General features: G+C 39.8%; 57 protein-coding genes and 1 pseudogene (2 of these 58 cut by a window edge). 50 read left to right on the forward strand and 8 right to left on the reverse strand.

What is annotated here, in order from left to right; translation table 11 throughout:
* The 23 genes from cobJ to AC1Q6O_RS13420 all read left to right on the forward strand — a co-directional run.
* Nucleotides 1-386, forward strand: partial view of a precorrin-3B C(17)-methyltransferase gene (gene cobJ, locus AC1Q6O_RS13310; protein ID WP_008178263.1) — the 3' end only. It extends 1282 nt beyond the left edge of the window; only the last 386 of its 1668 coding nucleotides appear in the window; the start codon falls outside the window, past its left edge; its stop codon occupies nucleotides 384-386.
* Between the two features lie 14 nt (nucleotides 387-400).
* A complete protein-coding gene (locus AC1Q6O_RS13315) occupies nucleotides 401-1336 on the forward strand; it encodes a sirohydrochlorin chelatase (protein WP_492401462.1) in 936 nt (311 codons plus the stop codon).
* The gene (gene cobK / locus AC1Q6O_RS13320; protein ID WP_342550378.1) at nucleotides 1333-2094 is read left to right on the forward strand and encodes a precorrin-6A reductase; all 762 of its coding nucleotides are present in this window, start codon (nucleotides 1333-1335) and stop codon (nucleotides 2092-2094) included. Before AC1Q6O_RS13315 ends, cobK begins: the two co-directional genes overlap by 4 nt.
* Before the next feature lie 12 nt (nucleotides 2095-2106).
* On the forward strand, nucleotides 2107-2766 hold the full coding sequence (locus AC1Q6O_RS13325; protein WP_008178269.1) for a precorrin-8X methylmutase: 660 nt from the start codon (nucleotides 2107-2109) through the stop codon (nucleotides 2764-2766).
* Nucleotides 2766-3899, forward strand: coding sequence for a cobalt-precorrin-5B (C(1))-methyltransferase (locus AC1Q6O_RS13330; RefSeq protein ID WP_096365359.1), 1134 nt, complete (start codon nucleotides 2766-2768; stop codon nucleotides 3897-3899). The genes AC1Q6O_RS13325 and AC1Q6O_RS13330 overlap by 1 nt, the downstream gene beginning before the upstream one ends.
* Nucleotides 3856-5076, forward strand: coding sequence for a precorrin-6y C5,15-methyltransferase (decarboxylating) subunit CbiE (gene cbiE / locus AC1Q6O_RS13335; protein ID WP_492401465.1), 1221 nt, complete (start codon nucleotides 3856-3858; stop codon nucleotides 5074-5076). Before AC1Q6O_RS13330 ends, cbiE begins: the two co-directional genes overlap by 44 nt.
* The gene (gene cobI, locus AC1Q6O_RS13340) at nucleotides 5069-5776 is read left to right on the forward strand and encodes a precorrin-2 C(20)-methyltransferase (protein WP_008178274.1); all 708 of its coding nucleotides are present in this window, start codon (nucleotides 5069-5071) and stop codon (nucleotides 5774-5776) included. Before cbiE ends, cobI begins: the two co-directional genes overlap by 8 nt.
* A complete protein-coding gene (gene cobM / locus AC1Q6O_RS13345) occupies nucleotides 5776-6561 on the forward strand; it encodes a precorrin-4 C(11)-methyltransferase (RefSeq protein WP_008178276.1) in 786 nt (261 codons plus the stop codon). Before cobI ends, cobM begins: the two co-directional genes overlap by 1 nt.
* A complete protein-coding gene (locus AC1Q6O_RS13350) occupies nucleotides 6554-7675 on the forward strand; it encodes a cobalt-precorrin 5A hydrolase (RefSeq protein ID WP_492401467.1) in 1122 nt (373 codons plus the stop codon). Before cobM ends, AC1Q6O_RS13350 begins: the two co-directional genes overlap by 8 nt.
* An 11-nt stretch (nucleotides 7676-7686) precedes the next feature.
* Nucleotides 7687-9054: a cobyrinic acid a,c-diamide synthase CobB gene (locus AC1Q6O_RS13355; RefSeq protein WP_492401469.1), complete on the forward strand. Its 1368-nt coding sequence runs from the start codon at nucleotides 7687-7689 to the stop codon at nucleotides 9052-9054.
* Nucleotides 9047-9685 (forward strand): precorrin-2 dehydrogenase/sirohydrochlorin ferrochelatase family protein, encoded by a 639-nt coding sequence (locus AC1Q6O_RS13360; protein ID WP_107922523.1) that lies wholly within the window; start codon nucleotides 9047-9049, stop codon nucleotides 9683-9685. The genes AC1Q6O_RS13355 and AC1Q6O_RS13360 overlap by 8 nt, the downstream gene beginning before the upstream one ends.
* Nucleotides 9682-10449, forward strand: coding sequence for a uroporphyrinogen-III C-methyltransferase (gene cobA / locus AC1Q6O_RS13365; RefSeq protein WP_107922522.1), 768 nt, complete (start codon nucleotides 9682-9684; stop codon nucleotides 10447-10449). The genes AC1Q6O_RS13360 and cobA overlap by 4 nt, the downstream gene beginning before the upstream one ends.
* A gap of 34 nt (nucleotides 10450-10483) precedes the next feature.
* Complete coding sequence (locus AC1Q6O_RS13370; RefSeq protein WP_043990457.1) at nucleotides 10484-11044, forward strand: nitroreductase family protein; 561 nt, start codon at nucleotides 10484-10486, stop codon at nucleotides 11042-11044.
* A 13-nt stretch (nucleotides 11045-11057) separates the two neighbouring features.
* A complete protein-coding gene (locus tag AC1Q6O_RS13375; RefSeq protein ID WP_043990458.1) occupies nucleotides 11058-11594 on the forward strand; it encodes a cob(I)yrinic acid a,c-diamide adenosyltransferase in 537 nt (178 codons plus the stop codon).
* Nucleotides 11595-11750: 156 nt separating this feature from the next.
* Nucleotides 11751-13250: a cobyric acid synthase gene (locus AC1Q6O_RS13380; RefSeq protein ID WP_107922521.1), complete on the forward strand. Its 1500-nt coding sequence runs from the start codon at nucleotides 11751-11753 to the stop codon at nucleotides 13248-13250.
* Nucleotides 13247-14083, forward strand: coding sequence for a class I SAM-dependent methyltransferase (locus tag AC1Q6O_RS13385; protein WP_492401473.1), 837 nt, complete (start codon nucleotides 13247-13249; stop codon nucleotides 14081-14083). The genes AC1Q6O_RS13380 and AC1Q6O_RS13385 overlap by 4 nt, the downstream gene beginning before the upstream one ends.
* Before the next feature lie 97 nt (nucleotides 14084-14180).
* On the forward strand, nucleotides 14181-15113 hold the full coding sequence (gene rnz / locus AC1Q6O_RS13390) for a ribonuclease Z (RefSeq protein ID WP_089986308.1): 933 nt from the start codon (nucleotides 14181-14183) through the stop codon (nucleotides 15111-15113).
* A gap of 144 nt (nucleotides 15114-15257) precedes the next feature.
* On the forward strand, nucleotides 15258-15488 hold the full coding sequence (locus AC1Q6O_RS13395) for a hypothetical protein (RefSeq protein ID WP_008178293.1): 231 nt from the start codon (nucleotides 15258-15260) through the stop codon (nucleotides 15486-15488).
* 226 nt (nucleotides 15489-15714) lie between these two features.
* The gene (gene cdaS / locus AC1Q6O_RS13400; protein WP_089986309.1) at nucleotides 15715-16335 is read left to right on the forward strand and encodes a sporulation-specific diadenylate cyclase CdaS; all 621 of its coding nucleotides are present in this window, start codon (nucleotides 15715-15717) and stop codon (nucleotides 16333-16335) included.
* 137 nt (nucleotides 16336-16472) lie between these two features.
* Nucleotides 16473-16877 (forward strand): MarR family winged helix-turn-helix transcriptional regulator, encoded by a 405-nt coding sequence (locus AC1Q6O_RS13405; protein WP_216604582.1) that lies wholly within the window; start codon nucleotides 16473-16475, stop codon nucleotides 16875-16877.
* Nucleotides 16878-16931: 54 nt separating this feature from the next.
* Entirely contained in the window at nucleotides 16932-17873 is a 942-nt protein-coding gene (locus AC1Q6O_RS13410) for a ring-cleaving dioxygenase (protein ID WP_089986311.1), read from the forward strand.
* Between the two features lie 16 nt (nucleotides 17874-17889).
* Nucleotides 17890-18945 carry an LLM class flavin-dependent oxidoreductase gene (locus AC1Q6O_RS13415; RefSeq protein ID WP_008178301.1) on the forward strand — a complete coding sequence of 352 codons (1056 nt, stop codon included), beginning with the start codon at nucleotides 17890-17892 and terminating at the stop codon, nucleotides 18943-18945.
* 13 nt (nucleotides 18946-18958) lie between these two features.
* On the forward strand, nucleotides 18959-19525 hold the full coding sequence (locus AC1Q6O_RS13420) for an NADPH-dependent FMN reductase (protein ID WP_008178303.1): 567 nt from the start codon (nucleotides 18959-18961) through the stop codon (nucleotides 19523-19525).
* A gap of 57 nt (nucleotides 19526-19582) precedes the next feature.
* Here AC1Q6O_RS13420 and AC1Q6O_RS13425 read toward each other — a convergent pair whose 3' ends face one another.
* Nucleotides 19583-20608, reverse strand: a complete 1026-nt coding sequence (locus AC1Q6O_RS13425; protein ID WP_089986313.1) for a DUF2332 domain-containing protein — start codon at nucleotides 20606-20608, stop codon at nucleotides 19583-19585.
* A gap of 117 nt (nucleotides 20609-20725) precedes the next feature.
* Here AC1Q6O_RS13425 and AC1Q6O_RS13430 point away from each other — a divergent pair, with 117 nt between their 5' ends.
* Together AC1Q6O_RS13430 and AC1Q6O_RS13435 are read left to right on the forward strand one after the other, a co-directional pair.
* A complete protein-coding gene (locus AC1Q6O_RS13430) occupies nucleotides 20726-21607 on the forward strand; it encodes a LysR family transcriptional regulator (protein WP_492401478.1) in 882 nt (293 codons plus the stop codon).
* Nucleotides 21608-21718: 111 nt separating this feature from the next.
* Nucleotides 21719-21973 (forward strand): annotated as a pseudogene (locus AC1Q6O_RS13435) (YuzB family protein); the annotation flags it as partial.
* A gap of 71 nt (nucleotides 21974-22044) precedes the next feature.
* Here the strand turns inward: AC1Q6O_RS13435 and namA are convergent.
* Entirely contained in the window at nucleotides 22045-23055 is a 1011-nt protein-coding gene (gene namA / locus AC1Q6O_RS13440) for an NADPH dehydrogenase NamA (protein WP_008178311.1), read from the reverse strand.
* Nucleotides 23056-23103: 48 nt separating this feature from the next.
* Entirely contained in the window at nucleotides 23104-23907 is an 804-nt protein-coding gene (gene proC / locus AC1Q6O_RS13445) for a pyrroline-5-carboxylate reductase (RefSeq protein ID WP_008178312.1), read from the reverse strand.
* Nucleotides 23908-24253: 346 nt separating this feature from the next.
* On the opposite strand from proC, the gene AC1Q6O_RS13450 reads away from it, so the two are divergent.
* The 15 genes from AC1Q6O_RS13450 (at nucleotide 24254) to AC1Q6O_RS13520 (ending at nucleotide 40420) form a co-directional block, all read left to right on the forward strand.
* Nucleotides 24254-25243: an MBL fold metallo-hydrolase gene (locus tag AC1Q6O_RS13450; protein WP_008178313.1), complete on the forward strand. Its 990-nt coding sequence runs from the start codon at nucleotides 24254-24256 to the stop codon at nucleotides 25241-25243.
* Nucleotides 25244-25251: 8 nt separating this feature from the next.
* On the forward strand, nucleotides 25252-26001 hold the full coding sequence (locus tag AC1Q6O_RS13455) for an SDR family NAD(P)-dependent oxidoreductase (protein ID WP_107922516.1): 750 nt from the start codon (nucleotides 25252-25254) through the stop codon (nucleotides 25999-26001).
* 74 nt (nucleotides 26002-26075) lie between these two features.
* Nucleotides 26076-26870: a MerR family transcriptional regulator gene (locus AC1Q6O_RS13460; RefSeq protein ID WP_403083720.1), complete on the forward strand. Its 795-nt coding sequence runs from the start codon at nucleotides 26076-26078 to the stop codon at nucleotides 26868-26870.
* A gap of 86 nt (nucleotides 26871-26956) precedes the next feature.
* Nucleotides 26957-27760 (forward strand): CPBP family intramembrane glutamic endopeptidase, encoded by an 804-nt coding sequence (locus tag AC1Q6O_RS13465; RefSeq protein WP_090002600.1) that lies wholly within the window; start codon nucleotides 26957-26959, stop codon nucleotides 27758-27760.
* Nucleotides 27761-28172: 412 nt separating this feature from the next.
* Nucleotides 28173-29366, forward strand: coding sequence for an argininosuccinate synthase (locus tag AC1Q6O_RS13470; protein WP_008178318.1), 1194 nt, complete (start codon nucleotides 28173-28175; stop codon nucleotides 29364-29366).
* An 80-nt stretch (nucleotides 29367-29446) separates the two neighbouring features.
* Nucleotides 29447-30829, forward strand: a complete 1383-nt coding sequence (gene argH / locus AC1Q6O_RS13475) for an argininosuccinate lyase (RefSeq protein WP_492401482.1) — start codon at nucleotides 29447-29449, stop codon at nucleotides 30827-30829.
* Between the two features lie 1178 nt (nucleotides 30830-32007).
* A complete protein-coding gene (locus AC1Q6O_RS13480) occupies nucleotides 32008-33291 on the forward strand; it encodes an alpha/beta hydrolase (RefSeq protein WP_170110036.1) in 1284 nt (427 codons plus the stop codon).
* 11 nt (nucleotides 33292-33302) lie between these two features.
* Nucleotides 33303-33617: a DUF3784 domain-containing protein gene (locus AC1Q6O_RS13485; protein WP_008178323.1), complete on the forward strand. Its 315-nt coding sequence runs from the start codon at nucleotides 33303-33305 to the stop codon at nucleotides 33615-33617.
* Between the two features lie 180 nt (nucleotides 33618-33797).
* Nucleotides 33798-35720, forward strand: a complete 1923-nt coding sequence (locus tag AC1Q6O_RS13490; protein ID WP_089986381.1) for an AraC family transcriptional regulator — start codon at nucleotides 33798-33800, stop codon at nucleotides 35718-35720.
* 354 nt (nucleotides 35721-36074) lie between these two features.
* On the forward strand, nucleotides 36075-37262 hold the full coding sequence (locus AC1Q6O_RS13495) for a hypothetical protein (protein WP_089986320.1): 1188 nt from the start codon (nucleotides 36075-36077) through the stop codon (nucleotides 37260-37262).
* 14 nt (nucleotides 37263-37276) lie between these two features.
* Nucleotides 37277-38455: an amidohydrolase gene (locus AC1Q6O_RS13500; RefSeq protein WP_170844138.1), complete on the forward strand. Its 1179-nt coding sequence runs from the start codon at nucleotides 37277-37279 to the stop codon at nucleotides 38453-38455.
* Between the two features lie 106 nt (nucleotides 38456-38561).
* A complete protein-coding gene (locus AC1Q6O_RS13505) occupies nucleotides 38562-38714 on the forward strand; it encodes a YpzG family protein (protein WP_004231380.1) in 153 nt (50 codons plus the stop codon).
* A gap of 120 nt (nucleotides 38715-38834) precedes the next feature.
* On the forward strand, nucleotides 38835-39371 hold the full coding sequence (locus AC1Q6O_RS13510; protein WP_089986322.1) for a hypothetical protein: 537 nt from the start codon (nucleotides 38835-38837) through the stop codon (nucleotides 39369-39371).
* A 20-nt stretch (nucleotides 39372-39391) separates the two neighbouring features.
* Complete coding sequence (locus tag AC1Q6O_RS13515) at nucleotides 39392-39730, forward strand: cupin domain-containing protein (protein WP_089986323.1); 339 nt, start codon at nucleotides 39392-39394, stop codon at nucleotides 39728-39730.
* 258 nt (nucleotides 39731-39988) lie between these two features.
* The gene (locus tag AC1Q6O_RS13520; protein WP_089986324.1) at nucleotides 39989-40420 is read left to right on the forward strand and encodes an NUDIX hydrolase; all 432 of its coding nucleotides are present in this window, start codon (nucleotides 39989-39991) and stop codon (nucleotides 40418-40420) included.
* A 50-nt stretch (nucleotides 40421-40470) separates the two neighbouring features.
* On the opposite strand, the gene AC1Q6O_RS13525 is transcribed toward AC1Q6O_RS13520, so the two are convergent.
* From AC1Q6O_RS13525 to mscL, 3 genes are all read right to left on the reverse strand, one after another.
* Nucleotides 40471-41631: an aminotransferase class I/II-fold pyridoxal phosphate-dependent enzyme gene (locus tag AC1Q6O_RS13525; protein ID WP_089986325.1), complete on the reverse strand. Its 1161-nt coding sequence runs from the start codon at nucleotides 41629-41631 to the stop codon at nucleotides 40471-40473.
* A 2-nt stretch (nucleotides 41632-41633) separates the two neighbouring features.
* The gene (locus AC1Q6O_RS13530; protein ID WP_008180469.1) at nucleotides 41634-42749 is read right to left on the reverse strand and encodes a methionine biosynthesis PLP-dependent protein; all 1116 of its coding nucleotides are present in this window, start codon (nucleotides 42747-42749) and stop codon (nucleotides 41634-41636) included.
* Between the two features lie 343 nt (nucleotides 42750-43092).
* Nucleotides 43093-43482 carry a large conductance mechanosensitive channel protein MscL gene (gene mscL / locus AC1Q6O_RS13535; protein ID WP_008180473.1) on the reverse strand — a complete coding sequence of 130 codons (390 nt, stop codon included), beginning with the start codon at nucleotides 43480-43482 and terminating at the stop codon, nucleotides 43093-43095.
* Nucleotides 43483-43675: 193 nt separating this feature from the next.
* On the opposite strand from mscL, the gene AC1Q6O_RS13540 reads away from it, so the two are divergent.
* Entirely contained in the window at nucleotides 43676-44374 is a 699-nt protein-coding gene (locus AC1Q6O_RS13540; RefSeq protein ID WP_008180475.1) for a lytic transglycosylase domain-containing protein, read from the forward strand.
* 35 nt (nucleotides 44375-44409) lie between these two features.
* On the opposite strand, the gene AC1Q6O_RS13545 is transcribed toward AC1Q6O_RS13540, so the two are convergent.
* On the reverse strand, nucleotides 44410-44667 hold the full coding sequence (locus tag AC1Q6O_RS13545) for a GlsB/YeaQ/YmgE family stress response membrane protein (protein WP_107922510.1): 258 nt from the start codon (nucleotides 44665-44667) through the stop codon (nucleotides 44410-44412).
* Nucleotides 44668-44802: 135 nt separating this feature from the next.
* Complete coding sequence (locus tag AC1Q6O_RS13550; protein WP_171365090.1) at nucleotides 44803-44943, reverse strand: hypothetical protein; 141 nt, start codon at nucleotides 44941-44943, stop codon at nucleotides 44803-44805.
* Between the two features lie 509 nt (nucleotides 44944-45452).
* Here AC1Q6O_RS13550 and AC1Q6O_RS13555 point away from each other — a divergent pair.
* The 9 genes from AC1Q6O_RS13555 to leuC all read left to right on the forward strand — a co-directional run.
* Nucleotides 45453-46628 carry an amino acid deaminase/aldolase gene (locus AC1Q6O_RS13555; protein WP_089986326.1) on the forward strand — a complete coding sequence of 392 codons (1176 nt, stop codon included), beginning with the start codon at nucleotides 45453-45455 and terminating at the stop codon, nucleotides 46626-46628.
* Nucleotides 46616-47938 (forward strand): D-arabinono-1,4-lactone oxidase, encoded by a 1323-nt coding sequence (locus tag AC1Q6O_RS13560; protein WP_089986327.1) that lies wholly within the window; start codon nucleotides 46616-46618, stop codon nucleotides 47936-47938. Before AC1Q6O_RS13555 ends, AC1Q6O_RS13560 begins: the two co-directional genes overlap by 13 nt.
* Nucleotides 47939-48307: 369 nt before the next feature.
* Nucleotides 48308-49978, forward strand: coding sequence for a dihydroxy-acid dehydratase (gene ilvD / locus AC1Q6O_RS13565; RefSeq protein ID WP_008180485.1), 1671 nt, complete (start codon nucleotides 48308-48310; stop codon nucleotides 49976-49978).
* A 479-nt stretch (nucleotides 49979-50457) separates the two neighbouring features.
* Nucleotides 50458-52224, forward strand: a complete 1767-nt coding sequence (gene ilvB, locus AC1Q6O_RS13570) for a biosynthetic-type acetolactate synthase large subunit (protein ID WP_089986329.1) — start codon at nucleotides 50458-50460, stop codon at nucleotides 52222-52224.
* Entirely contained in the window at nucleotides 52221-52736 is a 516-nt protein-coding gene (gene ilvN / locus AC1Q6O_RS13575; protein ID WP_025116198.1) for an acetolactate synthase small subunit, read from the forward strand. The genes ilvB and ilvN overlap by 4 nt, the downstream gene beginning before the upstream one ends.
* A 105-nt stretch (nucleotides 52737-52841) precedes the next feature.
* A complete protein-coding gene (gene ilvC / locus AC1Q6O_RS13580; RefSeq protein WP_008180491.1) occupies nucleotides 52842-53876 on the forward strand; it encodes a ketol-acid reductoisomerase in 1035 nt (344 codons plus the stop codon).
* A complete protein-coding gene (locus tag AC1Q6O_RS13585; RefSeq protein ID WP_492401491.1) occupies nucleotides 53863-55398 on the forward strand; it encodes a 2-isopropylmalate synthase in 1536 nt (511 codons plus the stop codon). The genes ilvC and AC1Q6O_RS13585 overlap by 14 nt, the downstream gene beginning before the upstream one ends.
* A gap of 175 nt (nucleotides 55399-55573) precedes the next feature.
* Nucleotides 55574-56674 carry a 3-isopropylmalate dehydrogenase gene (gene leuB, locus AC1Q6O_RS13590; protein ID WP_043990737.1) on the forward strand — a complete coding sequence of 367 codons (1101 nt, stop codon included), beginning with the start codon at nucleotides 55574-55576 and terminating at the stop codon, nucleotides 56672-56674.
* Nucleotides 56675-56691: 17 nt separating this feature from the next.
* Nucleotides 56692-57671, forward strand: partial view of a 3-isopropylmalate dehydratase large subunit gene (gene leuC, locus AC1Q6O_RS13595; protein WP_008180497.1) — the 5' portion only. The gene runs 430 nt beyond the window's last position; the window shows 980 of its 1410 coding nt (coding positions 1-980); its start codon is at nucleotides 56692-56694; its stop codon lies beyond the right edge, outside the window.

The following is a 57671-nucleotide window of genomic DNA, read 5'->3' on the forward strand; positions in this document are numbered from 1 at the left end:
TTCCATATGCGGAGGAAATTCAAGAAAAGCTTGGCGGTATGTCATTACCGAAAACATTAAATATTGGCTTCAATGGCTGTGGAATGGCTTGTTATCGAGCCGTGTTTGATGATATTGGGATTGTCTATCGCAAAAGTAAATTTGATGTCTTTATTGGAGCGAAACCAGTCGGGCGTACGGCTCATGCAGCACAGCCTGTTGTAGAAGGTTTGGAGCCTGATCAATTAATCCCTTTAATTACAGATATTATTGAAGAATATAAAGCAAATGCGCATCCAAACGAGCGTCTATTTAAATACTTCAAGCGGGTGAAAAAGATATTGCATTTTACGTATCAAGATATGTCTTCCAAAATAAAAATAGAGCCAGCTCCGTGCGGCGACTAGTGAGGAGAAAAGAGATGAAAGCTATATTATTTGTTGGCCATGGGAGCCGTTTAGCAGCAGGAAATGATGAGGTGCGTACATTTATCGAGCAAATGAAATCTCGCATTGATGAACAATATTTAGTGGAAACATGCTTCCTTGAATTTGCTTCTCCTAACATCGAAGAAGGTATTACAAACTGTGTGAAAAAGGGTGCTTCAGAGGTACATGTCATCCCGATTATTTTACTTCATGCAGGTCATTCTAAGCTACATATTCCGGCAGAAATCGAGCATGCTCGTGAGCATTATCCGAATATCACATTCACATATGGTCAAACAATTGGCATTCATGAAGAAATATTTGCGATATTACAGGATCGTTTAGTTGAAATTGGATTTGATACTGAACAAGAACAGGAAGACACAGCCATTTTATTAATTGCTCGAGGAGGTAGTGATCCTTATGCAAATGGAGATTTCTATAAAATTACACGATTACTATGGGAAAAACTACCTGTTAAATACGTAGAAAGTGCCTTTATGGGCGTAACGGACCCTCGTGTTGAAGAAGGCATTGAACGCTGTGTCAAACTAGGTGCTAAAAAAATTATTATGCTTCCTTACTTTTTATTCACGGGTATTTTAATGGAGCGTATGCATGTTATGTGTGAGAAATACAATGAGCAATTTCCAGCATGTGAGATTCAAATTGCCAACTACTTTGGCTACCATGAACGTTTACAAAATGTTCTATTAGAACGTATTGAGCAAGCGGTGAATGGTACATCAACAGGTATGAAAGATCTTGAAGAATATCGGGCTTACGCTGCTATTCATGGGCATGCACATCATCATCACCATCATGATCACGACCATGATCACGACCATGATCACCACCACGACCACGACCATGATCATGGACACGATCACGATCACCATCATCATCATGAAGAGGAGCCAGTAAAATGATTTTCATGTTAGCAGGGACGAGTGATGCAAGGAATCTAGGCCTTGAACTGCAAAGGACGGGACATGCTGTAACTGCCACCGTTGTGACGGAATCGGCAGCCTCTAGTCTTGCTGACGCTGGCTTACCTCATTTAATAGGGCGACTTACAGCGGAAGAAATGGCGACTATTATATCGGAACAAGGCTTTCAATTGGTGGTAGATGCCTCTCATCCATTTGCAGAAGAGGCATCGAAAAATGCCATGGCAGCAGCTGAAAAAGCGCAAGTTCCTTATATTCGCTATGAACGTGCTCATGAACATTATGAACACCCACTTATAACAGTCGTGAAGGATTATGAGGAAGCAGCTCAGTTAGCAGCAGAAAAGCGTGGTGTTATTATGCTGACAACAGGTAGTAAAACGCTTGCTACATTTACGAAAGTCTTACAAGGCTTAGAAAATACAAGAGTCATTGCTCGTATGCTCCCACGACTTGACAATATGGAAAAATGTGAGGCGCTCGGTGTGGCACAGCGAGATATTGTAGCCATTCAAGGCCCATTTTCAAAGGAATTAAATGAAGCATTATTCCGTCAATATGGAGTGACCTTAATGATTACCAAAGAAAGTGGCAAAGTCGGCTCAGTAGACGAGAAGCTAGAGGCAGCCCTTGCTTGTTCTATAGAAACAATTCTTATTGCAAGACCCAATATTAAATATGGCCAGCAATATTCCACTTTTGAAGAAGTGTTACAGGCTGTACAACATACACTTTAGGAGGCAATAACAATGGATTTTAAAACAGATTTCAAACCATTAACAGTAGACCCAGATAAAATTTACGATTACAGTTTCTCGATTATCGCGGAGGAAATGGGGGAGCATGACTTTTCAGAAGATGAATGGAAGGTTGTGCGCCGTATTATCCATGCATCTGCTGACTTTGAGCTAGGTCGTAGCGTTATTATTACACCAGGAGCACTTGAAGCAGGTGTTAAGTCTATTCTGGCAGGGCGTCATGTAATTGCGGATGTGCAAATGATTGAAAGTGGCTCTGGTAAAAAACGTTTCCAAAAACATGGTGGCGATTTACATTGCTATATTGCGGATGAGGATGTATCTGTAGAAGCGAAAAAGCAAAATACAACGCGTGCCATTATATCGATGCAAAAAGCCTCAAAATTGCATGAGGGCGGTATTTATGCCATTGGTAATGCCCCAACTGCATTACTAGAATTGATTCGTTTAATTAAGGAAGGCTTAGCAAAACCAGATTTAATTATTGGTATGCCTGTAGGTTTCGTGTCTGCGGCTGAATCGAAAGAAGAGCTGCTAAAACTTGAAGGTATTCCGTACATTACAAATGTTGGTCGGAAAGGCGGTAGTACAGTGACGGTTGCCGCATTAAATGCCATTTCACTTTTAGCGGATGAACAGGCGAAAAAATAATGGAGCGGAAGCCAAAAAAGGATCCTAAGGACATGCGTCACGGTTATACAACAGGAGCCTGTGCAACTGCAGTAACAAAGGCCGCTTTACTCGCCCTTATTACAAATGAAGAGCAAGAAACAAGCACGATTCATTTGCCAATAGGTAGGGATGCGACCTTTACCATTGAAAAATGCCTATTTGAAAACAATGCCGTCAGCTGTGAAACGATTAAAGATGCTGGTGATGACCCAGATGCCACACATCAGGCACTCATCGTCGGTACTGTGAGCTGGGCAGAGACACCTGGTATTCATTTAGATGGTGGGGTTGGAGTCGGGCGTGTCACAAAGCCCGGCTTACCAGTGCCTGTTGGAGAGGCAGCCATTAACCCTGTCCCACGGAAAATGATTCACAGCACTGTTCAAGGAGTATTGGACGAATTTCAAATTACACGAGGGGTTAACGTAGTGATTTCCGTCCCTAAGGGTGAGGAGATTGCGAAAAAAACGTTAAATGGTCGTCTTGGTATACTTGGAGGCATCTCGATTTTAGGCACAAGGGGAACCGTCGTGCCTTTTTCAAGTTCTGCGTATATGGCTAGTATTGTACAGGCCATTAGCGTCGCTAAAGAGGCTGGCTGTGAGCATTTAGTAGTGACAACAGGTGGTCGCAGTGAAAAATTTGGGATGAAGCAATATCCCGATTTACCTGAAGAAGCTTTTGTTGAAATGGGTGATTTTGTTGGCTTTACTTTAAAGCATTGTAAGCGACTTGGTATTAAACAAGTGTCCCTTGTCGGGATGATGGGGAAATTTTCAAAGGTGGCACAAGGGGTAATGATGGTGCATTCCAAAAGTGCTCCGATTGATTTTAACTTTTTAGCACAACTTGCAGAAGATGTAGGGGCAGATGCAGACACAATAGCCGAAATACGAGAGGCCAACACAGCGTCGCAAGTAGGTGAAATTATGATGGAAAAGGGATATGAATCATTTTTCCATCGTTTGTGTGAGGCCTGCTGCTATTCCTCCATTCATCATATAAAGGGCGGTTTAACGCTTTCCACATCGATTTATTCGATGCAGGGACAATTATTAGGAAGGGCTGATGACATTGCATCGATCGATGAAATTAATTGGGATCGGGGATAACGGATTAGCAAGCTTATTCCCACAATACCGCCAGTGGATTGAAGACTGTGAGGTACTTGTAGGTGGTGAGCGCGTGCTTGATTTTTTCCCGCATTTTACAGGGGAAAAAATCATGATCAAAGGAGGTCTTTCAGCACTTGTTGAGAGATTGTCAGAGGAAACAAGAAATACGATTATTCTCGCATCAGGAGATCCATTGTTTTACGGCGTTGGGGGCTATTTAGCGAAAAAGCTAGATTTGGAGGTTTATCCATATATGAGCTCCGTACAGCTAGCCTTCGCGAAAATGGGAGAAAGCTGGCAGGATGCTTATGTTACAAGTATTCATGGACGACCTATGAAAGGCTTGGCACAGCGCATCGATGGGAAAAAGAAAATAGCTCTGTTAACAGATGCTGAAAATAGCCCAAATGCGCTCGCACGTTATTTAAAGCATTTTGGTATGACCGAATATCGTGCATTTGTAGCCGAAAATCTACAGGGTGAAGATGAAAAATGTGATTGGTATTCGCTAGATGAAATGGAGAATGCACATTTTTCCCCTTTAAACGTAGTTATTTTACAACAAACTGTTGAACCAAAACGCTACACACTCGGTATTGATGATGAAGAGTTTTCACAACGAAAACCAGATAAAGGACTCATTACTAAGAAAGAAATTCGTGTCTTAAGCTTACAGGCGATGCAACTTCAACAGGATAGTGTTATTTGGGATATTGGTACATGTACAGGATCTATGGCCATTGAAGCGGGGAAGCTTGCACCTGAGGGGGAAGTATACGCCGTTGAAAAAAATGCACCTGATTTAGAGAACTGTCTACACAATCAGCAAAAATTTCGTGTGGATATAACAGCAATTCATAGTAAAGCTCCAGAGGGACTCGATCATTTCCCAGACCCTGATGCCATTTTTATCGGTGGTACTGGTGGTGAAATGGTCGAATTACTACAATTGTGCTGTAATCGCTTAAAACCAAATGGTCGAATTGTTTTAAATGCTGCGACAATTGAAAATTTATATAAAGCAGTGGAAGCGTTTAAGGCTTGTGATTTTGCGGTTGATATTTTACAGGCACAGCTTGCGCGTAGCAAACCGATCTTAGATATGACACGCTTTGTGCCATTAAATCCAATATATATTATTTCGGTTTATCGAAAGGAAGAAAATCATGACTAATTTAGGTGTTTTATATGGCTTGGGCGTAGGTCCTGGCGATCCAGAATTAATTACAGTGAAGGCGTTTCGTGTGATTCAAGAGTCACCTGTTATTGCCTATCCCAAAAAACTTAGAGGCAGTAAGAGCTATGCCCATCGTATTGTAGATGTTTATATTAATCCAGAGGAAAAAGATATGCTTGGTCTTGTATTTCCTATGACGAAGGACGAAGCTGTCCTTGAGCGTGAATGGACAAAGTCAGTCGAGCTTGTATATGAAAAATTACAGGAGGGTAAGGATGTAGCCTTCGTTACAGAAGGTGATCCGTTATTATATAGTACGTTTATCCATATGATGAAGTTAATGCAGGACATGCATCCAGATGTAGAAATTCGTACGGTTCCGGGGATATCCTCATTTAATGGCTCCGCTTCTCGACTTGGTATTGCATTAGCTGATGGTGATGACCGTGTCGCGATCATTCCTGCCTATGATGATTATGAGGCAATGCGTGAAGCTATTGAAAGTCATGATGCTGTGGTCTTTATTAAAGTAGCAAAAGTAATTGATTTAATGCTACAGGTACTACGTGATTTAGATTTACTAGATAAAGCATCTGTTGTGACAAAGGTAACATCTGACGAAGAAGTAATTTGGGATGTACGCGAGTTGGATGGTGTCGACTTAGAATATTTAACATTAATGGTGGTGCGTAAATAATGAAGAAGATCTATATAGTCGGCGCCGGTCCCGGTGATCCAGATTTAATTACAGTTAAAGGCTTACATATGTTACAAACAGCAGATGTTGTTATGTATACAGATTCATTAGTGAGTGAAGATCTCATTGCGAAAGCTCGACCAGATGCGGAAATTATTCGTACCGCTGGTATGCATTTAGAGGAAATGGTCGCTGTGATGGCTGATCGGGTCCATGCTGGGAAAATAGTAGCTCGCATGCATACAGGTGATCCGGCCATGTATGGAGCGATTATGGAACAAGTAGCACTCTTAAAAAAGCAAGGCATTGGCTACGAAGTTATTCCAGGGGTTAGCTCTGTTTTTGCATCAGCAGCGGCAATTGGGGCTGAGCTAACGATTCCTGATTTAACACAAACTTTAATTTTAACTCGTGCTGAAGGGCGCACCCCTGTACCAGAATTTGAAAAATTACGTGATTTAGCAAGCCATCATTGTACAATTGCTCTATTCTTAAGTGCGACGCTCACAAAGAAAATTGTCAAAGAACTACAAAGTGCTGGCTGGGCTGATGACACACCCGTAGCGGTGATTCAACGTGCTTCTTGGCCAGATCAAAAAATTGTTCGTACGACATTAATCGAATTAGATGAAGCGATGCGCGTGAATGGCATTCGTAAGCATGCGATGATTCTAGCAGGCTGGGCGCTAGACCCTGATATTCATGATAAGGATCAATATCGCTCGAAATTATATGATGCAACCTTTACACACGGCTTTAGAAAAGGTGTGAAGACAAGTGATTGAGTTACAAGAGGGGTTATTACCAGAAGTTGATCAGCGCCATGCATATGCGGTTGTAGCGATTACAAAGCATGGTGTTCAAATAGGACGTCGACTCCAACAAACGTTTGCAGCAAGTGATTTGTATTATATGAGTAAATTTGAACAGGGTGATGAGGAGGAAAAGCATATTCAACTGTTTACTGGAACAGTGCGTTTGCTTTTGCCGACTCTATTTAAACAATACAAAGGTTTGATTTTAATTATTTCTTTAGGTGCAGTTGTCCGAATGATCGCACCCATTTTAAAGGATAAAAAGACTGATCCGGGTGTTGTAGTTATTGATGATCGAGGCGAAAACGTAATAAGTGTCTTGTCAGGACATCTTGGCGGTGCCAATGAACTAACACATGAGGTAGCGGCAGCTCTTGGTGCCAACCCTATTATTACAACAGCCTCCGATGTGCAAAAGACTATTCCAGTCGATCTATTTGGTGCACGTTTTGGCTGGGTTTGGGATAGTGCCGATAAATTAACGCCTGTCAGTGCTTCTGTCGTCAACGAGGAACATGTGGCTATTGTACAGGAAACTGGTGAGCGAGATTGGTGGATGCGTGATACACCAATGCCAGAGCAAATTAAAATTTATCCATCTACACGGACGGCCATAGAGGCTAAACCTCATGCAACATTATTAATAACGGACCGTATAATCGAACGAGAAGAAGAGGTTTTGCTTGAAAATGGTGTCATTTATCGACCAAAATCAATTATCTTAGGCATGGGCTGTAATCGTGGTACATCTATTGAGGAGATTGAACAAGTCATTGATGAAACCTTGGCAGAGCTTAAGCTTTCGAAAAAAAGTGTGAAGGCACTTTGTACAATTGATCTGAAGAAAGATGAGCAATGCTTCCTGGATATTACAAAAAAATATGATTGGGAGTTCGTTACCTACTCACCGACAGAATTAAACGAAATTGAATTCCCATCACCTTCAGAAACAGTCTTTAAATATACAGGGGCATATGGTGTCAGTGAACCTGCAGCTATGCGTTATGCTCAAGTCAAATCACTCATCTTAGAAAAGAAAAAATCAGGTAATGCTACGATTTCAGTTGCTAGATACCTATTTTAAGGAGGAAGTCCATGCAAACAAATCGCTTTGTACTAGCTGGGACAGGCAGTGGTGTAGGTAAAACTACTTTTACTATTGGACTGATGAAGGCTCTACAAAATAAAGGGAAAGTCGTGCAGGGCTTTAAATGTGGACCTGATTATATCGATCCAACCTATCATACAGCCGTAACAGGTAGAGTATCACGCAATATTGATAGTTGGATGTTCTCGCATGAAGCAGTATGTGATATTGTAGCTCGCGCCAGTAGGGATGCAGACGTCTCTATTATCGAGGGTGTCATGGGCTTTTACGATGGTAAAAGTCCATTATCAGATGCTGGCTCTGCCGCTGATATTAGTGTAGTAACAGAAAGTCCAGTTATTTTAATCGTGAATTGTGCAAGTATGGCTAGAAGTGTTGCGGCAGTTGTCAAAGGATTTCAATTATTATCAGATAAACCAAATATCGTGGGTGTAATAGCAAATCAAGTTGGTAGTGTTGGCCATTATGAAATTGCCAAGGCTGCTATTGAACAAGAATGTGGGATTCCTGTAATCGGCTACTTAAAGCGCGAGGAAGGGATTGATATTCCAAGTCGTCATTTAGGATTAGTCCCTGCTATTGAAAGAGGAGAGCTTCATTCATTTTTTGACAAGCTAGGAGACCTAATGGCTGAGACGATTGACTTAGAGCAATTACTCCGCATAACAAAGGCACCTGTACTTCAGGAAACAGGCAAATTATTTACAGAGGAGCCTACACAAAATATTTGTCTCGCTGTAGCAAAAGATGCGGCATTTAATTTTTATTATGAAGAAAATTTGGCGTTATTACGGGCGAAAGGTGCGACATTACAATTTTTCTCACCACTCGACAATGAGCCAGTACCAGCAGAGGCGGATGGGTTATATATAGGGGGTGGCTTTCCTGAAGAATTTGCGCAGACACTTGCGGCAAATACGATTGCCAGACAATCTATACGGGAAGCCATCAACAAAGGTCTACCGACATTGGCTGAATGTGGGGGCTTTATGTATTTAACAGAAGCTATTACAGATAGCCATGGGGAGCGTTATGGCATGATAGGTGTAATCCCAGGGGAAGTAGCGATGCAAAAAAAACTAGCAGCGCTTGGCTATCGTGAAATTTTTGGTACGGCAGGTAATTTCTTAATCGGTTCAGAGGAACAGGCGAAGGGACATGAATTCCACTATTCAAAATACAGTGGCTCCCATCACACACCGGCCTACGAAACGATTGGACGCTTTGGCAAAAAGCAAGAAGGCTATCAAGTAGGGAATTTGGTGGCTGGTTATACGCATTTTCATTTTGTATCAAACCCAAAGCTAGTTGACAATTGGTTAACAGCTTGCAAGAAGGTGAAGAATAATGACTAATTATTTTCCTATTCATATGAATCTAGAATATAAAACGGTTGTAATCGTAGGGGGTGGTCACGTAGCTACACAAAAGGTGGCATCCCTTTTACCAGTGAAGGCGAATGTCGTCATTGTTAGTCCGGCCTTACATGAAGATTTACAGCCACTAGCCGAATTGGGGCAAATTACCTGGAAACGAAAAGAGTTTGAACCACGTGATTTGGATGATGCAATCCTTATTATTGCTGCCACAAATGTGACGGCAGTTAACGAAGCCGTGCAAGAGGCGGCACAGCATTGGCAATTAATGAATCGAACAGATAGACAAAGTGAAAGTGATTTTATTACCCCCGCGACAGTTCGTCGTGGTCCTTTCGTGTTAACTGTCTCGACATCAGGAGCAAGTCCCGGGCTAGCTCGTAAAATTAAAGCAGAGTTAGAGGATCAATTTGATGATGCCTATGAGGATTACGTATGCTTTTTGCAGCAAGCTCGTTTAATGGTTGCTGCCAAGTTTGATAAAGGCCCACAAAGACGTGCGGCGTTACAGGCGTTGCTAGAGCCAAACATCCTTGAATGGACACGTCAAGGTGAGATGGATAGACGTGAAGCTTATTTACAACAACTATTGATGGGAGAAAAGCAATGAAGGATGGAATAGTTTATATCGTTGGCGCAGGACCTGGAGATCCAAAGCTCATTACGGTCTATGGTCTGGAATGTATCCAAAAGGCTGATATTATTGCGTATGACCGTCTTGTGAATCCAGCATTGCTAGACTTCGCAAAAAAGGAAGCGGAGCTCGTTTATTGTGGGAAATTACCAGGAAAGCACCACCTCATTCAGGATGAAATTAATGCATTACTTGTGGAGAAGGCGCAGCAAGGAAAAATTGTCACACGTCTTAAAGGTGGCGATCCCTTTGTCTTTGGCCGTGGTGCAGAAGAGGCTGAAATCTTAAAAAATCATGGCATTGCCTATGAAATTGTGCCAGGTATAACAGCAGGGATTGCGGCTCCTGCTTATGCGGGGATTCCTGTGACACATAGAGACTTTGCCACTAGCTTTGCCCTCGTCACGGGGCATGGCCGAGAAGAAAAAGGACAGGATTTTTTGAATTGGCCAGCATTAGCTACTGGAATTGATACTGTCGCTTTTTATATGAGCGTTGGCAATATTGCCTACATAGCTCGAAAACTTATCGACAATGGACGTAAAGCCACAACACCTGTAGCGGTTATTGAATGGGGAACGACTGCTCAACAACGAACTATAACAGGAAAACTAGATGAAATTGCGCACATTATTGAACGGGAAGGATATCATAATCCTTCCATGATTGTAGTTGGTGATGTCGTCAATGTACGTGAAAAAATTCAATGGTTTGAAGAGCAGGGACTTGCTTTCTCATAATCATCACATTGGGAGAGCAGAAGGAGGAAGCAATATGACAATTATCGAAGCACTAAAAAAGCGTCGAGCTATTCGAAATTACACAACGCAGCTAGTAGAAAAAGAGAAAATTGAGCAAATTTTACAAGCAGCTACATTTGCCCCTAATGACAGAATGAGAGAGCCTTGGCATTTCTACGTCATTCAAGGTGAAGCAATGGAGCGTTATGAGGCAATGGCGAGTGCTTATTTACAGGAACGCTTCCCAACAAAGCCGAATTTAGTGGAAAGCTCATTAAAGGTTGTACAAACAACCCCTGTCGCAATAGTTGTGACAGCAGATGTTGTGGAGGGTGATACCGATGCGACAGAGGACAATGTTTTTGCTGTTTGCAGTGCCATTATGTCCATGTGGCTAACAGCCGAGGAGCTAGGTCTTGGCTTTGTTTGGCGTACACGTGGTGTTGGGCTTGTTCATGATCCGCGCATGCATTCGTTTATCGGTGCAAGTGAAGCACAGAAAGTGGTAGGGACGATTTTTATCGGTTACCCAGAAGAACAAGAGCTTAACGACAAGAAGCGTACACCATTTGAAGAAAAAACAACTTGGCTGTAAGGAGGCTAACAGCATGGCAAGAAAAGGCTTGTTTTTAGTATATACAGGTGAAGGAAAGGGCAAGACGACAGCATCTCTAGGTGTTACTTTACGTGCGGTTGGTCGTGGGTTAAATGTGCGCTATATGCAATTTATTAAATCACCTGAGCGTACGTACGGAGAGCAAATTGCCTTGCGTAAGCTAGGAGTGGAAATGGAACAAATGGGCATTGGCTTCACTTGGACCAAAACACCTGAGGAGCATCGTGCAGCCTTAGCAAAGGCATGGAAAAAAACGAAGGCTGCTCTACAGGATGACAGTATTGATTTATTAGTGCTAGATGAGCTAAACAATGCATTAGCTATAAGTAAGTTTCCAATTGATGATGTTCTTCCACTGGCAGAAGTTATCGAAGCAATTCAGCAACGTCCATCGACTATGCATTTAGTGGTGACAGGCAGAAGTGCCAATCCTGCGTTGCTAGCAATGGCTGATTTAGTTTCTACAATTGACGCTACTAAGCATTATTATGATGAAGGTATTCCAGCTGTGAAGGGGCTTGAATTTTAAAGCACCTTCACCTTCAGGGTGGATGAATTACTCTGAGTTAGGTGAGCAACGCATGTTGGATAAGTGTGATTACTACCAGAGCGAAGGCAAATAATCGTGTCTCGTGGAACAGAAATATGACAGCGTGACACCAATAATGACGGAGGAAAAATGATTATGCCAGCAAAATCGATCATGATTCAAGGAACAGCTTCCGATGTTGGAAAAAGTATGATTTGTACGGCGTTGTGTCGTATATTTTCGGATGATGGCTTTAAAGTTGTCCCCTTTAAATCCCAAAATATGGCGCTTAATTCATTTGTAACAAAAGACGGTGGGGAAATTGGTCGTGCACAAGGAGTACAGGCTGAAGCTGCTCGTGTTGTTGCGACAACTGATATGAACCCTATTTTGCTCAAGCCAAAGCAAGATATGATGTCTGAGGTCATCGTCCATGGAAAGCATTTTTTAAATATGGATGCCAAAACATATCGCAATAATTTTGTCCAGGAAGCGATGCCCATTGTCGAAAAATCAGTTCGTACGCTTCAAAATACATATGATGTCATTGTCTTAGAGGGAGCAGGAAGCCCAGCAGAGATTAACTTAAAGGATCGTGATATTGCAAATATGCGAATGGCACATTTAGCAGATGCAGCGGTTGTCCTTGTTGCCGATATTGATCGAGGTGGGGTTTTTGCCTCGATTGTTGGTACTCTGGCATTGCTAGATGATGCGGAGCGGGCACGAGTGAAAGGGCTAATTATTAATAAATTTAGAGGTATGCGTGAGTTATTGGATGATGGTTTGGCATGGGTGGAGCAAGAAACAGGCATTCCAGTGCTAGGTGTTGTCCCTTATTTAGAGGTCAATATTGAAGCGGAAGATTCACTCGCTTTATCATCATTACGCTTTAAAAAGCCAAAACCAGGGGAATTTGCTGTGGATGTGGCGATGATTCGTTTACCACGTATTTCAAACTTCACAGATGTCGATCCATTTTTTGATGAGCCTGAAGTGGGGGTTCGATTAATTGGAAAAGTACATGAACTCGGTACGCCAGATTTGCTCATACTTCCAGGAACGAAAAGCACAATGGATGATTTAGCCTGGTTAAAGGCAAATGGCTTCGATCAAGCTATTGCCCGATTAAGGGAGCATGGCACTAAAATAATTGGAATTTGTGGTGGTTTTCAAATGCTTGGTGAGACGCTATTAGATCCAGATGCAGTGGAGGGCAATGGTGAATCTGCTTATGGTCTTGGTTTATTGCCAATGGAAACTATTTTTGTAGGCAATAAAAAAACGGTACAAATGACTGGCACAAGAGGACAGGATCTATTGACGGGTTATGAAATTCATCTAGGACGAACAAAAATTTTACGTGATGAGGTTACACCTTTTTTACAGCTTGAGGATGGTCGAGAGGATGGCGCTATTAGTCAAGATGAACAGGTGATTGGCACGTATTTCCATGGTTTATTCCATAATCGTACGTATACCCGTCAGCTTATCAATGACATCCGTGTAAAAAAAGGATTAGCTGCCTTACCTCGTGAGGTAAAAAGTGATGCTGAACGAAGAGAAGATGCTTACAATATGTTAGCTAGTCACGTACGAGCAAATCTTGATATGAAAAAAATATATGAATTATTATCAATAGAGGTATCTGTATGACGAGAAAAGGACCATTAGCCATTAATTTCGAAGCATTATGGCAAGAAGGTATGAAAGACTGGCATGGGCATATGCCTGAGCGAATGTTGAATGATCAGCTAGAAGAGCAATTTTGGGCTCAATCTGTTGCTCGAAAAAATATGGGGCAAACGGATCCGTATGCTACACGCATTTTTCGGGAGCTTCAAAAAAGTATTGAACCCCAACATTCTGTATTAGAAATTGGACCTGGTTGGGGAAATTACACCTTTCCTTTAGCAGATAGAGTAAACAAGCTCACATGTGTGGATAGCTCCCAAAGTATGTTGCAGTACTTACAGCAGTGTATGCCTCATCAGGAGCACGTTTCCTATGTCCATGCAAAATGGGAGCGTTTAGAAAAAGATGAGATTGAGCCACATGATATCGTTTTAGGCGTCAATTGTTTTTACCGTATGTATGAAATTAAAGCTGCTTTAGCACATATGAATCGACTCGCGACGAAACGGGCCATTATAGGGATGACGACTGGGCCCATTCAGCCACACTATGAACGATTATATGAAAAGTACGGCTATACGATCAAATTCCCCCGAAGAGATTATATAGAGTTTTTAAATCTACTATACGAAATGGATATTTACGCTGATTGTCAAATCATTCCTTTGGAACGCGTCTATGCTTATGAAAGCTATGAACAGCTAGTGACGACTCAAAGTAAAAAAATATTAAATACAGATATCCAACAAGAACACATTGAGGAATCGCTGCAACCTTTTATTGAAGAAAAAGATGGACGCTATTATTATCGTCATGATTTTCATGCAGCCCTTGTTTCTTGGCAACCAAAATAAACGACAAAACCTTTGGAGAAAGCTTTTACCAAAGGTTTTTCTTATGAGGCCCAATAAGGTACAATAAAATGATAAAACATGAAGTGAGGTGGCATTTGTGCAACTACATTTTTTAGGAACAGGCGCAGGCATGCCTTCCAAAGAACGAAATACGAGTGCCCTGATGGTAAAGCTATTAGACGAAATAAGCGAAATGTGGCTTTTTGATTGTGGAGAGGCGACTCAACATCAAATTTTACACACGTCGTTAAAGCCGCGGAAGGTGTCAAAAATTTTTATTACGCATCTGCATGGTGATCATATTTTCGGATTGCCTGGCTTTTTAAGCTCCCGTTCGTTTCAAGGTGGAGATGAACCATTAACGATCTTCGGTCCAGCAGGCTTACAGCAATGGATTGAACAAACTTTTTCTTTATCAAAGACTCATTTAACATATCCTTTGCACTTTGTAGAAGTTCAAGAAGGGATTGTATATGAGGATGATTGTTTTACGGTATATGCGAAGGAATTGCGCCATGTTGTTCCATGCTACGGATATCGTATTGAACAAAAGGATTTACCTGGAGAATTATTAATCGAGAAAGCCAAGGACTTAGGTGTTCCCAAGGGACCTCTTTTAGGACAATTGAAAAGAGGGCATGATGTCGTGCTTGATAACGGCGATGTCATACAAGCGAAAGATGTTGTTGCACCAGCCAAAAAAGGCTTTACACTGACCATTTTAGGCGACACAAAATATTGTGAGGAAGCTGTTCAGCTATCAATGGGTGCTGACATCATTGTCCATGAAGCTACGTTTGACGGCACAACTACGGATTTAGCAGCCAATTATGGTCATGCAACCAATGTGGAGGCAGCCAAGGTGGCACAGCAAGCAGGGGCCCAATATTTACTACTAAATCATTTAAGTGCTCGCTTTCTTCCACAAGATTTACCGCCATTTTTGGCAGAGGCTCAGGAAACTTTCCCGCAAACGTTTCTAACTTCCGATCAAGCGATTTATAGTTGGCAAAACAATACATTGCTTTAATATTGGAAAACATCTATTAATTGGAATGACAGCTAATAGATGTTTTTTATTTTTTATGCTATACATTTATAGTATCTAAAAGGAAAAATATAGTACGATAAATCACTTATTTCCCGTATAATTGAAAAAAGGGGTGTGGTTAAAATGAATCAGCAAAAGATGCCGCCAGCACTATTAAGACTAATCGTTATCTTCCCAAATGTGCTGAGCTATTTATTACTATTCGGTCTCATCATGTTTGTCATAACAAATTATGAAACTTTGAAAGCAACAAATAATCTAACTGTCTGGATTATTTTTATTGTCGTCTTGGCACCAGCTGCTACATATACGACTTTTAGTATTGTGAGAAAGATTAGGGCTGGACATATGTAAGAACATATACGTGTTACTTGTAGAAAATTAGTTCTACAGGTAACGCGTTTTTTTGACAAGGAGAAGAAAGTCGTCTGTATTGTTGTTAGTATCATAGGAGTTTGTCTTGTCTTTCTTATTAGAAAACAAGAACGCTTCATAGCACTAGCTTTCAGTGACGCATAAAAATAGCTTTTCCAGGGAAACTAAGAGAGGAAAGCTTTTATAAAAAAGAGAGGTGCTTTTTGTGAATCCAATAAATTGTGATTTTTCACCAATGAAAGAAACATTAAAAGATGAGCTTCTCCAAGTGAGTATGTCATTACAGCAAAGTGTTCAACAGATGGATACAGATACAAATTGTCTCCTTGGCAATTTCGAAAAAATTAAAGAAAAATTTGTGGCAATAGAAATGAAAGCAGCCACGTTTTATTTAAATTGTTATCTTTCCCCGTTTACTGAAAAGTATCCAGAACTATCGCATAGTGTACAAAATATGTCGCTGAGAAGACATGGTGGTTTAATTGTGATCCAGCGGGAAGACGCTTTGGAGAATCTAGTCCAGCCTGGTATTCATATAGGTGCGGACTTAACTCATTCATTAGTAGAATCTATTTTTTTCCCGGGCAATCCTCTTCACGATGGGGCTGTATTAGTCAATCATAATCAAATTGAATCGGCTGCCAATGTATTACCATTGTCCGAGCGCTATACAGGTGAAAAGAAATTAGGCACAAGACATCGTGCAGCATTGGGATTGAGTGAGGTTAGTGATGCACTTGTTATGGTCGTATCAGAAGAGACAGGGAGAATATCTTTTGCTTTTAAAGGCAATTTATATCCTATTACCACACACGGCATTATATAGGGATATTCCCTATTTATTTAATATCTCAAATTCGAGATATTTTCCTTGCTACTTTATCACTTGCGTGGTAAAGTGATAACAGAAGGGAGGATAAAGTCGTGAAAAATCATACATTAGGTACTTTAACCTGGATTCGCATGATGCGCTTTACAGCCCAAAGTAATCAATTATCCAATGAATTTTTAAAACGTTTTGATTTAACAACTGCACAATTTGATGTGCTGATCCAAATAAAAACCTATGCACCTATTACACAATGTCAACTAGCAGAGAAAGTAACGGTCACACAAGGTGGAATGTCTCGCATGCTAGCAAGATTGGAAAAAGAGGGACTGATTGAGCGTAAGCAAAATTGGAAGACGAAGGCGATTTCGTTGACGGCAAAAGGGGAGCAAATGATTGATGCAGCAACACCTAGTCAGCTTCACTTCCAATCCTCATTTTTTGAAGATGTATTAACAGATGAAGAAATGAAAACTTTATATAAAGTCATGACAAAGCTGGAAAAGCATAGTCAGGAAAAAAAATTGCCACAAGCGTAATTTTTTTTACGCTATCACTTGCTTAGTCAAGTGATTTCGAGGAGGAGCAGCCAAATGAACAAATTAAGTGGGCACCATCATATTTCCATGCTAACGAAAAATGGAAGACAAAATAATCATTTTTACACAAAAATTTTAGGGTTACGACGTGTGAAGAAAACTGTAAATCAAGACTCCCCATCTATGTATCATTTGTTTTATGGGGACTTAACAGGTTCAGCGGGAACAGAATTAACATTTTTTGAGATGCCTGTTGCTGGCCGCACAGTGCGAGGAACTAATGCGATAACACGTATTGGTCTACTTGTACCAAGCTATGAGAGTTTACATTATTGGAAAGGTCGCTTTCAAGAGCTTGAGGTTGAACATAGTGACATCACCACATATGCAGGGAAAGATGCCTTGTTTTTTGAAGATCATGAAGGGTTGAGAATGGTGTTATTAAATCATCATGGTCAGGAAACGCCAACTCAATGGCAACCATGGGAAGGCAATGAAATCCCTGAAGAGCATCGCATTTTAGGAATGGGTACAGTTGAAATTACGGTGCGTTATTTACAACGGACTGTGAATTTACTACAAGATTTATTTCACTATACCGTTGTTGCAGAAAATGACCAAGGGACAGTCCTGCAATCGATAGAGGGAGAAGTACTTGGAGAGATTCTTGTTAAAGAATTAGAAGGACCAAGCGAAAAGCCAGGTAAAGGTAGTATTCACCATCTTGCTATACGTGTAGCAACGGTGGAGGAGCTTCAAGAATGGGATACAAAAATTAAAGAACTAGGGTTGACTAGTACAGGTGTCGTCGATCGTTATTATTTCCAAAGTCTTTATTTTAGAGATCGTAACGGAATTCTATTTGAAATGGCGACAGATGGCCCAGGGTTTACGGTGGATTCTACAGTAGATGAACTAGGAAAAGAGCTAGATCTTCCGCCATTTTTAGAGGAAAAACGAGCAGAAATTGAAGCGATTTTAGAGCCGCTTGAATAAGGAGAGATAATTCATAATGGAAAAATATCGTATTGATCAATCACAAGGACTTGAATTTGGGCTGTATTCTTTAGGAGACCATATTCCCAACCCACTAACAGGAGAACGAATTTCTGCGCAGCAACGACTACAAGAACTAGTTGAAGCTAGCCAATTAGCAGAGCAAGCGGGTATTGATGTATTTGGAGTAGGCGAAAGTCATCAATCGTATTTTACAACGCAGGCACATACAGTCGTGTTGGGCGCCATAGCACAAGCAACATCAAAAATTAAGCTGTCAAGCTCTGCTACTGTACTGAGTGTCTCCGATCCTGTACGTGTATATGAGGATTTTGCAACTATTGATTTATTATCCGATGGTCGCGCAGAAATTGTGGCAGGTCGCGGTTCTCGAGTAGGTGCCTACCATTTACTCGGTGTAGATTTACATGACTATGAAGAACTTTTTGAAGAGAAATTAGAGCTACTCATGAAAATCAATGCAGAGGAGCTTGTAACATGGGAAGGACAGTTCCGTGCTCCACTTCATCACGCTCAAATTTTACCACAGCCCAAAAATGGCTCCTTACCAATTTGGCGTGCTGTTGGAGGTCCACCTGCAAGTGCCATCAAGGCAGGATATATGGGAATTCCCATGATGCTAACGACTCTTGGTGGGCCGGCTACAAACTTTAAGCCATCAGTTGATGCATATCGAGAAGCGGCAGAGCGACAAGGCTTTGATCCAAATGAATTGCCGGTTGCCACAACAAGCCTGTTTTATGTAGCCGATACAACAAAAGAGGCATTGCAAGGGATGTATCCACATTTAAATGGTGGTTTCCAAGCGATTCGTGGGGGAGGCTATCCAAAGCAGCAATTTGCACAAGCAACAGATACACGGGATGCGTTAATGGTCGGAAGCAAGGAGCAAATTATTGAGAAATTACTTTATCAATATGAGCTTTATGGTATGCAACGATTTATGGCTCAAATTGATTTTGGAGGCGTGCCATTCGATAAAATTATGAAAAATATTGAAATGATCGGTAATGATATTATTCCTGCAATGAAAAAATATACAGCAAAATAAGGAGCGAACAGTCATGAAAATTGTCGCACTTGCCGGTTCTATTATCGGCTCAAAAACAAGAACAGCTATGCATAAATTTGTCGAAATGGTCCAAAAAAAATACCCGGAGCATGAAGTGACACTTCTGGATCTCGCTGACTATCAACTAATTTTTAGTGATGGACGTAATTATTTTGACTATGAGGGCGATACAAAATATGTGACAGAAACCATCATGGCTGCGGATGCTATTGTTATTGGTACGCCAACATTTCAGGCATCCATTCCAGCAACATTGAAAAATATCTTTGACTTATTACCAGTCAATGCCTTTCGCGACAAAGTGGTCAGTGTTGTTGTCACAGCAGGTACGTCGAAGCACTACTTAATGGTGGAGCAGCAATTAAAGCCAATTCTTGCTTACATGAAGGCCCATATTGTGCCAACCTATGTATTTATAGAAGAAAAAGACTTTTTACGCAAAGAAATTGTCAATGATGATGTTCTTTTCCGTCTTGAACGGTTAGCAGAGGATACTGTAATGGTAACAGACGCATTTGCAGAAATTCGTGCGAAAAAAGATGCTGAATACGATTTTTAAAGATTAATAGAAACGCTGTGTAGCAATAGGGCACAGCGTTTCTTTTTATTGTACATGCTAGCAGTTGGCCCATTTAAACCAGCGTGCATGCCCATCTGGTCGTTCCATTGTACGAATCGGCTCGATGGTGCCAAGATGCATAAAATCTTGATGTAGCTGTTTGTCAAATAGATTATTATAGCAATGATAAAGAGGTCGCACCATGCTTATCTCCTTTAACTGCTCCATTAATTCATGCCGTAATGGTAATGGCAGTTGATTGGCGACATGTGTATGATAAACGACTAACATTGCCTCTTGCTCAATTGTTTGACTAAGCTCTTTGATCAATTGGATTGCATCACCTTTTATTAACTGAATATCTAATTGACCAAAGATAGGGAGAGCTTCATTCAACAACAATCGACGTTCATGGTGTTCAGGCCAGATTAAAGCTTGCAGCCATAGACTTTCTTCCTTTTGCCGGAGATCAATAGGATTTAAATCGATGCCAATTCTTTGACAAACAACAGGTGGCTTAGACACAGTCACAGGAAGTGTTTCCCCACGGTTTTCTGAGGATATGGTACATCCATTGTCCGTATTGTAAATGGATAATTGATGATTGTAACAATAATTGTAGTGATCCATACCAAGCTGAAGTCCAGCACTTGCTCCTATTTCTATGAAGGCTAATGGTCGTTGATGCTTGTGATAAATGTCAGTCATCATAGGATAGAGATAGGCACAACGTCGAATTTCATTGGTTTGGACAAGTTTTTCTTGAAACAATGACTTTAATTGTGCTTTATGCGCCATTACAAATGCCTTAAAGACAGGGTAAACCCCTTGAATGGGAATTGGAGTTGCCGTAAAAGACGCGTAATACTTAGCTAAAGGATCTTTCAAGGAACCCAATAAATATTGCACAGCCGCCAACAATAAATTGGGTGCGGGTTGATTGGGTGGAATCATGGAGGCAATCTCTAATAGCTCCTCATCCACAGCAATACTATTAGCTAAATGTTCATACAGGGGGCTAGAGTCTACACATTCCTGTTCGGCAAATATTCGAAATTGACGACTTAATGTAGCATAAGACATGTATATCTCTCCTTTTGCATCATCTATTTAATAGTCAGTCTATTATTATTGTATAATTTAGTAAATTAAATATATGTAATGAACTTAATCAAAAATAGTAATCAAGGAGGAGAAAACATGGAGTATAAATGGTTACAGTCCTTTATTGTAGCTGCTCAAACTTGTAATTTTCGAACAGCGGCACAACAACTTCATCTTTCACAGCCAAGTATCACCGTTCACATTCAACAGTTAGAAGAATTTTTGCATGTTCAATTGTTTAAGCGTGAAAGAAACCGTGTCCAATTAACTGAAGCCGGGAAGCTATTTCAAATAGAGGCACAGCAAATGGTCCTCAAGTGGGAGCAAAGTATTGAACGTATTCGTTTAGTGAGTAAAGGCATTCACGAAAAGGTTATTATCGCTATGACCCCTTTAATGGTGGAAACCATTTTACCGCATGTTTTGTATCAATTTATCAATGATCACCCTGCATTGGAAATTTCGATTTTAGTGGAGGATTCAGCTAAAATTGAAGATTTAGTTCATCAGCATCAAGCCCATATAGGTATCTCCTTATTACCGACCCGCTATCGACATTGGCATCAAGAGCTGCTTATTGAAAGCCCGTTAGAATTAGTGATTCCATTAGATGCTTATGATGATGAAACAGGGGCTTACATCGATTATGAAGAGCTATTTCAAACATATACATTATTTACGCATCATCACCCAACTATTTGGAATGAGCTTTTACATAATTTAAGAGAAAACTATATTTTAACGAGGCAAGTATCAATTTCCCAATCCTATGTCGTAAAAAGACTAATCAAAGACGGGTTAGGGATGTCTTTTCTACCTCGTATGATCGTAAGAAAAGAACGTATGGAGGGACGTTTTAATATTGTACCGTTTGAAGGCTTTTCATTGCCAAATGTACCCGTATACTTGTTCTATAAAGAGTCGACAAATGTTCCAAATGACTTACTAGAGTTGTTACTAACTAGAAATTATTTATAATTCACACGATGTTCAAAAATGAGGGGAATCTGAGTGAAATGTTTGTAAGGGTTTTCATAGACAGTGTCCCATTATGGTATGATAGATGATAGTTTGTAAGGGGGAATAAACATGGTATTTTCTCTTTTTAAAAAGAAGAAAGATTCACAACCATTAAAAAATAGAGTTGAGTTTTGCATCACGAATTTATCGTTAGGTGCGGCAGATGCATATGATGTCTTACTAGAACGTGAAGATATTGAGATGGAGGAATCGGGTTGTACATCGCATTGTGAAATCTGTGAGCAAGGTATTTTTGCTATTGTGAACGGAGAAATCGTCACTGCGGATGATGCTGAGGCATTAGTACAGGCTATTGATGAAGAAATCAAACAAAATCCTCTTCCCATAACAAAACAGCTTGTGAACGCACAAGCTGTTTTGTTATGGGAAGAGGATTACCAACCACGAACGTATTGTACGGGTGGTTGCAGTTCTTCGCTTAATTCTTTAGCTGCATGGAGGGGCCAGTATGGCTCACGGAGTAAAACACGAGCTAAGAAAATTAAATCTGCACGGTTATTTTGCAAAATTTCTTCGGCTTGAATGGCTGTTGTAATAAGGCCCACTGCACCAGTAGGGATATCAGCTCCATGTTTGATGGCTTCAGCATGAGAAACCTGGTAACCTGGAAAAACATTGATAGCAGCAGGGACAACGCCACCTGTTGATACATCTACTAGGTCTACTCCTTGTGACTTCATCCAGCGGCTAAAGACGATGAAATCTTCCATTGTAGTGCCATCCTCTGCGTAATCTTCTGCAGAAACACGTACCAATAATGGCCCATCCCAAACACTGCGAATAGCATCGATGATTTGGCGCAATATACGATAGCGATTTTCCTGTGAGCCACCATATTGATCTTCACGTTTGTTCGTAGCAGGCGATAAAAACTCACTGATTAAATAGCCATGTGCTCCATGAATTTCTAGTACGTCAAAGCCTGCCTTTGCCGCACGAATAGCCGCTTGTTTAAACGCTTCAATCACATGATGAATGTCCTCTTCAGACATGGCTGTTGGTGTTTGATAGTCTGAACTAAAGGCAATTGCTGATGGGGCAAAAATTTCGCCATCTATTGCTGCTTTACGTCCAGCATGACCAAGCTGGATGCCTGTTTTAGCCCCATATGCTTTCATGCCCTCTACTAATTGACGTAAGCCTTCAATATGCGCGTCATCCCAAATGCCTAAATCCTTGTTGGAGATACGACCTTCTGGTACAACACCCGTAGCTTCTAAAATGATTAATCCTACTTGCCCAGCTGCCCGTGTCGCATAATGGACTTGATGGAAAGGTGTGACCATACCATCATCCTCGGCTGAGTACATACACATTGGTGCCATGACAACACGGTTTTTTAAGGAAATCGATTGTAATTGATAAGGTTCGAATAATTTACTCAAAATAAAGCCCCCTAATTCCTAGTGATAAACTTTATTTTGCACCTAATGTTATCCATTTGCAAGTGAACGAGATCGTGCTTCTGCTTCTTTAATACAAGCTTCAATCGCCTCATTAAATTGATATTGCTCTAGCGCTTGAATCCCCGCCTCAGTTGTCCCGCCAGGGCTTGTTACTTTTTTGCGTAGGACATCCGGTTCATCTACGGATTGCTTGAGCATTTCAGCAGTACCAGCAAGTGTTTGTGTCATCAATAATCGTACTGTATCTTTGGATAGACCTACCTCTGTTCCTACACGCTCGAACGCTTCCATTAAATAATAAATATAAGCAGGACCACTACCTGAAAGGGCTGTGACTGCATGTAATTGATCCTCTTCTACTTCAATAACGGAGCCAACAGCCTCTAATAACTGGAGAAAAAGAATACGCTGTGCAGTAGATACTTCGTTATTAAATGCAATGCCGCTTGCGGACATACCGATAGTGGCAGACGTGTTAGGCATTACTCGTGCGACTGGACGGCTCCCTAAAAGTTCAGTAATCGTCCCTATCCCAATACCTGCTAGAATGGACAGAATCGCAGACTGAGCTGTGATTTTTGGTTTTAACTCACGCATTGCTGCAATTGCGTCTTTTGGCTTCATCGCCAAAATGATTAGATCTGCCTGACGAAAAATGGCCTGATCAAACATGCAGTGAATGCCATATGTTTCTTGTAAAAAATGTAGACGTTCTTTGTCAGAGCGATTGGTGACGTAAATTTCCTGTGGTGAAAATACCTTTTGCTTTATCCACCCTTGAATCAATGCCTCTGCCATTGACCCCGCACCGATAAATAAAATTTTTTTCATGAATAAAACCTCCAGTTCAAAATAAAAAAGCGCTCTCGTCCTTATTTAGAAGGACGAAAACGCTTTTGTTTCCGCGGTACCACCTTTGTTTGCCAATGTTGGCACAACTCTTAGCCCTTTTATCGCAAGGGATACGGTTATGTTTGCATAACTGCTCAGAAATAGGTTCGGTAATGGGAGTGGGTGATGTTACTCTCAGCAAATGTAACACTCTCTAACACCTTCACCAATTACGTACTCGGCTTCTTCAACGCACATTAATAATTAGATTATTCAAAATTATAGTGATGGATAAGCAACCTGTCAACAGGAAGATGACGAAAACAGAAAAAACTTGTAAAATAGAATGAATCAGTATTCACTAGCGAGTAAAAAGGGGGAGACAACTTTGTCTATATACAAAATCGAAATACCAACACCCTATGAAGTAGGAGATGTCAATGCATTTATTGTGAAAGGTGATGCACTTAGCATTTTTGATGTTGGACCAAAAACGGTAGAAGCCTATGATGCTCTGAAATGGGGGATTCGCGCCGCAGGCTACGATATGCGAGATATTGAACAAGTTGTGCTCACCCATCATCACCCTGATCATGCGGGATGGGTCGATGCATTTCCACATGCTGAAATTTTAGGTCATGCCTATAATGATAAGTGGCTTCGTCATGACGAGGAGTTTTTACGTTATCACGAGCAATTTTACAGTGAACGTTTATTTGAACATGGGGTACCACAAGAGTATATTGCTAAAAGTGTACATGTTCGTCGCGAATTAGAGCTTGTAGGTGAACGTCCATTGACACAAATTTTGACGGATGGAGATGAAGTACCTGGGCATCCAGGATTAAAGGCAATTGAAACATTAGGGCATGCACAAAGCCATTTTATTTTTTGGGATGAACAAACACATCATGTGATTGGCGGAGATTTATTACTTGAAAAAATAACGCCGAACCCTTTAATTGAGCCACCATTAGATCATTCATTGGGACGCACAAAATCATTATTACAATATAATGAATCGCTAGAAATTTTACGCCAATTGCCTGTCAAAATGATGTATACAGGACATGGGGCTGAACTACAAGACATTCCGATCTTAATTGATAAACGACTAGAAAGACAGCATCAGCAATCTATGAAAGTTTGTGAATTACTAGGGGAAGATCAATTAACGGTTGTGCAAGTGACGAAACGATTGTATCCAGCTATCTTCCAGCATATGCTTGGTTTAACACTGTCCAAAACGTTGGGGCATTTAGATTATTTAGAGGCAAATAATTATATTACTTCAACGAAGACAGAAGAAGGCATCTATTTATTTAAAAGAAAGTAGGACTATATATGAATAGTAAGACGATCTTTGTGACAGGGGCAACAAGTGGTGTAGGCTTAAAAATAACGGAGTTACTAGTAGCGCAAGGTCATACCGTTTATGCCACAGGCCGCAATGCTGTAGCTTTAAAAGTTTTAGAACGTTTGGGAGCCAAAGTCATTCAAGCTGATTTAACCCATTTACATACACTCGACGCTGTTTGTGCCCAGCTTCCACCCATTGATGTCGCCATCCTATCAGCTGGTGTTGGAAAATTTGCTGAGGCTCCAAAGTTAATGGATGAGGATATTGCACAAATGATTGAAGTGAATATTAGTGTACCTATTTACCTTGCGAAACGGTTAGCTTCCAAGATGATGGAGCAAAATCAAGGGCATTTGATTTTTATTGGGTCTCAGGCTGGCAAGGTCGCCACTCCGAAAGCAAGTGTTTATGCAGCAACCAAACATGCGATTGTAGGATTTACAAATGGACTACGGATGGAGCTTGCGCCATATCATGTAAAAGTAACGGCTATTCACCCGGGTCCGGTTGATACACCATTTTTAGACAAGGCCAATGATCAAAGTGGCTATCGCGAATCTTTAGGTAGATTTTTATTATCAGCTGATGAAGTGGCACAGGCGACAATTAAAACAATTGAGCGCCCAGTTCGAGAGGTCAACCTCCCCAAAATCATGGGGCTATCAAGTAAACTGTATGCACTGGCACCTGCAACCATTGAGTTGTTAGGGAAATCATTTTTCCATAAAAAATAATGAACATCTAACTGTAAGCATGTACTTTTCATGTCTACAGTTTTTTCATACTGGCTAAGAAAAGGGGGGGTATTATGTATACAATTGGACAAGTGGCAAAATTTTTAGGCATTTCTAGAGATACGATCAAATATTATGAGGAAAAGGAATTGGTTAAGCCTCAACAAAATAGTGAGAATGGCTATAGAACATACAATCAATTGGATATATATAATTTAACAACCGTCAATTTTTATCGAGATTTGGATTTTGAAATTAAACGAATACAAGAAGTAAGAAAAGGCATGAGTATTGAGGGAATCCAACTCCTATTAGAGGAGAAAGAACAACAGGTGTTAGAGGAGATAGCCTATAAAAACCTACTGTTAAAAAAACTCCAAAATGCACAAGAGGATTGCCAAAAAATTCAACAATACTTAGGTACCTTTACGATAAAAGAAATGAAACCACTAGCCATGTTAGGCGTAATAGACCATTATACAGCTTATGAAGAATATGACGCACTTAAAGAAAATACAGACAGTTTAAAAAAAGCGGTTATCCTGACATCGTTAAGAAGAGTAATACAGTTTAATGAACAAGGCATGCAGGAAGATAAATTTATGATTGTGCGAAAGCTAGAAGAAAACGAGAAAGCGTTACAAGAGCAAGTTTTATATCATCCTACCTGTTTATATACTGTCATTGAAGATGGAAGATGGTCGACGGGTGGCAAAAATACAGACGACCAAGTGGAAGCAACAATTAGAAGAGTAGCCAAAGAAAATGGCTATGAACTTTTAGGTCTCGTTTATATTAACTTATTACTAGCTACTTTCGAGGGAGGACTAGAACGAATATTTTTAGAAATGTATGTTCCCATAAAATAGAGTGATAGATGGAAATATGTATTGACCTGTGAGCAACCCCCAGGTTTAAGCTGAAAGTATTCAGAACGAAACGGGGGATTTATTATATGAACAAAAAAAAGAAGCTAAAAAGACCAGTAGCGAGTTTCATTATCCTGACTAATATCATCTTTTTGCCACTTTTTTGCCTTGTAGGAGCCGTTAAAATGTTAGGCTTTCCAACATGGGTATTCGATATAGTACGCTGTCTATCTGCATGGTCATCGACTTTTGCCTTTGCCATACTATTTTCAAAAATTTATCCAGGGCAGCATTTTTTACATTTCGTGAAACAAAAATTTAAAAATCAACTTCGATTTTCTGTCATTCTTTCTGTTCTGCTTATTCAAGCCACCATCTTTATGATCATCTTACTTGTTGTTATGAAGAATACTAAAGCTGATGCTATTTTGACTATTTCCTCCTGGGGAATGCTTAGTTATTATTTCTTTAAAAATCTATTATCAGGACCTATAGGAGAAGAATTAGGGTGGAGAGGCTTTGCGTTGCTTGAGCTCCAAAAGAAATATGGGTCATTACAATCTGCAATCATCATAGGATTTTGGTGGGGAATTTGGCATTTACCTATTTGGTTCACAACAGGTTTTACAGGGCTGGAGCTACTAAAATACATCATATTCTTTATGCTTTCCATCATTTCTACGACCATTATTATGACAGCCTTCTATACAATTAATCAAAATTTAATCATTCCTATAATGATCCATCAATTCTTCAATTTTTTTATAGGCATTATAAACGAGAATTTAATTATTTTAATGATGTATAACGCTATCCTGTATTCAATAGTAGCCTTTCTACTTATACTGATGAATCCAAAGAAGGTTTGGTCTAATAAACCTAGCCAATGACATCATAAAGTCAATGTGGTGATTTCCACACTACCGCGGGGGTGAGCGCTTCTCGCTTGTAAACAATGAATCAATTGGCTCCCAAAGACCGATTAAGATGAAAATGGATAGTTCGTTTATTTATCCATTAGTAGTGTCACAAGAATCCAGTTTATACATTGGATTCTTTTTTGTTGTAATTTATACAGTATACATTTATGTCTATAGTGAAAAAGCGTTTTTTCGAGTATCTATCATTGATTTCCTTGAGAGTAATGTGTGGGTAAACGGAATTTTTATAAGAAAAATAAAAGACTATTAATTTATAAAAATACACTTGTTTTTATTTTTATAACATGATACTATTCGTGTATAAACTTTTAATTGAATGTATAAACATACATATCTGTAGAGCAATGGAGGCGCATTTTTTATGGCAAATAAAAAGGTTGTACTAGCATATTCAGGTGGACTTGATACTTCGGTAGCAATTCCATGGTTAAAAGAACAAGGTTGGGACGTTATCGCAGTATGTCTTGACGTTGGTGAAGGGAAAGATCTGGAGTTTGTAAAAAACAAAGCTCTACAAGTAGGAGCGATTGAATCTTATATGGTGGATGCAAAGGATGAATTTGCTGAAAACTATGCATTAATTTCATTACAAGCACACACATGGTATGAACAAAAGTATCCATTAGTGTCAGCTCTTTCTCGTCCATTAATCTCGAAAAAATTGGTTGAGATTGCGAACCAAGTAGGTGCGGATGCTGTAGCTCATGGTTGCACAGGTAAAGGAAATGACCAAGTTCGTTTTGAAGTTTCTATTAAAGCATTAAATCCTGATCTAGAGGTATTAGCACCAGTGCGTGAGTGGGGCTGGAGCCGTGATGAGGAAATTGAATATGCGATGAAACATAATGTACCTATTCCTGCAACATTAGATTCTCCATTTTCAATTGACCAAAACTTATGGGGTCGTGCAAATGAAGCGGGCATTATGGAAGATCCATGGGTATCTCCACCAGAAGAAGCTTATGGCTTAACGGTTTCAGTAGAAAACGCACCAAATGAAGCAGAGTATGTGGAAATCGAATTCGTGGCTGGTAAACCAATTGCTTTAAACGGAAAAGAAATGAAGCTTGCTGATTTAATTCAGGAATTAAACGCAGTTGCAGGTGCACATGGCATTGGACGTATCGATCACGTTGAAAATCGTTTAGTAGGTATTAAATCTCGTGAGGTTTATGAAATTCCTGGTGCTAAGGTGTTGTTAACGGCTCATAAGGAGCTTGAAGATTTAACACTTGTCAAAGAATTAGCCCACTTCAAGCCAGTTATTGAGAAAAAACTATCTGAATTAATTTATGATGGTCTATGGTTCTCTCCATTACGTGATGCACTTGAGGCATTCCTTGCCCAATCACAGCAATATGTGAATGGTACAGTGCGTGTGAAATTATTCAAAGGGCATGCCATTGTAGAAGGACGTAAATCACCAAATTCACTATACAATGAAAAATTAGCCACATATTCGAAGGAAGATCAATTCAACCACGCTTCCGCTGTTGGCTTTATCGAACTATGGGGTCTACCGACTGTAGTGAACTCAGCTGTTAATAAAAAGTAATCGTAATAAGCAGGGTGGGGTGAGGCATTTGTGCTTGACCTACACCTTTTGAAAAGTAATAAAGGAAAAGGTGAGCTGACATGACAAAACTTTGGAGTGGACGTTTCCAAAAATCAGCAGAAGCATGGGTAGATGAATTCGGTGCATCCATTGGCTTTGATCAACAACTTGTGCTAGAGGATCTTGAAGGTAGTGTTGCACATGTCACAATGCTTGGCGCAACAGGGATTTTACCAACAGCTGATGTAGAGGCCATACTTAGTGGTCTTGCCCAACTGAAAGAAAAGGCAATAGCAGGTGAGCTTGAATTTAGCATTGCTAATGAAGATATACACTTAAATTTAGAAAAGATGCTCATTGATTTAATTGGTCCTGTTGGTGGCAAACTACATACAGGACGTAGCCGTAATGACCAAGTTGCGACGGATATGCATCTCTTTTTGAAAAAGCGTGTCCAGGAAACGATTGATTTAATTGCTATATTCCAACAAACTTTATTAGTCCAAGCCGAGGAGCATATTGAAACGATTGCACCGGGCTATACACATTTACAACGAGCTCAGCCAATTTCTTTTGCCCATCATTTAATGGCCTATTTTTGGATGCTAGAGCGTGATAAGCAACGCTTCACAGAATCCATGAAACGCATTGATATTTTGCCATTAGGGGCAGGAGCGATGGCAGGGACAACATTCCCAATAGACCGTTTAAAATCAGCAGAATTACTAGGATTTAATGATGTTTATGCCAACTCGATGGATGCTGTAAGTGACCGTGACTTTATTGTAGAATTTTTAAGCAATGCATCCTTGTTAATGGCTCATTTATCGCGCTTTGCTGAGGAAATTATTTTATGGTCTACAGATGAATTTAAATTTATCGAATTGGATGATGCCTTTTCAACAGGTTCTTCCATTATGCCACAAAAGAAAAATCCTGATATGGCTGAGCTCATTCGAGGCAAAACAGGGCGTGTTTATGGAAATCTAATGGGCTTGTTAACGGTTTTAAAGGGAACACCATTAACGTACAACAAAGATATGCAAGAAGATAAAGAAGGCATGTTTGATACAGTGCATACGATTCTTGGTTCTCTGAAAATCTTTGAAGGTATGGTTCGTACGATGACTGTCAATAAGGAACGTTTACAGCAAGCTGTTCATGCTGACTTCTCGAACGCAACAGAGCTAGCTGATTACCTTGCTACAAAAGGTATGCCTTTCCGTGAGGCACATGAGGTGACAGGTAAACTTGTGTTCACATGTATTCAAAAAGGCATTTACTTATTAGATTTACCATTGGATGAGATGAAGCGTGAAAGCGAGCTAATTGATTCGGATATTTATGATGTATTAGCGCCAGAAGCAGCTGTCCGACGCCGTCACTCCCTTGGGGGAACTGGCTTTGACCAAGTCAAAATTCAAATTGAAAAAGCCCAAGCTTGTCTAGTTGTCCAACATTAATTTTGCGTGCATGTCCTCGTGACTTTTGCATAGATATTCATTAAAGCTGTCCTGTGAGGCGCTATGAAAACCTTATCCTTTTTCAACAAAGCCAGAGGGTGACGTGAAAAAGAGTACCTTACATACGTGAAGGACAATCCCCAATTCTGGAGACGCGGAATTGGGGTTTTTGTATGAAAACGTGGTAAGAGGACAAAATGCTTGAGCGTTTTTTAAAAGACTTGATACAATTAAGCAATAGATTACAGCAGAAGATGCTACAAGGATGGTCGTATCCAAAGCTTTAGTAGATATAGAATCGTTTACGTAAAATGATTATTGAATTTTCGAATGGTGGTGTCTATGCACGATCAGGACTTAATAATTGTCGCTTCTCAGCAATTGTACATGGTGTAACACCACAAGACCAACATAGATATTCAACGTGGCTTGCATACTGGATGAACAAAAATGGTAGAGGGATTTTTATAAGAAATGATTGTACGCCAAAGAAAAGATTATCATCATGCATAAACAAATGGGCAATGGTTCATAATAAGAGCGGAAACACTTATTAATCTAACCTGATGGGGAGGATGCAGAATGAGTAATAGTCAAACACCCAAAGACCAAGAATCTCAGGAAAGTCCGCCACAGCTGTGGATGGTTGAAGCTTCTTAAAGCTTAAGCCTAAAGGTGAAGCAGAGTTCTGTTTCACTGTAGATTAAGGTGAAGCGTAAACCATTCCAGTAAAAAATCAAATAGAAGCAATAAGTGTCCATGGATCCAGAATTTTTCTGGATCCTTTTTTATGCTGCTTTTTAATGGGGGAGGTGGAGAAACTACAATAATACCTACATTTGACAATGAAAACAATCTGTACTACTCTATATAGAACAGATTCTATTTGATGTCCATTAGCCTATCAATTAATGGAATAGCTGTGCAATTGCTCTAAAGAGCGAAATTATTCCAGTGAATTTTAAAACAATGGAAATAGGGGTATTATGCTAATAAATAGTAGGCATTTTTGGCACCACCATTTCACCTTTGGAAAAGGGCATTTTTTATTCCAATACATACGATCCATCCTTGTAAGCTAAGAACAATAAGGCATTGGTGGGATAGTCAATTTTGCAAAATGGTGTTACATGACAATCAGTAGGGCAGTACTGCCAAACATAGAGAGGGAGATTAAATTGAAAAAATTGTTTGTGTTATGCTGTACGCTTTTACTTTTAGCTGGCTGTGGGCAAAAGGAAGAGATTGTAGAAAATAAAGAGACCAAAGGGGAAAGTGCCATGAGCGAACAGTTTATTGGAAAATGGGAAGGCAATATTGAAACACCGAATGGACAGCTACCCATCATTGTTGATTTACAGAAAAATAGTGGTACTCTATCCGTGCCAGCACAGGGCATATCTAATTTCCCGTTGAAGAGTGTGAACTATACAGGTGATCAGGTAAGCGTTTCCATTCATTTAAACGGCTCAGTAATTGCTATTAATGGTACTTTCAAAAATGAACAAATAGAAGCTACATTTCAACAAAATGGTGGGACCTTCCCACTTATCTTACAAGCATATAAAGAGGAACCAGTAACTTATGAAACAGTAAAGATTCCCGTTCAGCAAGGTGACCTCATAGTGGCTCTTCAAAAAGCCAATGCGACATCCCCATCACCCGTCGCAGTTATTATCGCTGGCTCTGGACCGACAGATAAGGATGGTAATTCAGTTTTAGCTGGTAAAAATAATAGTTTAAAAATGATGGCTGAAGGCTTGGCTCAGGAGGGAATCACAACTGTACGCTATGATAAACGGGGTATTGGGGATAATCAAGCACTCTTGACGAAAGAAGAAGATGTGACGTTTGACCAATTTGTTGAAGATGCAGTGCAAATCATCCAATCATTGCAGGCTAATAAAGCCTATACAAGTGTTCATGTCATTGGACATAGTGAAGGCTCATTAATTGGTTTATTAGCGGCTCAAAAAACAGGAGTAGCATCCTTTGTTTCGATTGCAGGTGCTGGACGTCCAATGGATGAAGTATTAGTGGAGCAATTAAAAAGTCAGCTAGCGCCAAATTTATTCAAAGAATCAAAGGACATTTTGACAGCTCTAAAGCAAGGAAAGCAAGTGGAAAATATTTCGCCCGAATTACAAGCAGTCTTCCGTCCTTCTGTACAGCCCTTCCTTATTTCCGTGTTAAAGTATAATCCAGCCACAGAGCTTGGAAAAGTAAAGAGTCCTGTACTACTTGTGCAAGGAACGACTGATTTACAAGTGAAGGAAGTCGATGCAGAGGCATTGAAGAAAGGTAACCCTGATGCAACGCTTCTTTATATGGAAGGGATGAACCATGTGTTGAAAAAGGCACCAGAAGACTATGCCGCAAATTTAGCAACGTATGCAGACCCAACACTTCCACTACATGAGGATTTACTACCAGCGATTCAACAATTTATTTATGGAAAGTAGGCTGAGTCACTGTGGGTGTTTTTGTATATTTAATCATCATGCTTCCATTTCTCATCTTTGCCCTTGTATTATCACAGGGGAAAGGAACTTTTTTAATTGCTGGCTTTAACACAATGTCACAAGACGAAAAAGATACGTATGACGAAATAGCACTTGCAAAATTTATGGGGAAGATGATGTATGGCTACTGTTTTTGTGTACTTTTATGGGTGCTAAATGAACTATTTCACACACAGTGGTTATTTATTGTCGGTCTTGTTCTTTTTGTAGTGCTTACGATTTTTTTAATGATCTATATGAACACAGGCAATCGATTCAAAAAATAAACAATACAAAGAAGGACTTGATCGCAACAATGACAAGTCCTTTTTGTGTGAGAATCATTATCATTTATCAAGAATTCTGTTAAACTAGAGCCATGTCAATGGTTAAACTAGAAGGAGTGCTTGAGCTAAATGAAATTAAACGACCATATACTTTTGTGGAATCACGCGTACATTAAAATCATGGATATACGTTTTACAATGATGGAACAAGGAGAAGCATTCGGCCCTTATCCATTGCCTACGAATGCCTTTCTGTATACAAAAAGAGGCGATGCTCAAATATGGGTCGATAAAAATAGGCATTTGGTACAATCCTTTCATGCCTTTCATGCAGGCAAAGGGGTCTGTATACAGATTGTAGCAGAGAAGGAATTTGAGTATTTTCTGATTTTCTATAAAACCACTCTACCGTTACCAAATCGACAAGAAATTGTAGCTTTGTTGGAAAACGACAATCCGTTTCAATACCAGTATGCTTTCGCACCAGCTAATCCACTTACTCTGCTTGATAAAGTGGAGCAAATGAATACGGTTTGGCTACAACCCAATGAAAAAGAGCTGAAACGTTTACATATAAAAGCATTGTTTTATCAATATATTTATGAATTACTACGACAAATGCATGCCCAGGGAATTCACCCTATAAAGCCAGATATAGTTACAGAAGCAGTTCGTTATATAGAGGAACATTATCAGAGGCCATTGACACTTGAAAAGCTGGCTCAGGAATTATCTTGTAGTGTAGGTTATTTATCTAAGTTATTTAAAGAAAAAATGCATACTAGCCCGATTCATTATTTGGGTGTAATACGTATAAATAAAGCAGCAAAATTGCTAGTACAAACAGATGCGACATTGCAGGACATTGCGGATCATGTTGGTTATCCAGATGGCTATTCATTAAGTCGAAGCTTTAAACGACATAAGGGCATTTCTCCAGCTCAATTTAAAAGAGCGTGGAAACAAAAAAGCCAAGATGAAGAATTGCCACTTTGGAGAAGAAGATATGCTATTCTCCCCAATCATATCGAATGGTATATTGATGATGAAATTGAAAATCATTATCAACGAAAGGGAGCAAGCGAAATGTCGAAGTTTAAAAACATGAAGGTAACGGCCATGACGTTGTTTATGTGTCTATCATTATTATTAGCTGCATGCTCAAATGCAACAACTACAAATGGAGCCACACCAGCTGCCAATCAAGAAACAAAGGCGAATAGTGGACAAGAAGTGATGCAGGAAGGGAAAACAAGAATTGTTTCTACGCCAAGAGGTGATGTTGAAATTCCAGCACAGCCACAGCGTGTAGCGGCTGATCAATATATGGGACAACTATTAAAGCTAGGCATTATTCCAATCGGGGTTCGTGAAGGAATGTTAACGGAAGGGTGGATAGAAAAATCTGGTATTCCGCAAGAAACACTCGATAAAATTGAGAATTTAGGTAATTTTCCAATGAACCCGGAAAAACTCATTATGTTAGAGCCAGATTTAATTATTGGATCAATTGAAAAAAATATTGAACAATACGAAAAAATAGGAACGACAGTTTTTATCCCGTATTGGGAAGAACTTTCAACGGCAGGGCCTTTGGAAAAATTCAGAAGAATTGCTGAAGTATTTGGTAAAGAGCAAGAAGCGGAGGAATGGATAAAAGGATATGAACGCAAGGTAGAAGATGCTCGAGAACAAATAGAAGGTATCATTAAGGAAGGCGAAACGGTGTCAATTGTGCAATTAAGCCCTACAGGTTTGTTTGTGTTAGCTGCTGAGGGTGGGAATTATGGTAGTAATACCATTTATCAGATGTTGAAATTACCTCCTACAGAACAAGCATTAAATATGAAAGAAGGCTTTGAAAATATTTCGTTAGAGGTGCTGCCCGAGTATTTAGGTGATCATGTATTTGTCTATGTGAATTCGCAAGAAGATGCGGAGGAGATATTGAATAGCCCTATTTGGCAAGGAGCCCCTGCTGTGAAAAATGGCAATGTCTATATGTATGGTGAATTCGATGATGAATTCGTCATGGAGGATCCATATTCTTTAGATCTTCAGCTAGAGAAAGTTGTCAACGTTTTATTAGAGAAGAAACAGTGACCAACATAACCTGAACTTGTTTTAGCATAAACATAAACCCTCCTCGGTGGCTTGTTTTAGAGGAGGGTCTATGCTGCGATTGGTCCTAATGACAATAATTTATGCATGTTGTATGACTATTTTATATATATTAATAGCATAGAATTTATGAAATGAAGTAGAGCCTATTAAGCATGGTTCTACTTTTTATCAATATTTAAAAAACTGAATATTTAGTAAATTAAAAATTTAATGTCGCGAATATGCTCGAAAAAGGGCTAATTTTCTTCTTTTCTGTAAAAATAGAATTTTTAGAATAATAAGTATTATTATAGAGGACATTAAAAAATTAATAGGTAAGGAGAATTATTTAATATGTCTCAAATGTTAGCACTGACGATAGTACTTGCTATTCTTTACATCGGAGATATTGTCGCAACAAGAACAAAGGCTTGGATTCCATCTGTGTTCGTCTGTGCGGTATTATTTTTAATTGGCTATTGGACGTTTTTCCCGAAAGATATTGTTAGTATTGCCGGGATCGGTCCAGTAGTTGCCACGATGTTAATGTATTTATTAATTACCAATATGGGGACACTTCTGTCACTCAAGGAATTGAAAAACCAGTGGAAGGCAATTGTCATTTCATTGGCCGGTATTGTAGGAATTATTGCTATTTTATTTACTATTGGCGCCATGATTTTTGATTTGAAAACAATGATTGTGGCAGTTCCACCATTAGTTGGAGGAGTTGTGGCTGCATTAGTCATGTCAGAAGGTGCCTCGGCAGCTGGCTTAGAGGATTTAGCAGTTTTTGCAATTGTTATTTATGTCATTCAAGGATTTGCAGGCTATCCGATTACTTCAATTGTATTAAAACGTGAAGCAAAACGTTTATTAAAAGAACACCAACAAGGTAAGCTACATACGATTTCACAAGTGCAGGAAGAAGAAAACGCTGCTACTGAACAGCCTAAATTATTGAGGAAGATACCTGCAAATTACAATACAGAATATTTTAAATTTTTCCGTTTAGCGCTTGTTGGTTTATTGGCCTACGGTACATCGACCGTATTAGCTCCAATTGTGACAGTTAATGCACTAGTACTGTGCTTAGTATTTGGTGTACTCGCTTCAACAATTGGTTTTTTAGAAAAACAACCGTTACAAAAAGCAAATGGCTTTGGCTTTGCCATTATGGGCTTAATGCTCTTTATATTCGACGGCTTAAAACAGGCAACCCCTGAAATGCTAATGCGCATTATTGTACCGTTAGTTGTTTCGATTGTCCTAGCTGTAGTCGGCATGTATATTTTCTCGTTCATCGCAGGGAAAATATTAAAAGTTAGCCCGAACTTAGCGTTTGCAGTTTCCTTAACAGCGCTATATGGTTTCCCCGCAGATTATATTTTAACGAATGAAGTGGTGAAATCATCGACGACGGATGAAAAAGAGCGTGAAATGCTGCTCAGTCGTATGCTGCCACCTATGCTTGTTGGAGGCTTCATTAGTGTAACCATAACATCGGTTATTTTAGCGGGTATTTTCGTCAATTGGTTATAAAAAAGGAGAGAGTAATCATGACTACTATTAAACCTATCATTGCTGATCTTAACAGCGAGCTTGTGGCAATTCGTCAAAAATTACATAGTGAGCCTGAGCTTTCGTGGGAGGAATATGAAACAACGAATTATGTAGCAGCTTATTTAGATAAGCTAGGTATTCCTTATAGACGAACAGAACCCACAGGTATTATTGCTGAATTAAAAGGGAACAAGGAAGGAAAAACAGTTGCCCTACGAGCGGATATGGATGCCTTATCCGTTTATGAAATTCGAGAGGATATTCCATATCGATCTAAAACAAATGGAAAGATGCATGCATGTGGTCATGATGCCCATACAGCCATGCTATTAATTGCCGCTAAAACTTTACATGCAGTCCGTGACGAAATAGAAGGGACAGTTCGATTTATTTTCCAGCCTGCTGAAGAAGTTGCTACAGGGGCAAAAGCAATGGTTGAGCAAGGCGCTATGGAAGGTGTAGATAACGCATTCGGTATTCATATTTGGTCACAAATAGACACAGGAAAAATCCAGTGCAATAAAGGACCTGCGTTTGCCTCTGCTGATATTTTTAAAGTAACTTTCAAAGGTCAGGGTGGTCATGCTGCAGCGCCACATGATGCTATCGATGCAGTGATGATTGCTTCGACCTTTGCGTTGAATGTTCAAACGGTTGTATCGCGTACGGTCAATCCACTTCGACCAGCTGTCTTAACCATTGGTAAAATGGATGTCGGTACCCGTTTCAATGTAATTGCCGAAGACGCTATTTTGGAAGGAACTGTGCGTTGCTTCGATCAAGACGTTCGTACGCATATGGAAGCACAAATTCGCCATTATGCTGATCAAGTTGCAACACTCTATGGTGGAACAGCTGAGGTTATTTATGAATACGGTACTCAAGCCGTCAACAACGATACAGCTAGTGCCGACTTAGTTGAACGTTTAGCAATTGAGCATTTTGGTACTGAAGCTTATCATTTAGACGACCCAACGATGGGTGGCGAGGATTTCAGCTTTTATTTAGATGAAGTGCCAGGCTGTTTTGCATTAGTAGGTTCTGGAAATACAGAAAAAGATACACGCTGGGCACATCATAATGGCCATTTCGATATTGACGAAGATGGTTTGCGCATTGGAACAGAATTATATGTGCAATATGCGTTAACTTGGCTACAAGAAAATAAATAATATGAAAACGTAAGCGGTTATTTTCGTCGTTGTATAATTCCATCCTAGCTGGTCATAATAAAAAAGATTTCACTTATGAAATCTATAATGATGAGGAGGATGAAAAATGAGTAGGTTCGAACAATTAGACCCCAAATCTCAAAAAATCCACCGCAACTGGTCAAGGATTAAGCGATCAAAATCGCAAGTAAACGGGGAAACGGAGATCACTCTTCATAACCGTCTCTTGCGAAGCGAAGCAAAGGCCCGTCAGTTTTAATCATGCTAGAAAAGTAAGTGTCATCAAGCCCAGAAATTTTCTGGGCTTTTCTTTTTGTGTAAAATTTAATGTATGATAATACTGAAAAGGAATTGAATAAAAAGGGGAGTGAAGCCAACTATGAACAATCTTATTCCTACTTATTTACAGCATGTCACAACAAGGATTCAACAGCCAGAAGGGGTCGAATCACAATTACAGCTTTGCTCTACTTTAAATAATACGCAATTTGAAATTTGGTATTATGGTGATTTATTAGCCTTAGAAGGGGAGGTTTTACCATTCATTTCAGGTTCGACTGCTAAAATCGTTGCCAAGGACCCTTTAACAGCAGAGGAAATTTTGCTTTTTGATGCGACTCTACACGGTTATAATGCGTTGTTTTGTGATGACTATACAGAAGAACAACGCGGCAACCGTCCTCTGCAGCTATATAATATGCCCGCCACTGAGGTTATCTTATCATTTTTTTATAACATTGATTATGATGAAGAAGTGGATGACTATGAGGTCGATGAACAAGGAAATGTACAGTTAATGAATGGTGAAACAACAGATTGGGAGACGGTAAAAAGAAATGGCTATGATGCATTTGTTTTTTATTACAAAAAAGAGGATGGAACATTATTAGCATTTGCCCAGGAAGAATTAGCTTAGCGTGAAAGGAATTAAATTCAATGCAACTATTTCATTTTTCTCAAGATTTAGCGAATCAAATTCACTCTTATGAGTCCATAAATGCGTATTATCAAAAAATCATGAAAACGGCAGTTCCCACGAATATAGGCTTTATCTATATTGAGCCAAATGGTGTGGTAGGCATGCATGAAGCACCTGTACCACAATTAATGATTGTTATTCAGGGTGAAGGCTGGGTTTGTGGTGAGGATGGAAAAAGAGTCGATATTGAAACAGGAGATGGCGTTCTTTGGCAACAAGGACAAGCACATGAATCTGGCAGTACAACAGGATTAACAGCGCTTGTTATTCAGGCCGAACAAATTAATCTTACATAAAGAAAACATGTGGTAGCGTACTGGGCAAATAGCAGAATGCATAAGACTGAAAAATGTATGCCAATTCCTGCTCTGATGAGAATAGTCCAATAAGACCCTCAAAAATAGGTGACTAGAAGCCGGCTTTGAATAGTAATTTCTTGTACGAAAGTAATGTCATTTTCTTGCATCTGACGTATAATAGATGTCAACACTTTTCACCTGCAATTCCAATTTTTATCTTTATTGTAAAGCACAATTAGATAGGGGGAAGACTTCATGGAAGTAGTTGAAAAAGCATTTGGCTATATTACAAGAGAGCATGGGGAGCAAATTCAAGTTCTCGTATTTGAACAAAATACAGTAGGGGCAGGTATTCAAGTTCCTAAAGGTACGATTGAACAAGGGGAAACACCGTTAGAGGCCGTAAAGCGGGAGATGCTGGAGGAGACAGGCCTAACAACACTTGTTGTTCAAGGGTTCATTGCACAGGATTACTTTAACCATCCATCAGGTGTTTTACAGAAACGTTATTTTTATCATTTAACTACCTCCGATGAAACAATGGAAACCTGGCAACATTATCCTACTGGGTTGAATGAAGCAGATTTACTTTTTTCTTTTTACTGGATATCAGCTGAGCAGGATACTTTGTTAGCAAAGGGGCATGGCGATTATTTATATCGCCTATTGGCTAAGGTGAAAAATTGAGCGTACATTAAAACCGCGTCATTAATGGCGCGGTTTTAATGTTTATTCGATTAAGCCTTTGCAGCGACCTCTAAAGCCTGTGCGAAATCGTCTATTAAATCATCTACATGCTCGAGTCCTACAGAAAAACGTAAAAGTCCGTCTGTGATCCCACGTTTGGCACGTTCCTCAGGCTCCATAGCGGCATGGCTCATCTTTGCCGGATAGGAAAGAATGGATTCCACACCACCAAGTGAGACAGCGAAAACTGGGATTTTCATTGCCTCGACTAATGCTTTTGCGGAAGCATAGCTTGGTAAGCGGAAAGATAAAACTGCTCCAGAGCTTGTACTTTGACGCTGATGGATGTCATGACCTGGATGTGAGGATAGTCCAGGGTAATAGACTTGTTCTACCAGTGTATGAGTTGCTAAAAACTCAGCAATTTTTTGAGCAGATTGTGTAGAACGGCTAAAACGGACATCTGTCGTTTTAATGTTTTGCAAGAGTGTAAATGAATCCTGTACACCCAAAATATTGCCAAATGAATTTTGGATAAAGTATAAGTCCTGTCCTAGCTTTTCATCAGCTGTGACTGTTAATCCTGCAATAATATCAGAATGCCCCGATAAAAACTTCGTCGCACTATGAATAACGACATCAACACCTAGTTCTAACGGACGTTGATGTAATGGCGTCATAAATGTATTATCCAAAAATGTGAGACATCGGTGTTGTTTCGCCAGCTCTACCACACCACGAATATCGGTAATGCCTAACGTTGGATTAGATGGTGTTTCCATATAAAGCAGTTTTGTAGCCGGCGTTATTGCAGCTTCCACGGCTGCTAAATCCGTGAAATCTACAAAAGTGTGGGAAATCCCAAAGCGCGGTAATACCTTTGTCACAAAACGATATGTTCCACCATAAACATCTTCAGTCATGACGATATGGTCGCCCTGTGATAACAGCATTAAAGCGGCTGAAACCGCAGCAATCCCTGAAGAAAAGGCATGGGCACGAACTCCACCTTCAAGCTCTGCTATCGCTTTTTCTAGAGCATCACGCGTAGGGTTACCGGAACGCGCATAATCATATTCGCCAAACTCATCTATACTCTCTTGGTGGAAAGTAGAGGAAAGGTACATAGGAACATTAACTGCCCCTTTTTTATTTGAGTAGCCATCACGAACACCCGCATGAATGAGGCTAGTTTCTATATGTTGCTTCATCATTATGCCTCTTTTCTTAGGATATCAAATACTTGTTGTAAGTCTGCAATTAAATCTTCTGCTTCCTCAATACCAACTGAGAAGCGTAGTAAACGATCACAAACGCCACGTTCAACTCGTTCTTCATAAGGCATATCTGCATGTGTTTGAGTAGCTGGATATGTAATAAAGCTTTCCACACCCCCAAGACTTTCAGCAAAAGTGATTAACTTTAAGTTACGAAGGAATGGGTCAATCCATTCTGGTTTTTGTAAACGAAATGACAGCATACCACCTTTTCCTGTATAAAGGACATCTGTAACTAGTGCCTCTTCCTCTAAGTAAGCAGCAATAGCTTTGGCATTGGCATCATGTTGCTTTAAGCGAAGGTGCATTGTTTTTAAGCCACGAATAAGTAACCAAGAATCCATAGCACCAAGCACCATGCCACTACCATTATGAATAAAGCCAATGCGTTCAGCTAATTCTGTGCCTTTAGCTACTACGATCCCAGCTAAGACATCATTATGTCCGCCAATATATTTTGTTGCGGAGTGAAGCACAATGTCTGCTCCCAAATCAATAGGACGTTGGAAGTATGGTGTATAGAATGTATTATCTACAATTAACAAAGCACCGTGTTTATGTGCAAGCTCAGCATACACTTGTAAATCAAATTCCTGCATAAGCGGATTCGTTGGTGTTTCGATGAATAATGCACGTGTATTTTCATTTATTAATGCTTCTACCTGCTCTACTGATTCGAATTTTGAATAAACAGGCTTAATATTATATGTCTCTTGGAAGAAGTTAAATAGTCTATATGTACCGCCGTATAAATCATCTGGCACCACTAATTCATCGCCTGGTTTAAATATAGATAATACTAATTGGATGGCAGCCATCCCAGAGCTACAGGCAAAGCCCATATCGCCACCCTCTAAATCAGCAAAGCCTGCTTCTAAAAGAGCACGGGTTGGATTTTTTGTACGTGTGTAGTCAAAGCCTGTAGATTCTCCGATCCCAGCATGTTTATAAGCCGTTGATAAATGAATAGGTGGACTAACCGCTCCCGTTGTTGGGTCACTTAAATTACCTAGTTGTACAAGTTTTGTTTCAATGCTTCTGTTTAATGTCATGACGTCACTCTTTTCTCCAATATTATGTAAAGCGGGACTATTCGCTTTTCATTTAATAGTAGTAATCTCAATAATTGTTACCAATTTAACATGGATATTCAAGAAGAACAAGGGTGATTTCAGAAAATTAGCTAGATTATTTTATGTTAATCACGTAGGAATAGTAGGTTATAAAGGGGGGTGGATCATTTCTATGTCTGACAATGCGGCTTCCCTGGGAAGTAAGTTCATTAATCGTTGAGGGAGCAGTGTGGATTTGAAGAAAAGCCATTGGAAGTATTTTTCTGCTAATGAAAAAAATCTGCCTCATTGAAATGAGACAGATTCGAAGTTGCGATAGATATTAGGCTTGTTCCTTTTTTAATAAATCGCGGATTTCTTTTAGAAGCTCTTCCTTGGCATCCAGCTCAGGAGTGGGTTCTTCCACGACTGCTTCTTCCTTTTTATTGGTAAGCTTCGTCATAATTCGTAAAGCCATAAAAATTGCAAACGCAATAATTAAAAAATCAATAATTGATTGTAAAAATACGCCTAATTTGATTTGGGCGTCACCTGAGCCGTAGACAAAGCTTGCTGTTAAATCAATACCACCTGTTAACACACCAACTAATGGCATAATGATATTTTCAACTAAGGAGGTTACAATTTTACCGAAAGCACCACCAATGACAACTGCTACTGCTAAATCGATAATATTGCCTTTCATCGCAAATTCTTTAAAGTCTTTCCACAAAATAAAATTCCTCCCTATTATGATCCATAAAATTAATCAATTTGTATTTTACTATATTTTTCCCAAGTCTTTCAACTGCTTTCGTAGTGGAAATGATGTCCTATGCTGCTAGGTTGTATGACTTAAAAAATTTCGCAACTTATTTCGGAAAATTTGGTAATATGGAAGTAGACTACTAGATTAGGTGTGACTTATGGCTAAAAAAAAGAATAACAAACCGATGTTATCACCCGCGACAAAATTGGGTATGATAGCATTATTGATTCCAATTGCAATAACTGTATACGTCCTTACTTTTTTTGCTTGGAAGGAGCTTCAAACCTTACCGATTTTTGAAAAGCTTGCTCAGGAAAAGGCGATAGAAGAAATTCAGGAGCATTTTGATATAAGCATTCCTGAAAAATTTATTCCTGTATACATAGCGGCGGAGGAGAAGTATGGCGTACCTTGGACCTTACTTGCTGCACATCATCGCATTGAGACTCGTTTTTCGACAGTGAAAACGATGGTATCGTCAGCAGGTGCAGAGGGGCATATGCAATTTATGCCTTGCACATTTGTTGGCTGGAAGCATCCCACTTGCTCAGGTTTAGGGAAGGGCGATATATCCAAGACTGAACTAATGAGCCCGCAGACCATTGCGAAATACGGGGGATATGGAGTTGATGCAAATGGCGATGGGGTTGCTGATCCATATGACATAGAGGATGCAGTTTTTAGTGCAGCTAATTACTTGTCGAAATATGGTGCTGCACAAGGTGAAATTAAAAAGGCAGTTTTTCAATATAATCACAGTGAGGAATATGTGGAAGATGTGTTGTCTTACTATCAATTGTACAACGCTTATCACGATGAGTTAAAAGCAGCAGTTCTTTTACATCAAGAAAAATAAAGAGCCATCACATTGGATGGCTCTTCATCGCATATTTAAGTTGCTTTACGCATACCTTTGAGAATAAGGCTTACGATAAATATCAGCACGATAGCACCGATTAACGCAGGGAATACGTAGAAATCACTAACTCTCCAGCCCCAGTTCCCTAAAACCATACTACCGACCCAAGAACCGACAATCCCCGCAATAATATTTCCAATGATACCACCAGGTACATCCTTACCTAAAATTACGCCTGCTAACCATCCAAGAATCCCTCCGATGATTAAATACCAAATGAAACTAATCATATTTCTCATCTCCTTAAAGTTAAGATATAATGGCGATTACTTAGTTATACCCTGAATGAAGCAGATTAAACGTTGCCATCTTTTTTTGTAATAATTACATGATTTTATCCGGCTGTCTTTAACCTTGCAGCTCTTTCACCATGTCAATTGATCGTTAGCTGGAGTGACAGCCAAATCATCTGCATAAATTGTTGTGAAAATGCCTACATTACATATAACAGCTTTTATATGATACATACACCGATTATCGCTTACTTCTATAGTATGTTTGCGCATTCAAATCGTACCTAAAATACATTCATCTACTTTCGAAAGAAATGAATGAGCCTTTTCTAAAATTATTTGCAAAAACAGCCTATTCATTCGTAAAAATTTTTTTGATTCATCACCTCAATCGCCCATGCATAAATTTATTTAGCACATTGCTAATAGGTAGTCTTTTTAAATGGGTAATTTTCCATTATTTGAATAGTTTGAAAAATGAACTAAAAAAGAATATAATGTGAAAAAGGAGCGTGTTATATATGAATATGGCTGTAATGAAACGATTAAATCGTCAAGGTTTACTAATTGCGGGCTTGCATTTGTTAGTTTTATTAAATCTAGCAGCGGATTTCCTCTACGCATCGTAACCAATTTAATAGAAAGGTGAATGAAATGTTTGTCCCATTTTAAAAACAACCGTGTAGGCATTGTTAGTTAACTGCTCACGGTTGTTTTTATTTTGATTAAAGGAATTATTCTATTACATGTCTAATACTTAGTACTTAAAAGGGAGGGATTAAATGACAACAAGATGGGATCAACCGTTTGGTCATTTGGAACGGCCATTTGCGTGGTTGGATTTTGATGCACTTGATAAAAATATTCAAATTGTACAGGGTGCATGTGGGGGAAAACCAATTCGTCTAGCAACAAAATCGATTCGTTCAGTTGAGGTGCTTCGCTATATTCAACATCAGCTTGTGAATGTAGTAGGGTTTATGACTTTTACAGCAGCAGAGACAATTTTTTTACTACAGCAGCAGTTTGATGATGTATTACTGGGCTATCCAGTGATGGAAGAGACGGCTATACGTCAATTATTACACTTTGTTCAAGAGGGGAAAACCGTTACGTTTATGGTTGATCGACAGGAACATATCCAACTATTAGCGAAGTTAGGGAATGAAATGGGTGTGCGTGTCCCAATTTGCATCGATATTAATGTATCAAATGATTTCAAATTATTGTACTTTGGTACGAAACGTTCATCATTATATTCCCTTGAGACGTTAACTCCATTTTTGCAAGCCATAAAAAATAATCCTTCTATTGAAGTAGTAGGGGCCATGGGCTATGAGGCGCAAATCGCTGGTGTTGGTAATCGTCCAGCGAATGTATTAAAGGGTAGAGTAATAGAAGCCATGCAAGCACAGGCGAAAAAGCAGGTCACTCAATTTCGCCGATTAGCTATCGCTCATATTAAAGCCTATTTTCCAAATTTACGTTTTGTTAATGGAGGAGGCTCAGGTAGTATGACTTACACAACTCAGCAGAAAGAAGTGACTGAAATTACGGTTGGTTCTGCGTTTTATGCCCCTGCTCTGTTCGATCAATTTACCCATTTGCAGCTTGAAAAAGCAGCCGGATTCGCCTTACGTGTCACGAGACAGCCTGAAAAAAATATCGTTGTTTGTCATGGAGGGGGATATACAGCTTCTGGTGCGATCGGTAGTGATCGGTTACCTGTATTCTATGAACCTACCAATTTTGCATATCTTAGCTTAGAAGGGGCAGGAGAGGTGCAAACGCCGATTAAGGTCAAAGGGAAAAACATTGAAATTGGCGATACCATTTATTTTCGACATGCCAAGGCTGGGGAGCTTTGTGAACGATTCCAATTATTACATGGTGTTCGAGGGGACAAGTATGTAGGATCTTATACAACATACAGGGGGGATGGACAATGTTTTCTATAGAAAAATGGAAGAATGGAGAAAAATGGACTAACTGGGCTGGGAATGTTATTTCCTATCCAAGTGAAATGTATTTACCGCATTCCATTGAAGAAGTTTCAATGATTGTTAAACATGCACGCGAATCTGCAAAGACGATTCGTGTTACAGGTGCAGCACACTCGTTTAGCGCTGTGGCAATGCCGGAGCATATAGCTATTTCCTTACATAATATGCGCGGGTTAATCGCTGTGAATGAGGAAAAGCAGGAGGCTACATTATGGGCTGGAACCTATTTATATGAAATTGGACCAATGCTAGCAAAGCATGGATTTGCATTAATTAATATGGGAGATATTCAGGAGCAAACTATTGCAGGTGCCGTATCAACGGGGACTCATGGCACAGGTGTTACACTTGGTTCCTTATCCTCAGCCGTGATGTCGTGGGGATTTGTAGATGGGACGGGAACTTATCAGGAGCATCGACGAGGATTGGATGATTTGTCTGAAGCACTTCATGTAGCGCTAGGAATGCTCGGTATTCTTGTTAAAGTAACGATTAAAGTCATGCCATTATATGGTCTGCATTATGTGGGGGCAAGAGATACTTTAGCTAATGGACTCACCGGGTTTGCGGAGGATATCCAACAACATCGTCATGTGGAATGGTTTTATTTCCCTGGTAGTGAGACGATTCAAGTAAAGCGAATGAATGTTGTGGCTCCTGTCTATCAAAGCGAATGGAATAAGAAAATAGAGAACCTCAAGTTACAAATTGTAGAAAATGGTGCTTTTTTTGCGATGTCTGAGCTGTGTAAGTGGAAACCAGCTTTAAGTGGTGCCATGAGTAAAATAGCAGCGGCTAATGTGGTGGAAAGTGAAAAAATAGGTATAAGCTATGAAATTTATCCTTCACCTCGTAGTGTGAAGTTCCAGGAAAGTGAATATGCCATCCCATTATCTCAATTTGAAGCTTGTCTAGAGGAAATTCATGCAACCTTTAAAAAGGGTGTTTTTAATGTTCATTTTCCATTAGAATGTCGAACAACTGCAGGGGAAGCAGGTTTTTTAAGCCCTACACAGGGGCGTGAATCAGCCTTTATCGCCTTCCATATGTATAAAGGAATGTCAGAGGAGCCCTATTTTAAATGGGTGCATACGTTAATGCAGAAATATGAAGGTCGTCCACATTGGGGCAAACAACATCATTTAACCGCTCAAAAGGTTTATGAATTATATCCTGAAATTGAAAAATTTTTAAACATTCGACACCAATATGATCCCGATCATGTGTTTTTTACAGGATATTTAAAAAAATTATTTCTATTGTAAGCGCTATCTCCTTTTCCGCCCTTTCCAACTCTTTGTTCATATTTAGAAAATTATTGTTCTATATTTTTGAAAAATTAAAATATGAACGAAATGTCAAAATTTTTATCAAAGCGAGATAAAACTGATGCTTAATCAGCATGTAAACGATTTCAATTTTGATAGATTTTTTTAATTGTTTAAACAATTCAAAAAATAGTGTTGACGAGACCTTTTTTTCGTACTATGATAACAACAATTTAACACGTTCGTTACAGCAATAGTACTCTAGAATGCTGTTATCTATAAACAAAAAATAAATAGACAGAAGATTTTGATTTTGTATATAGCAACGAACATAGTATGGAAAGCAATAAATGAGGGGCGTTTAAAATGAGAAGTGACATGATAAAAGTAGGCGTAGATCGAGCGCCACATCGAAGTCTTTTATATGCAACAGGCAAAGTAAAAGCAAAAGATTTAGGCAAGCCATTTATTGGGGTTTGTAACTCTTATATCGACATAATACCAGGTCACGTTCATTTACGTACGTTCGCTGATGTTGTAAAAGAAGCCATTATTGAAGCGGGTGGTATTCCATTCGAATTTAATACAATTGGGGTCGATGATGGTATTGCAATGGGGCATATTGGTATGCGCTATTCATTACCAAGTCGTGAAATTATAGCAGACTCAGCTGAGACGGTTATTAATGCACACTGGTTTGATGGCGTATTTTATATTCCAAACTGTGACAAAATTACACCAGGTATGCTTATGGCAGCAGTTCGTACCAACGTACCATCGATTTTTGTGTCTGGTGGTCCAATGGAGGCCGGTACATCTGCATCAGGCAAACAGCTTTCATTAACGTCTGTTTTTGAAGGTGTCGGTGCTCATAAATCTGGAAATATGTCTGCCGAAGAGCTATTAGATATTGAAAATAATGCTTGTCCGACTTGCGGTTCCTGCTCAGGGATGTTTACCGCAAACTCTATGAACTGTTTAATGGAAATGCTAGGTGTTGCTTTACCAGGTAATGGAACAATCGTAGCTACTTCTGAAGAGCGTCATAAGCTCATTAAAGAAGCGGCGAAACAATTAATTCGTATGGTAAAGGAAGATATTAAGCCACGCGATATTATTACAAAAGAGGCAATTGACGATGCTTTTGCATTAGATATGGCTATGGGTGGATCTACTAACACGGTTTTACATACATTAGCCATTGCCAATGAAGCGGAAATAGATTACAACATTGAGGATATTAATAAAGTTGCAGAACGAGTACCTTATTTAGCAAAAATCATGCCTGCTTCCGATATTTCAATGGATGATATTAATAAAGCTGGTGGCGTTAGTGCCATTATTAATGAATTGGTGTCTATTCCAGGTGCTATACATCCTAATCGTCCAACAGTGGCAGGAGTGACAATGGGTGAGTTAGTTAAAGATCATCACATTACGAATAATCAAGTCATTCGAACGAAAGAAAATCCATATAGTGCTGTAGGTGGTTTATCGGTGTTATTCGGTAACATCGCACCAGAAGGCTCCGTGATTAAAGTCGGCGCAGTAGATCCTTCCATCCAAGTATTCAAAGGTCAAGCCATCGTTTTTGATTCACAGGAGGCAGCACAAGAAAATATTGATAATGGAATAGTGAAAGAGGGCCATGTCGTCGTCATTCGCTATGAAGGTCCTAAAGGTGGCCCAGGAATGCCGGAAATGCTGGCACCAACATCTGCGATTCAAGGTCGTGGCCTTGGTACAAAGGTGGCTTTAATCACAGATGGTCGTTTCTCAGGGGCATCACGCGGTATTTCAATCGGACATATTTCACCAGAAGCTGCTGAGGGTGGTCCAATTGCTTTAGTAGAAGACGGAGATATGATTGAAATTGATCTACCAAATCGTACGATTAATTTACAAGTTTCAGAGGAAGTTTTAGCTGAACGTCGAGCAAAATTACCAGTCTTTGAGCCTAAAATCAAACGAGGTTGGCTCGCAAGATACTCAAAATTAGTGACGAACGCTTCCACTGGTGGCGTTATGAAGATTTAAAACTAGATAAATGAAAACGTTGATGAGGTTAAAGGTTCTAGAGCCTTGTATCTACCAGAGAGCCGGTCGTGCTGGAAGCCGGCGATACAACTAGATCCGACATCCCCTCGGAGTGAGCTATTAAACGTGTTTACACCATTAGATAGCTTCGGGCATAGTCGAAAGTGCTCGTTATTAATGAATAAATGTTTTATGACACCCTATTAGATGCGGTATATTCCGCATGGGTGCACATAAATGCTGTCATTTATTCGCGAGGTAGCAATTATTTGCTATAAAAAAGGGTGGTACCATGGAAAGTCTTTTTCATCCCTACGTAAGGTAGTTCTTTGCGTGTGGAGAAAAAGGCTTTTTATTATTTTCATAATGGAATGAGCTAACTCTCCTTCTTCAGGAGAGCATAGACTAACCAGCTAGTGACACTTCATTAATCTACAACACTGATGTGTGAGTTTGAAAGAAATAAAGGAGGCATATTGATGAGTGCGAATGTTTCAATTAATGAAAAAGAACAATTAGCAACAACTGCAACAGTTGAGCAAACCTATCAAGCAAAGGACGGGGCCGATGTACTAGTGCAGGCATTGCACGATCAGGGCGTTGAAATCATCTTTGGCTATCCAGGTGGTGCTGTATTACCAATTTATGATGCGATGTATAAAAATCCAATCCGTCATATTTTAACAAGACATGAGCAGGGTGCTATCCATGCGGCGGAAGGCTATGCGCGTGTTTCAGGGAAAACAGGTGTTGTCATTGCTACAAGTGGCCCAGGCGCAACAAATCTTGTTACAGGGATAGCCGATGCCATGATTGATTCCATACCTTTAGTGGTATTCACTGGTCAGGTTGCTACTTCTGTTATTGGCACAGATGCTTTCCAAGAAGCTGATATTATGGGTATTACTACACCCATTACCAAGCATAATTATCAAGTACAAGATGTAAATGACATCCCACGTATTGTCAAAGAAGCTTTCCATATTGCCAGCACAGGTCGTAAGGGGCCAGTTGTCGTTGACTTTCCAAAGGACGTTTCACAAATGCTGTTTGATGTAGAAAATCCGCCTCAAGCACCGGATGAAATTTATTTACCAGGCTATCAACCAACCTATAAGCCTAACTACTTACAAATCCAAAAGGCGATACAAGCAATTTCTTTAGCAAAAAATCCAGTCATCTTAGCTGGTGCAGGTGTTCTTTTTGCAGACGCACGTGAAGAATTAACGACATTCGCTGAAAAATACCGTATCCCTGTAACGAATACTTTACTAGGCTTAGGCTCCATCCACGGTGAACATGAATTATTCCTAGGGATGGCCGGCATGCACGGTACGGCAACAGCGAACACAGCAATAACAAAGGCAGATTTATTACTTAATATTGGTGCTCGATTTGACGATCGCTTAACAGGTAATTTAGCTACATTTGCACCAAATGCGACTATTGTTCATATCGATATTGATCCTGCTGAAATTGGTAAAAACGTACCGACAGATATTCCGATTGTGGCAGATGCAAAAGAAGCATTGAAAGCGATACTGAAAAAGGATTTCGATGGTCCTGATACAACGGATTGGCTAGCCTATTTAAGAAATCACGCCAATGAATTTCCATTATGGTATTGCAAGAATGATCATGATCAGGAAATCTTACCACAAGAGGCATTGCGATTAGTTCATAAAATTACAGAGGGTGATGCCATTGTGACAACAGATGTTGGGCAGCATCAAATGTGGACAGCGCAATACTATCATTTAAATAACGATCATGCCTGGGTAACGTCTGGTGGACTTGGTACGATGGGCTTCGGCTTCCCAGCCGCAATTGGTGCCCAATTTGCGAAGCCAGACAAAAAAGTTATTTCGATTGTAGGAGATGCAGGGTTTCAAATGACTGCACAGGAGCTGTCCATTCTACAGGAATTTAACTTACCAGTAAAAATAGTGATTTTGAATAATAGCTGTTTAGGAATGGTTCGCCAATGGCAAGAAACATTCTATGAAGAGCGCTATTCATCCTCACTTATGCCAATCCAACCGGATTTTGTTAAATTGGCGGATGCGTATAGCATTAAAGGCTATCGCATTAACACAATTGATGAAGCGGAAGCTATTTTCCGAGAGGCATTACTTTCTGATGAGCCTGTGTTAATCGATTGTCGTGTGAAACAGCTTGAATGTGTATACCCAATGGTAGCACCAGGCAAAGGCCTACATGAAATGATTGGGGTGAAAAAGAATTGAAACGAGTAATTACCGTAACTGTGATTAACCAAAGTGGTGTGTTAAACCGATTAACAGGTTTACTTATGAAACGTCAGTTTAATATTGAATCCATTACAGTTGGTCATACAGAGCAACCGAATTTTTCAAAAATGACCTTTGTTGTCAATGTAGAGGATGAAGGCAAAATTGAACAACTGGTGAAGCAATTATCCAAACAAATTGATGTATTAAAGGTCAATGATATTACTGATAAATCAATTGTCCTGCGAGAACTAGCACTAGTAAAGGTTATTTCACCACCAAATTTACGCTTGGAAATGAATTCGATTGTCGAACCGTTCCGCGCTCAAATAATTGACACAGCTAAAAATGTAGTGACGTATCAAGTCGTAGGACACCCAGACAAAATAGATGCCTTTATTGAACTCATTCGACCATATGGCATTAAAGAACTTACACGTACAGGAGCAACTGCCTCAGTTCGTGAAACACAAAAGATCTCGAATCCGCAGCTCTCTATTTTAAAATAGTTTGCCTATAAAATTGATAGCTTTAGATGTGATAGATGTGAGTACTACCAAAATGTCATGCATCTAGAGCTGTGAAAATAAACCAAATTCTAGGAGGAAACAACAATGGCTACAATGTACTATGAACAAAATATTAACGAGGAAGTATTAAAAGGAAAGAAAATCGCTATTATCGGATACGGCTCACAAGGTCATGCACATGCATTAAACCTAAAAGAATCAGGCTTTGACGTAGTAGTAGGGGTTCGCCCAGGTGGATCTTTTGATGCTGCTAAAGCAGATGGTGTTGACGTAAAAACAGTGGCTGAAGCAGCACAAGAAGCAGATGTAATCCAAATTCTACTACCAGATGAGCGACAAAAAGCTGTGTATGAAGCAGAAATTGCTCCACATTTACAAGCAGGGAAAGCGCTAATGTTTGCACACGGCTTCAATATTCACTTTGGGCAAATTACACCACCAGCAGATGTAGACGTATTTTTAGTAGCGCCAAAAGGACCAGGGCATTTAGTTCGTCGTCAATTCCAAGAAGGTGCTGGTGTACCAGGTTTATTTGCTATCCATCAAGATGCAACGGGCCAAGCAAAAGATTTAGCACTTGCTTACGGTAAAGGCATTGGTGCCGCACGTGGTGGCCTTCTTGAAACAACATTTAAAGAAGAAACAGAGACAGATTTATTTGGCGAGCAAGCAGTACTTTGTGGGGGCGCAACGCAGCTAGTAAAAGCAGGATTTGAAACGTTAGTGGAAGCAGGCTACCAACCAGAATTAGCATACTTCGAAACACTACATGAGTTAAAGCTAATTGTTGATCTAATGTTTGAAGGTGGAATGGCAACAATGCGTTACTCCGTATCAGATACAGCTGAGTGGGGAGATTATGTGGCAGGACCACGCATCATCGATGAGTCTGTAAAAGCTCGTATGAAAGACGTGTTAACGGATATCCAAGATGGTACGTTTGCTCGGCGTTGGATTCAAGAAAATGAAAATGGTCGTCCTGAATATACAAAGTTCAAAGAGGCAGGTGCGAACCATCAAATCGAAGAAGTAGGCGCAAAACTACGTGAGATGATGCCATTCATCAACGAAGGTAAAGAAAAAGTGGTAAGAGAAGTGGCGACAAGTGCGAAAAATTGATATTTTCGATACTACGCTTCGCGATGGTGAACAATCTGCTGGTATCAATTTAAATACAGCAGAGAAAATAGAAATTGCTAAACAGTTAGAGCGCCTTGGTGTGACAATTATTGAAGCAGGGTTTCCTGCTTCGTCACCCGGTGACTTTGATGCAGTCCATCGCATTGCTGAAACAGTAAAAAATTCAGTCGTAACGGGCCTTGCTCGTTGTATCCAAAAGGATATTGATACGACATGGGAAGCTATTAAAGTAGCTCAACAACCACATATTCATATTTTTCTAGCTACTTCACCCATCCATATGGAATACAAGCTGAAAAAATCACCAGAACAAGTCATCGAGCAAGCGGTTGAAGCGGTTAAATATGCGAAAAAATACTTTCCCCTTGTACAATGGTCTGCTGAGGATGCATTCCGTTCAGATCGTGAATTTTTAGTACGAATTATGAATGAAGTGGTTGCCGCTGGGGCCACAACGATTAACGTCCCTGATACAGTTGGCTATGCCTCCCCTTACGAATATGGTGCATTATTTAAGTATTTGCTGGAAAACGTAAAAGGCGCTGATAAAGTCAAATTTTCTGCCCATTGTCATAACGACCTAGGAATGGCAACAGCCAACACATTGGCGGCAATTGAAAATGGTGCTGCACAAGTGGAGGGAACAATTAATGGCATTGGAGAGCGAGCAGGCAATGTAGCGTTAGAAGAAATTGCCGTAGCCCTTCATATACGTAAGGATTTTTATCAGGTAGAGACAGGGATACAGCTGCAAGAGATTAAACGTACGTCCCAATTAGTCAGTAAATTGACAAACGTCGTGATTCAGCCAAACAAAGCGATTGTTGGGAAAAATGCATTTGCACACGAATCTGGTATTCATCAGGATGGTGTGTTAAAAAATCCAGAAACTTATGAAATTATTTCACCTGCACTGATCGGTGAAGGTGAAATACCTTTAGTTCTTGGAAAACATTCTGGTCGAGCAGCCTTCCGTGATCGAGCTGAAACAATGGGCTTTGATCTATCAGATGAAAAGTTGAATAAGGCGTTTTTGGAATTCAAAAAATTGGCGGATCGTAAAAAGGAAATTACAGAGGAAGATTTACTGACTCTTCTTACGGAACAGCAAATTCAGTTAGAGGATGTGCCACTATTTGAATTGAAAATGGTTCAAGTGCAATATGGTACAGAAAATATTCCGACGGCCACAGCCATTGTGCTAACACCAGAGGGATTAGAGAAAACAGTAGTTGCCACTGGTTCTGGGTCAGTAGAAGCCATTTTTAACACGCTAGAGCAGCTAGTACCAAGTGCTGTTCATGTGATTGATTACCGTGTGACATCAGTGGGGAAAGGCCGTGATGCACTTGGTGAAGCTGTTATAAATATTCGTTATGATCATGTATCGACGACTGGCCGCAACTCCTCTCAGGATGTTTTGGAAGCATCGGCGAAAGCTTATTTAAATGCTATTAACCGTCATTTAATAAAAGAAAGTCTTCGTGCACATCCAGTTTAATTAATCGTCCAGTTTTACAAGTAGTGAAATGTGTGAGGTACCATTCACAAGTCGGATGCAATAATCATGGCGTATAAGGTTAATCAAGAAAATTGAATACGCTCATCACTCATATATTTGGTGAGTGTCTTTACAAAATTAGCGAATGCGCTATATAAAGAAGGGTGTTTTGATGATGGAGAAAAAAATTACAGTACTTCCTGGTGACGGAATTGGGCCAGAGGTTGTTGCTTCTGCTGTGCGTGTATTACAAGTGATTGGTAAAAGATTTAATCATACTTTCCATTTAGGGTATGGAACAATCGGGGGCGCTGCCATCGACCAACACAATAATCCACTACCAGATGAAACAATTGAGATGTGTGAGAATAGTGATGCGGTTCTACTAGGAGCTGTTGGAGGGCCAAAGTGGGATCAGAATCCACCTGAATTACGCCCTGAAAAGGGATTATTGCGAATTCGCAAACACTTTGATTTATTTGCTAATCTACGTCCTGTAAAGGCGTTCCCGAGTTTACTAGATGCTTCACCATTGAAGCGTGAAGTAGCTGAAAACGTTGATTTAATGATAGTTCGTGAACTAACAGGTGGCGTATACTTCGGGGAACCACGTATGCGTACTGAAAATGGCGCAATTGATACAACTGTTTACTCGAAAGCAGAAGTAGAGCGTATCGTTGAAAATGCCTTTGAGCTAGCACGTTTACGTGGAGGCAAGTTATGCTCTGTTGACAAGGCGAATGTTCTTGAAACAAGTCGTTTATGGCGAGAAGTCGTAGAAGCAAAGAAAAAAGAATATCCAGATGTTTTGGTGGAACATAACCTAGTAGATTCTGTAGCGATGAAACTGATTACAAATCCTGGACACTATGATGTAGTAGTTACAGAAAACATGTTCGGGGATATTTTAAGTGATGAAGCATCTGTTATTACGGGTTCTTTAGGTGTATTACCGTCGGCATCTATTCGTGGAGATAATTTTGGCCTATATGAGCCAGTACACGGGTCAGCACCTGAGATTGCAGGGCAAGGAGTGGCAAATCCTGCAGCAACCATTCTTTCTGTAGCGATGATGCTTCAATACTCGTTTGGCTTAAAGGAAGAAGCAGCAGAAATTGAACGTGCCGTAAGTGCGGTATTTGATGATGGTTATTTTACAGCAGATCTTGCCCGTGATGGCAGTAGAGTTTTATCAACAAATGAATGGACAGACAAGGTTATTAATGAAATTGATACTAGTTTTGTTTCACAAAGCATTATGACAACATATATCTAAAGAAATAGGTGAAGACAATGGGTAAAAATATAATTGAAAAGATTTGGGATAAACATGTTGTTTATCAGGAAGAGGGCAAACCGGACCTGTTATATATTGATCTTCATTTAATTCATGAAGTAACTTCTCCGCAAGCTTTTGAAGGACTTCGGATGACTGGACGTCAAGTACGTCGCCCAGATTTAAGCTTTGCAACAATGGATCATAATGTTCCAACAAAAAATTTACCAACCATCCATGATCCGATTGCACGTAACCAAATTGAAACTTTAGCCAAAAATGCTGAGGAGTTTGGTGTTGAGCTTGCAGGTATGGGCCATCCTGATCAAGGAATTGTCCATGTTATTGGACCAGAGCTAGGGCTTACACAGCCTGGCAAAACGATTGTCTGTGGTGACTCACATACATCCACACATGGTGCATTTGGAGCGATTGCCTTTGGTATTGGAACTTCTGAGGTAGAGCATGTATTATCGACGCAAACATTATGGCAAAATAAGCCAAAGACAATGGAAATTCGTGTTGAAGGGGAGCTATCAGTCGGAGTAGCCGCTAAAGATATTATTTTAGCGATTATTGCAAAATTCGGAATTGGAGTCGGCACAGGATATATTGTGGAATTTACTGGAGAAGCTATCCACAAACTGTCCATGGAAGAACGGATGACGATTTGTAATATGTCGATTGAAGCTGGTGCCAAGGCAGGGCTTATTTCCCCTGATCAAACAACGGTAGACTATATTCGTGGTCGTAAATATGCCCCACAAGGTGAACAATTTGAGGAAGCAGCTAACTATTGGTTAAGCCTAGCTTCTGATGAGGATGCTACTTACGATACAGTTCGTATTATTCATGCGGAAGAAATCGAGCCTATCATTACATGGGGAACCAATCCATCGATGGGTACAGGAGTTTCTGGCCACGTCCCAACACGAGCAGATTATAAAGATGAATCCGATAAGGCAGCACTTCAAAAAGCTCTTGATTATATGGGCTT

The organism is Lysinibacillus sp. GW823-FHT06C08, assembly GCF_058795135.1.

What these genes read in the sequence shown, in the direction of transcription:
- AC1Q6O_RS13460 (WP_403083720.1), top strand. Translation starts at nt 26,076, where the DNA reads ATGTATACAATTGGACAAGTGGCAAAATTTTTAGGCATTTCTAGAGAT.
- cobI (WP_008178274.1), top strand. Translation starts at nt 5,069, where the DNA reads ATGACTAATTTAGGTGTTTTATATGGCTTGGGCGTAGGTCCTGGCGAT.
- AC1Q6O_RS13465 (WP_090002600.1), top strand. Translation starts at nt 26,957, where the DNA reads ATGAACAAAAAAAAGAAGCTAAAAAGACCAGTAGCGAGTTTCATTATC.
- AC1Q6O_RS13425 (WP_089986313.1), bottom strand. Translation starts at nt 20,608, where the DNA reads ATGTCTTATGCTACATTAAGTCGTCAATTTCGAATATTTGCCGAACAG.
- AC1Q6O_RS13470 (WP_008178318.1), top strand. Translation starts at nt 28,173, where the DNA reads ATGGCAAATAAAAAGGTTGTACTAGCATATTCAGGTGGACTTGATACT.
- argH (WP_492401482.1), top strand. Translation starts at nt 29,447, where the DNA reads ATGACAAAACTTTGGAGTGGACGTTTCCAAAAATCAGCAGAAGCATGG.
- AC1Q6O_RS13420 (WP_008178303.1), top strand. Translation starts at nt 18,959, where the DNA reads ATGAAAATTGTCGCACTTGCCGGTTCTATTATCGGCTCAAAAACAAGA.
- AC1Q6O_RS13455 (WP_107922516.1), top strand. Translation starts at nt 25,252, where the DNA reads ATGAATAGTAAGACGATCTTTGTGACAGGGGCAACAAGTGGTGTAGGC.
- AC1Q6O_RS13545 (WP_107922510.1), bottom strand. Translation starts at nt 44,667, where the DNA reads ATGATTAGTTTCATTTGGTATTTAATCATCGGAGGGATTCTTGGATGG.
- AC1Q6O_RS13505 (WP_004231380.1), top strand. Translation starts at nt 38,562, where the DNA reads ATGAGTAGGTTCGAACAATTAGACCCCAAATCTCAAAAAATCCACCGC.
- cbiE (WP_492401465.1), top strand. Translation starts at nt 3,856, where the DNA reads ATGACATTGCATCGATCGATGAAATTAATTGGGATCGGGGATAACGGA.
- AC1Q6O_RS13495 (WP_089986320.1), top strand. Translation starts at nt 36,075, where the DNA reads ATGTCTCAAATGTTAGCACTGACGATAGTACTTGCTATTCTTTACATC.
- AC1Q6O_RS13385 (WP_492401473.1), top strand. Translation starts at nt 13,247, where the DNA reads ATGACGAGAAAAGGACCATTAGCCATTAATTTCGAAGCATTATGGCAA.
- leuB (WP_043990737.1), top strand. Translation starts at nt 55,574, where the DNA reads ATGGAGAAAAAAATTACAGTACTTCCTGGTGACGGAATTGGGCCAGAG.
- AC1Q6O_RS13560 (WP_089986327.1), top strand. Translation starts at nt 46,616, where the DNA reads ATGTTTTCTATAGAAAAATGGAAGAATGGAGAAAAATGGACTAACTGG.
- AC1Q6O_RS13415 (WP_008178301.1), top strand. Translation starts at nt 17,890, where the DNA reads ATGGAAAAATATCGTATTGATCAATCACAAGGACTTGAATTTGGGCTG.
- AC1Q6O_RS13370 (WP_043990457.1), top strand. Translation starts at nt 10,484, where the DNA reads ATGACAATTATCGAAGCACTAAAAAAGCGTCGAGCTATTCGAAATTAC.
- AC1Q6O_RS13515 (WP_089986323.1), top strand. Translation starts at nt 39,392, where the DNA reads ATGCAACTATTTCATTTTTCTCAAGATTTAGCGAATCAAATTCACTCT.
- AC1Q6O_RS13355 (WP_492401469.1), top strand. Translation starts at nt 7,687, where the DNA reads ATGCAAACAAATCGCTTTGTACTAGCTGGGACAGGCAGTGGTGTAGGT.
- AC1Q6O_RS13410 (WP_089986311.1), top strand. Translation starts at nt 16,932, where the DNA reads ATGAACAAATTAAGTGGGCACCATCATATTTCCATGCTAACGAAAAAT.
- AC1Q6O_RS13330 (WP_096365359.1), top strand. Translation starts at nt 2,766, where the DNA reads ATGGAGCGGAAGCCAAAAAAGGATCCTAAGGACATGCGTCACGGTTAT.
- ilvB (WP_089986329.1), top strand. Translation starts at nt 50,458, where the DNA reads ATGAGTGCGAATGTTTCAATTAATGAAAAAGAACAATTAGCAACAACT.
- AC1Q6O_RS13375 (WP_043990458.1), top strand. Translation starts at nt 11,058, where the DNA reads ATGGCAAGAAAAGGCTTGTTTTTAGTATATACAGGTGAAGGAAAGGGC.
- AC1Q6O_RS13540 (WP_008180475.1), top strand. Translation starts at nt 43,676, where the DNA reads ATGGCTAAAAAAAAGAATAACAAACCGATGTTATCACCCGCGACAAAA.
- ilvD (WP_008180485.1), top strand. Translation starts at nt 48,308, where the DNA reads ATGAGAAGTGACATGATAAAAGTAGGCGTAGATCGAGCGCCACATCGA.
- AC1Q6O_RS13510 (WP_089986322.1), top strand. Translation starts at nt 38,835, where the DNA reads ATGAACAATCTTATTCCTACTTATTTACAGCATGTCACAACAAGGATT.
- AC1Q6O_RS13315 (WP_492401462.1), top strand. Translation starts at nt 401, where the DNA reads ATGAAAGCTATATTATTTGTTGGCCATGGGAGCCGTTTAGCAGCAGGA.
- AC1Q6O_RS13490 (WP_089986381.1), top strand. Translation starts at nt 33,798, where the DNA reads ATGGATATACGTTTTACAATGATGGAACAAGGAGAAGCATTCGGCCCT.
- AC1Q6O_RS13380 (WP_107922521.1), top strand. Translation starts at nt 11,751, where the DNA reads ATGCCAGCAAAATCGATCATGATTCAAGGAACAGCTTCCGATGTTGGA.
- AC1Q6O_RS13430 (WP_492401478.1), top strand. Translation starts at nt 20,726, where the DNA reads ATGGAGTATAAATGGTTACAGTCCTTTATTGTAGCTGCTCAAACTTGT.
- AC1Q6O_RS13525 (WP_089986325.1), bottom strand. Translation starts at nt 41,631, where the DNA reads ATGAAGCAACATATAGAAACTAGCCTCATTCATGCGGGTGTTCGTGAT.
- AC1Q6O_RS13520 (WP_089986324.1), top strand. Translation starts at nt 39,989, where the DNA reads ATGGAAGTAGTTGAAAAAGCATTTGGCTATATTACAAGAGAGCATGGG.
- ilvC (WP_008180491.1), top strand. Translation starts at nt 52,842, where the DNA reads ATGGCTACAATGTACTATGAACAAAATATTAACGAGGAAGTATTAAAA.
- AC1Q6O_RS13550 (WP_171365090.1), bottom strand. Translation starts at nt 44,943, where the DNA reads ATGCGCAAACATACTATAGAAGTAAGCGATAATCGGTGTATGTATCAT.
- AC1Q6O_RS13555 (WP_089986326.1), top strand. Translation starts at nt 45,453, where the DNA reads ATGACAACAAGATGGGATCAACCGTTTGGTCATTTGGAACGGCCATTT.
- AC1Q6O_RS13405 (WP_216604582.1), top strand. Translation starts at nt 16,473, where the DNA reads ATGATGCGCTTTACAGCCCAAAGTAATCAATTATCCAATGAATTTTTA.
- AC1Q6O_RS13450 (WP_008178313.1), top strand. Translation starts at nt 24,254, where the DNA reads ATGAATCAGTATTCACTAGCGAGTAAAAAGGGGGAGACAACTTTGTCT.
- cobK (WP_342550378.1), top strand. Translation starts at nt 1,333, where the DNA reads ATGATTTTCATGTTAGCAGGGACGAGTGATGCAAGGAATCTAGGCCTT.
- AC1Q6O_RS13360 (WP_107922523.1), top strand. Translation starts at nt 9,047, where the DNA reads ATGACTAATTATTTTCCTATTCATATGAATCTAGAATATAAAACGGTT.
- cobM (WP_008178276.1), top strand. Translation starts at nt 5,776, where the DNA reads ATGAAGAAGATCTATATAGTCGGCGCCGGTCCCGGTGATCCAGATTTA.
- proC (WP_008178312.1), bottom strand. Translation starts at nt 23,907, where the DNA reads ATGAAAAAAATTTTATTTATCGGTGCGGGGTCAATGGCAGAGGCATTG.
- cobA (WP_107922522.1), top strand. Translation starts at nt 9,682, where the DNA reads ATGAAGGATGGAATAGTTTATATCGTTGGCGCAGGACCTGGAGATCCA.
- AC1Q6O_RS13530 (WP_008180469.1), bottom strand. Translation starts at nt 42,749, where the DNA reads ATGACATTAAACAGAAGCATTGAAACAAAACTTGTACAACTAGGTAAT.
- AC1Q6O_RS13395 (WP_008178293.1), top strand. Translation starts at nt 15,258, where the DNA reads ATGAATCAGCAAAAGATGCCGCCAGCACTATTAAGACTAATCGTTATC.
- AC1Q6O_RS13325 (WP_008178269.1), top strand. Translation starts at nt 2,107, where the DNA reads ATGGATTTTAAAACAGATTTCAAACCATTAACAGTAGACCCAGATAAA.